Here is a 56,915-nt window from a genome sequence, read left to right as displayed (position 1 = left end):
TGCTTCTGAATGCATATTGGTCCTGCAACTCATCAAGCAAGGCTGCCATGCCATTGGACAGCCGCAAGCGATGTTCGGCCGTTGCCGACTCCAGATGCTGCTGGGTTGCAATACGCAGAGCAGGAATGGCAACCTCATCATAAAACCCGCTGACGGCACTGGCTCTGTCATCCTGGCCGGACTTCGAGAGCAGGCGCTCCTCCACGGACTGTACGGCCATGCTGATGGCATCATCAGCGTCATCGGCCAGCAGACGCTGGTACAGCCGTTGCTGCGGCCCGAGAACAGGCTCGCTGCCCAGCAATACCTCCATGAATTTGAGCGAGGGAATGTAGCGCCCCAGCACCAGCAGGCACACTGTCAAAGGTGTGGAAAGAATCAGGCCGATCGGCCCCCAAAGCGCTGTCCAGAAGGTTGCGGCAACAATGATTGACAAGGTCGACAAACCTGTACTTGAGCCATATAGCCACGGCTCGATCACATTGTTGCTGATCAACTCCAGCAGCAGAATCAGGCCCAGAGTCATCAAAAACATATCCCAGCTGGGATCGACCGCAAAGGCCAGTGCCAGCGGAAATACCGCAGACATCATCGGACCCACATAAGGCACAAATCGCATGATGGCGCCCAGCACCCCCCAGAGAATCGCCCCTGGCACACCGATGAGCAACAATCCCATGGCGAGTGGCACGCCATAGCTGACGTTGACGATGAACTGCATGCGCAGATATTTGCCAATGCGCTGCGAGGCCTCATCCAGCGCATCGGTGGCCACATTGAGGTTGCCCCCCACCAGCCTAAGCAACCGATCCCTCAGCTCGTCCCTGTCAAGCAGAATCAATATGACAAACAGCAACACGATGCCTGCGGTCGTCACCGGCTCGGCAATACGCCCCAGCCACTGCAGCATCCGTGTAGTGGGCTTGGATTCGGGAGGCTGAACCTCCACTTTCTGCACACGCGCCCTGGCGTTATCCACGCTGGCAATCTCTTTCTCAACGGTGTTGTAGGTCTTGAAAACGCCATCCCAGGCGCTGGGCATGTTTGCGCTCTTGCGCAGGCTGCGCAATTTGTCGCGAATCGTCGATTGATAGGTCGGCAGATCGGCACTGAGTTGCTGCACCTGACTGCCCAGATACATGCCCAAGCCGCCGAGTGCTGCCAGAGAAAAAGCCACGACCACAATGGCCGAAGCCATTCGCGGCAGCCCCCAGCGCTTGAGCTTGCTGACAGCAGGGTCGAGCAAGAAGCCGAACAGCATTGCCAGGGCCAGAGGAATCAGCATGTCCCGCCCGAAATAGAGGGCAAGAATCACGATGGAAGCAATCATCAGCCCGATGAGCAAACGCAGGGCCGGCAGCATTTCCGCCAGATGCACAAGCCCCGGAGCCACGTTGGCCCTGGCTCGTCTGTCCATGCCCTCCCACAAACCGGGAGCTGGCTGCCGGCCCTCTCCGGCCGAACCCGCCTCTCGCGAGAAAGTCTCGATTTCGACCGGTGCCCCCGCATACGGCTTGGTTGGCGCAACCGCGCCAAAGTTGACCTCGGGGGTTGCAGACGATTCATCGGACGGGGAATTCTCGTTTCGGTTCTCTGACATTGGCATCCTTGATGGACTGTTGTCTATGATTTTCTGAGACAAAGTGCGCTCATCCAGAATTCCAACTGGCTCTGCCCCCCTCTGCTGTCAGGCTTTGTCGTAATTTGCAAAAAAGCGCTATAGAGCCTCAACTCGACCCGGATCAGGTGCATGCAGCCACTGCGCAAACTCATCAGCCAGTTGCCGACTGGCCGCCACCGCGGCATTCCAGGCCTTGGCGCGTGCATCATGGTCTGTGCCATAGCTCAGAAAATCGTGCCGATCCGGCAACTTGGCGTTTGGCAGGCAAGCCACCCAGGCAGGATCAGGGGCCAGCACAATCATCGAGTCCAGATACGAACTCGGTCCATGACGCCATTTCAGCCCCTTGTCCAGCCATCCAGGAATCACCGCCTTCTGGAAATGAGGATATAGCACCACCCCATCGCCGTTACGAGAGGCCAGATAATCCAGATGCATGTGATAGTCGGTAATGCCGCCATCCCAGTAGGCCCCCTTGGGAGCATCTGAAATGTCTTGCACGGCATCCAGCACGAAAGGGATGGAGCAACTGGCTCGCAAGGCATCCATGAAATTACTCTCCGTCAGCCGGGTCTGCGCAGACCGAATGTCCGCAACACCAAAGGGAAGAGCATGCACGGCATCGCTTGCAGAAGAGGAAAAGATCACCCGCTCCAGCAAGCAGCCCAATGCCGACCGATGCAATGCATTGCCTGCAAACGCGGCCGCATAGCCCAATGGAGTGCGCCAGGGCGATGCACGTGACAGCAGACCACGCCCGCGGGCGGCGATCACATGCAGCCTATAGCGCGGATTCGCCAGAACCTCACTCACACGCCCCCCGTAAAAATCCTGCAGCGACTGCGCAAACCGCTCACTGACCAGCGACGACGGCGTGCGCCTCTGCCCTTCGGGGGGATCGAAGCGCTGTGCAATATAGTCACGCTCCAGTCGCTCAAAGGCTTCCACTGGTGCGTCCAGGCAAGCCGTCGCCATGCGCCAGGCACCGATGGAGGCACCAATCAGATCCACCGGCTGCGCGCTGGCCTGCAACCACTGTCCAAAGATGAAGCGATCCAGAGGTCCGAGAATCAAGCCCTTGGGACCGCCTGCAGCCGCCGGTATGACTCTGACCATATCCGGCTGCAAGCCCCGCCGCTCTATAGATTGCCGCGCCTTGAGACCGGCATAGATTCGCAATGCTCTTGTGGATGACGTCATGTGGGCATTGTGCTTGCAAGCCCCGTTGCTCGCGATCAGCTCGGCGACTTCACCAGTTGAGCGTGACCGAGGTACCGCCACCGGGTCGAGCGGAGATGCTCAGTTTCGCCCCCATGACAAGCGCTCTGCGGCGCATATTGACCCACCCCATGCCAGCAGATGCTACGCCCGGGATTTGCCTGCCATCAGCCGGTCTGACAGGCCCCGCATCCTCAATGCTCAGGCGAGCATGCACAAAGGAGGCATCTGAAACATTTGAAGCACTTCTCCACTGTTCGTCGGCAGTCAGCGTGATCCAGAGTTCAAGCGCGTCAGTGTGCTGCAGCACATTGCTCACGGCCTCCTTCACCACTGCCATGATTTCCTCGGCCATGGCGCCGCATGGCAGACTGCCGGCATCGCCAGACATCTCCGGGTCCCAAACATCCCAGTGCAGATTCATGCCTCGATGATCCAGCACAGGTTGCAGCCTGTGCCTGAAACGTGCAAGAAGGACACCCAAGGGTTCGTTTCGGCTATCCATGGAATCAACAATCAGCCTTAGATCGAGCAGGCATTGTTCTGCGTTGCTGCGAATCGCCGGGTCCGTGCCGAGCCCGGTCAGGCTGATCAGCTGCACCAGTTGGCTGCCGACATCGTCATGCAATGCCTCCGCTATGCGCCTGCGCTCCAGCTGTACCTCTCTCGATGGACGTGCGCTTTTACGCCTGCGCCACAGCACGCTGCGATATGCCAGAGGCAACAGCCAGACGACAGCCGCCATGCTGCCCGCCGCGCCTAGCGCAGCAGTCCACCAGGGAGCTGAATTGAACACCGCTCCAGGCTGCAAAAGCCAGGGCAGCCACAGCAGCAGCTGAACACTCCACAGAAGCAGCTGCCAGACGTAGGACATGGTGAATGCGTTCGCAGATACTAGCGCCTAGAACCAGCCACGCAGGTAGGCGAAACGCACGGCTTGTGCTCGGGTGCGCACCTGGAGCTTTCGATAGATGTTCTTGATGTGCGTGTTGACCGTCATGGTGCTGATCTCCAACTGCACGCCGATCTCTGCACTGGTATTGCCACTGGCAACCATGCGCAAGACCTCGCATTCGCGGCTGGAGAGCCTGTCGGACATACCGGCCCCCGGCACGGCCCCGGTGGCCGGCCGCTTGTCATACCGCTGCAACAGCCGCCTGGCGAGACTGGGAGTGATGGATGCACCGCCATTGACGACCTGCAGCACCGCTTGAGGATAGTTGCCAAACCAGGAGTTCTTGACCAGATAGCCGGTTGCTCCCAGCTCGAAAGCGTGCAACACCTGCTCCTCCGTCTCCACCACCGAAACCACAATGACCTCGGCCTGCGGGCGGTGGCTTTTCATCACCTCGATCAACTCAAGACCATCGTCAGCCCCCAGCTTCAGATCCAGCAACATGACATCAAACTCATGTTGACGAATGGCTTTTCTTGCATCCTTGAGGTTGTCCGCCTGAGCAACCACCATGGTGCGCCGATCATTCATGATTTCCTGTGCGATCACCATGCGCAGATGCGCATCATCGTCCACCAACAGAACTCTGACGGGCTTGTCGGGCTGCCCCACCATATGATCGGGCCACATGGAAGGACTACCGAGCTCCACAGCCATGGGTCGGAGCATCAAGGCATCACCAGAGTTGTTTGCACCGTTCGGGTCCATTTCTCTCTCCTGGCCAGAGTTGCCTGCCGGGGACTCAGGATGGTGCTCAAGACACCATATAGATAAAAACTCCCCAGCGCGTCATTAGATAGTTTTTAGCAATTAAAACTGCAACTCAGCGTAAGAAAAAATGCAATTTGAGTAATCACGGTTTTCTGACGACACCTACTCAAAACCGCCGACTCCTCATCCCAGGCGCCCAGGAGCCCTAAAACTGAACATCCAGAGAGCCTGCCGCGTGCCAGTCGATGGATGCCTGACGCAGCACCATGTCGATGTCCATGCTCAGCGCCAGTCCAGTTTCAGCAGGGAAAGTCACAGCCAGCTGGCGCTCACCCCAGTTAAGCGCGCGGGTCGATGCCCGCCAGATGGCCAGATGCAGCACCCCCGTCAAAGGCTCGAATACAGGCTGCTCCATCGGCGAATGCATGAACTGAAAGGCATCGCTGATCTGCTCCGGAAAATTCCACTGCCGCGCCAGATGGGCCGTAATCTGCCCCGAGCAATAGCCCATCAGCTGCATTTCCACCTGGGGGCGCTTGGGATGCATGGGCTCCAGCAACTCGGAAAGTCGGAAGAAAGTGTCAGGGTCGGCAGCCTGCAGCAACAGCTCTCCCAGGCCATGCAGCAGTCCCAACGCATAGGCCTGCGAGGCGTTGGCCTGAACCGACATTGCAAGCGCGCGCGCCATGCGTGCCGTGTCCAGGCTGTAGCGCCAGAAATTCGCCAGACTCCAGCCTGCCGAAACATGAGATGCGCTGACTGGAGCCGCCTTCTGCACCAATTGCCGCAACTGAACCGGCGCCAGCAGCACCAGTGCTTCGGGAATGCTGTGCACGCGCTGCCCCAGCAGATGCGCTGGCCCATTGGCCGCAGCCAGCAGACGAGCGGTCAGAACCGGATCGCTGGAAAACAATTGCACCAGGCTGCGCATGCCGGGCTCCGGCTTGCGCAGTTCACTCGACAGCAGCGCAACGACGCGCGGCTGGCTTGGCAGCAATACATGCTGCTCCAGCAACGTTGACAGGCTCAATGGTTTGACGCGGCTCATCTGGATCAAAGGCAGTGGCAAGGCTGTCGCCACCACGAAATGAACACGAGTGGGCCCATAGGAAGGTCAGAGCTTTTCATCTCTATTCAGTTGCACTGGCTGACCCATGACCAGCTGGCTGGCAAGCTTGCGTGTCAGGGGTTGTAACACGGAAAAGTGATCAGCCCCCTGAACCGAGACACAGTGCAGCTGATTCGATTTTCGTGCGGTGCACATATTGTCAAGACTGTTGATATTGCCCGGGCTCTTGCTGCCCTCGATGATCCACGTCGGGCTCTTTATGGCATGCAGCCAGTAGACGGGCGAACGCAAGCGCTTTTCATCCGCCGAGAGCAAGCCCCATTTCACGGGCCAGCCATAGCCGCCGATCTCGTCCACCGGACCAAAAGCGAACACCCCCTGAACGGGCAAGCCAGCCGTCGCCGTCAGCAAGGCCAGCGTGGCTCCGGTGCTGTGCCCACCGAGATAGATGCGTGCCGGATCGACATAATGCAGCTGTGCGGCCTGCAGGATGGCTGCTGCCACGTCCTGCACTTCCCCCCAGAAATACTCACGCTGGCCGGGATTGTCATTGCCGCCGCGCAATGCGGGAAACAGCATCGCCATGCCAGCCTTGCGAAAAGCGCTGGCGCTTTGATCATTGGCGGCTGGCCCTTCGCTCCAGAAATCGTCCAGGCTATTGGTATCTCCCCCCGTCAGCCAGACCATCAAAGGCTGCTTCCTCCCATCTCTGGGATCCGGGGTGACAAAGGCATTGAGTTTCAGATCCCCGCTCCGATAGCTCATGGGAACAAACAGCTGAGAAGGCGGTGTCGGCATCGGCTGGATAGGCTTATGGGCCGCCGGCAACAAGGCTGTCGCAATCTGTGTTGTCTTGCCGGCGCGAGCCTGCATCAGGTTTTGCAGAGCGATTTCGCCAGAGGCGATCTGTTGATCCACCTCCTGCTCGATCTGCACCTGCTCCGCGCGCTGGCTCGCGTGCTGCTTGCGAGCGGCAGCGTGACGCACTTTGGCCACCTCATGCTCTGCCATCGCTGCACGCGTGATGCAGCGCCGCTGCTGATCTATGTTGATGCCCTCTTCCTGGGCCTTGTCAACCTGGGCAAGATTGAGCTTGACGGTATGACAAAAGTCATCGTTCTCTGGCGCCAGGGCTGGTGGCCAGACCAGGGGTGCAGGCTGCTGGGCATGGGCCTTGTTTTTGATTCTGTCCAACGATATCCAGCCGCGCGATGCCATCTTGGCGCCGATAAAGACCACCAAGATTGCCACCCCTATGGCCGGCAGTATTACCCGCCCTCTCGCTTTGCGCATTGATGTGCTCCCACAAAAAAGGCCGCCTGTAATATGAATTAAGTGGCGGCCCGGTAGGAGATTATTTCTTCAGTCCCTGCAACTTCGCAAAGGCTGATGCCATGGCGTTTTGCTGTGTGGGCTGGCTGCCACGCTGGGGTTGCGCATAGCCACCACGGTTGCCGGCGCCGTAACTGTTGCCACGACCAGCGCCTTCAAAGCGGTTGTCGCGCGGGCCATCGCGGCGCGCAGGCGCTGCGTCCAGCTTCATGGTCAGGCTGATGCGCTTGCGGTCCACATCGACTTCCAGCACCTTGACCTTGACGATCTGGCCGGTCTTTACCACTTCACGCGCATCTTCGATGAACTTGTGACTCATCTGGCTCACGTGCACCAGCCCGTCCTGATGCACGCCCAAGTCCACAAACGCGCCGAACTGGGCCACGTTGCTGACCGTACCCTCCAGCGTCATGCCTTCCTTCAGGTCCTTGATGTCTTCCACACCATCATTGAAGCGGGCGACGACAAAGTCGGGGCGCGGGTCACGGCCGGGCTTCTCCAGCTCGCCAAGAATGTCCTTGATGGTCACAGCACCAAATTTGTCATTGGCAAACTGCTCAGGCTTCAGAGACTTGAGCACCTCGCCACGACCCATGATCTGGTCCACGGGTTTGCCGGTAGAGACAATGATCTGCTCCACCACGGGATAGGTTTCGGGGTGAACGCCTGTCATATCGAGCGGATTGTCGCCACCGCGAATGCGCAGAAAGCCTGCGGCCTGCTCGAAGGTCTTGGCCCCCAGACCGGCCACTTCCATCAGTTGCTTGCGGTTCTTGAACGAGCCATTGGCATCGCGCCAACGCACCACCGACTTGGCGACCGAACCCGACAGGCCCGAGACGCGCGTCAGCAGCGGAGCCGAAGCGGTGTTCAAGTCCACACCCACGGAGTTCACGCAATCCTCGACCACGGCATCCAGCTGGCGCGCCAGCTCGCTCTGGTTCACATCGTGCTGGTACTGGCCCACGCCAATGCTCTTGGGGTCGATCTTGACCAGTTCGGCCAGCGGATCCTGCAGGCGGCGGGCAATCGATGCCGCACCACGCAGGCTCACATCGATGTCCGGCATTTCCTGCGCCGCAAACTCGCTGGCCGAATAGACCGAGGCACCTGCCTCGCTCACCACCACCTTGTCGATCTTCTTGTCGGCCTTGGAGGCTATCTTGATCAGGTCCGCCGCCAGCTTGTCCGTCTCGCGGCTGGCCGTGCCGTTGCCGATGGCAATCAGATTGATATCGTGCTTTTCCACCAGACGGGCGAGCACGGCCAAAGAACCATCCCAGTCGCGGCGCGGCTCGTGCGGGTAGATGGTGGTGGTGTCCACCAGCTTGCCCGTGCTGTCCACCACGGCCACCTTGACGCCGGTGCGAATGCCGGGGTCCAGGCCGATCACGGCACGCTGGCCGGCGGGCGCCGCCAGCAGCAGGTCACGCAGATTGTCGCCAAACACCTTGATGGCCACCTTCTCGGCATCTTCGCGCAGGCGGCTGAACAGGTCGCGCTCGGTGGACAGGCTCAGCTTCACACGCCATGTCCAGGCGACGCATTTACGAATCAGATCGTCAGCGGCGCGCTTGGCATGGCTCCAGCCCAGGTGCAGCGCGATCTTGCCTTCAGCAAGGCTGGGTTGGCCCGGTTCAGGCTCGACCGGTTGCACCAGCTTCGCTTCGAGAACCTCCAGTGCACGGCCACGGAACACGGCCAGGGCACGGTGCGAGGGCACGCGGCCAATGGGCTCGTCGTATTCGAAGTAGTCGCGAAACTTGGCGACCTCGGGGTCGTTTTCGTTCTTGCTCTCGACCTTCTTGGACTTGAGCAGGCCCTCATCCCACAGCCATTCGCGCAGCTTCTGCACCAGTGCCGGGTCTTCGGCCCAGCGCTCGGACAGGATGTCGCGTACGCCGTCCAGCACGGCAAAGGTGGTGCTGAAGTCGGGGCCGGGCTTGCCATCGTCCAGGGTCGTCGCTGGCTTGCAGAAAGCCTCGGCTTCCTTGTGCGGATCCAGTGTGGGGTCGGCAAACAGCTTGTCGGCCAGCGGCTCGATGCCGAACTCCTTGGCAATCTGGCCCTTGGTACGGCGCTTTTGCTTGAAGGGCAGGTAAATGTCCTCCAGCTCCTGCTTGGTCGGCGCACTGGCAATCGCCAGGCGCAGCGCATCGGTCAGCTTGCCTTGCTCGTCAATGGCCTTGAGCACCGTCTCACGGCGGTCGTCCAGCTCGCGCAGATAGGTCAGGCGCTCGTCCAGCGTGCGCAGTTGCGTATCGTCCAGACCGCCCGTGGCCTCCTTGCGGTAGCGGGCCACAAACGGAACCGTGGCGCCGCCATCGAGCAACTCCACAGCCGCGCTCACCTGCTGCGGCTTGACATTCAGTTCTTGAGCAATCTGACCAATGATTTTTTGCATTCGATATTCGCCCCACGGCGTTCAACACAGGAAGCCAATGAGTTTGCCATAGGCATGCCGCCAGACTGCCCTCGATATCCAGCATAAGTGCAAGCAAACCTTAAAAACTATGCTTTCCATAGCTGCTTTCCCTTGATGAGCATGCACAGAAGGCCAATTTCATTAAAATTATTGCGACATGCCCGATACCTTCCAGGACGATTTTTTTGCCGATGAGCTGCCTCTACCCGGAGACGGCACCGGCAAGGCTCGGACTGAAGAAGCGCCGCAGGCCGATGACACAGTTGAACGCAAACCCAGGCGCGGTGCTATTTCTCTGGCCCCTGCAGCTGCGCAGTACCAGGATCTGGCCGCGCAACTGTCTCCCCTGCTGCGCATGGGCGTCTCGACCTGGTCCTATCCGGGCTGGGAAGGCCTGGTCTGGGACGGTACCTACGACAGCAGCGTGCTGGCCAAAAAAGGTCTATCGGCCTATCACCAGCACCCACTGCTACGCACCGTCTGCGTCGACCGCACCTTCTGGCGGCCGCTGACGGCCAGCCAATATGCAGCCTTTGCCGCGCAGGTCGATGACGACTTTCGCTTTGTCGTCAAATGCCCGGCCGGAATCACCGATGCCCAGGTGCGCAGCGAGGAAGGCAAGCCGCGCGAGAGCAACCCGGCGTTTCTCGACCCTCACCTGGCCATAGAGCATTTTGTGGAGCCCACTCTCGAAGGACTGGGCAGCAAGCTGGGCGTTCTGGTCTTTCAGCTCAGCCCCCTTCCGTGGAGTCTGCTCAGCCGCCCCGGCCTGCTGATGGACAAGCTGGGCCTGCTGCTGTCCGCTGTAAGGCAGGCGCTACAACCACATCCGCAAGTCGTCGTGGCCGTCGAGGTCAGAGACCCCGAGCTGCTGACCCCGGCGCTGCCCCAGACACTCAAGGCCCATGGCGCAACCTATTGTCTGGGCCTGCACGGCAAGATGCCTCCCATTGAAGAGCAATTGCCCATGCTGCGTGCGCTGTGGCCCGGGCCACTGGTGTGCCGCTGGAACCTGAATCGCATCTTTGGCGCCTATGGCTATGCCGATGCCCAGAAGAAGCACCAGCCGTTCAACGAGATCCTCAGCGAAGATCGGCATACCCGCAAGCGGCTGGCCCGCACGATTGCCGGCATCACCGGTGCCGGTCAACCCGCTTTTGTGACCATCAGCAACGATGCCGAGGGATGTGCCCCCCGCTCGATAGCGCTGCTGGCGCAGGCGCTTGCGAGTCTTTCAGACTCAGGCTCCGACAAGCATCCGCGGCCGTCATCCTGAATTAATACTCGAATCCCCCTCAGACGCTTACTTTCAAAGCGCTGATGGCTATCAAAAACAAAGCCCGACAGGCCACAAACCTGCCGGGCTTTCTGAATGAGAACTTCAATCAGTCCTTCAGTGCCGCCAGCGGGTGCGAATGCGCAGGCCAGGGGCTGTCAAAGAACGCTTGCCACTCGGCATCGCTCACCTCTTCGATGCTGGCGGGATTCCAGCGCGGGCTGTGATCCTTGTCCACCGCCAGTGCGCGGATGCCCTCCACGGTCTCGCTGCGACCCGGACGCAGATAAAAGCAGTGGCGCACCATATCGCGCTCCATGCGCAGATCTTCGGCCAGATCCATCTGGCGCGCACGGCGGATTTGCTCCAGCACCACATGCAGCATCAGCGGCGAGCGCTTGCGCAGCGTGGCAGCTTCGGACTGGGCCCATTCGCTGCCGGCCTGCAAGGCCTGCACAACCGCAGCCACCGTGGGCTGAGAGAAACAGGCATCGATTTCCGCGCGGTGAGCGGTTGTCTTTGGTTCGGCGCTCACAAAGCGGGAGCGCACCACGGCATTGAGTGCCTCTACATTGGCAAAGTCCGTGGTCGCAAGGGTCTCCCACAGCTCTGTCTGCTGTTCGGCAGGAATGCAGCCATCGGCCAGACCAAAAGCCAGGGCATCGCCCGCGCCGATGGTGTCGCCGGTCAAGGCCAGCCATTCGCCCACGGCACCGGGGCAGCGCGAGAGGAAATAGCCGCCCCCCACATCGGGGAACAGGCCAATGGCCGTCTCGGGCATTGCCATCTTGGTGCGCTCGGTCACGATACGCAGCGAGCCGCCCTGGCTGATGCCCATGCCGCCGCCCATGACGATGCCATCCATGAAAGCGATATAGGGCTTGCCAAAGCTGTGAATCAGGTGGTTGAGCGCATATTCCTCGGTGAAGAAATCTTCGAGCTGCGGATTGCCGCTGCTGCCGGCCGCGTGCAGGAAGCGAATGTCGCCACCGGCGCAGAACGCCCCGAACACCCCTTCCTTGTTGCTGCCACGAATGGCCACGCCCAGAATCGAGTCGTCTTTTTGCCAGGCCAGCAAAGTACCCAGCAGATCGCGCACCATGCCCAGAGACAGCGCGTTGAGCGCCTTGGGCCGGTTGAGCGTAATCATGCCCAGCTTGCCACGGACTTCGGCAATCACATCGGACATATCGGCGCTCGGGGTGGGGGTCATTGTCTTGCTCCTTGAATCAATTCCATGCTGGTCGCCAATCGGTCGCCAGGCCATGCGCACCGATTATGCGGTTGCACTCCACGCAAGCAGGGACAAGGACGTGACAAATACCGCCAGCATCGCAGCCACAAAGCCCGAGCGGTCTGCAATGCTGACTAATATGGGAGCCGTGCCAGGCTGCAGCTTCACCAGCTTCTGCGGCCCACCTTCTGCCTCATGAACGATCTGCCACCACCGCCCGAAACCCCTCGCGAAGAACCGCACCTGGAGTCCAAGCAGCTTTCCGCGCCGCTGCGCTATCTGCTCATTGCCTTTACGCTGGTTTGCGTGATATTGGGGCTGATAGGCGCCGTGGTTCCCGGCATGCCCACCACGGTATTCATATTGATGGCCGCCTGGGCGGCTGTGCGCAGCTCACCCAGACTGCATCGCTGGCTCTATGCTCACCGTGTGTTCGGCCCGCTGCTGCACAACTGGGACACTGGCGGCAAGGTCAGCCGCCGTGCCAAATGGACGGCAACCGTCAGCATGGGCGCCAGCAGCCTGCTGATTCTGTATTTCTCGTACAAGCCATGGCTCACGGCCATGACGCTGAGCATCATGGCCTGCGTATTGCTCTGGCTGTGGCTCAGGCCGGAGCCGCAGGTCTAGAGCAGCTCACAGCACCGTTCCACGAAGCGTGTGCAGGCAATGCTGCCGCCAATTCTTGGTTCTGGACAACACACGCTATCGGGTAGGAAAGACCAACAGCTAGGGCAAGTGTCTGCCCCCAACAATGCCTGCTCTGGCCACGGCATCGGCCACGTGCATCGACATGCAGGAGCCTCTCGCGCAGGGAGCCGGCGCGGAAGCAACCAGGCCGACCCGCGTGAGCCGGGCGACAGCGACACCTGCAATATCCCGATGACCTCCACTCAGGTTCCGGCCAGGGGCTGGGAAGGTGACAGCACATCCGGGAAAAATTGCGCGCCTGCGCCGATGAGCATAAAACGCCAAGGCCGCACGATGATCAACATCAAGGGCAACAGGAAACCGAGTCACCAACTGATCGACGTCAAGTGCTGCGCCTTCACGCGCTAGCGCAGCGCATCAGCGGCCGCCGCGGCATTGGCGGGCTGCGCTGGTGTGACTCCCCAAGCACAGCGATGCTCTCGCCATGCTTTTTTTCCGTATCTCATTGGCAGGCGCCAACGTAACAAAGAATGTCCTGATCCACAGACACTCGACTCCAACTGCAAGCCCCAGGGAGGGTTTGACCCACAGAGTATTGAGGCCAATGACGGACGTGACTGCGACAACTAAGCTGCGTGATCGCCGCTACGAGCGAGCAGATGGGTAGGCCGCTGCATGAACACGCTCCTGACGCGACTCTTCAAGGTGCTCCATGAACGTGGTGCCTGTGTAGCGGGAGCGGAACAGGCCGGCTTCCACCAGGCGGGGTATCAACTGCTCCAGCACGCAATGCAGGGACTCCACGGAGCCGCCGGGCGCGGCCAGAAAGCCGTCGATGGCGCCGGCGGCGCTCCATTCGACGATCTGCTCGACGGCATCGTCCACCGTGCCGACCACCTGCCAGTGTGCAGCCGAGAGTATCTCCGGCCGCAGCAGCAACTCGTCGATCCGCAGTGACTCGCGCTCGATCAGGCGCCTGAGCAGGCCCGCATGCGTGCGGCTGGAGGGCGTCGCCACAGGCGCCGGCAGATCAGCTCCGGTAATCGGTCGGTCCGCAGGCCAGTCCGTGAGATCCAGACCGGTCATGGCCTTGATCGAGGCCAGCTTGCGGTCCCGGTCCACGCGGCCATGGGTCTGCCTGAACATCTCCCGCGCCTGTTCGCGGCTGTCGGCCAGGTACAGGCTCAGGCCGGGCAGCAGGCGCACATCCTGGGCCAGGCGGCCATGGCGCTGCGCGCGCTGCGACAGATCCCGCCGCAGCTCCAGCGCCGCGTCGAGGTCGGGCGTGGGCGCGAAGACGATGTCGGCCACGGACGCCGCAAAATCGCGCCCGGTGCTGGATGCGCCCGCCTGAACCAGCGGAATTCGCGGGCCACCAAAGGCGGGCAGGTTCAGGGGGCCACGCACCTTCAGATGCGGCCCCTCGTGGTCTATGGGGCGCACCAGTGAAGCATCGGCATAGCGGCCGCTGCCCCGGTCGATCTTCAAGGCCTCGTTGGGAAAGCTGTCCCACAGCCGGCGCACCACCTCTGTGAACTCAGCAGCCCGCGCATAGCGTTCGTCGGCGTCGGGCATGACCTGCAGCCCGAAATTCTCGTGGCCCTGCAAGGCGGTGACGATGTTCCAGCCGGCGCGGCCGTTGCTGATCCAGTGCAGCGACTGGAGCTGGCGCGCCACTGCATAAGGCGGAAAAAAGGTGGTGGAGACCGTGGACACCAGGCCGATGCGCGAAGTCTCGCGCGCAAGCGCGGCCATCAGTACCGTGGGGTCCAGGCTGGCGAAGCCGGCGCCCGTCTCCAGAACCTCCATGGGCAGAAAGCTCACGTCGGGCCGGAAGACGAAGTCCAGGTGCGCGGCCTCGGCGCGCCGGGCCAGGTCAAGGGCGAAGTCGCTGGAGTACAGCCCTTCGATATTGCTGCCGGGTCGCCTCCAGGCATCGCCGCTCAGCCAGGTGGGGGCCAGCGAAAGGCCGATGTGCAGTGGTTTGCGCTTTGTCATGCTTGCATCCTTCCCCTCTTAGAACGTTCCGCGCACGCCCACGCCGATCATGCGTGGCGCCGTCATACTGGCCTCGATGCCGCCGATGCCGCGGTTTTGCTGCAGGTAAGTGGGTGCCCGCCTGTCGAAGACGTTCTTGATGTAGCCGTACAGTTGTACGCGTAGCTCATGCGCAGGTCGGCGATGGTGTTGGAGCCAACCACATAGGCACGGGTGTTGGCTGTATCGGAGTAGTAGCCGTCCAGGTGGCGCACCTGAGCCGAGACATTGAACCGGGGAGTGGCATCCCAGCTCACACCGACGCTGACGGTGTAGCCGGGCGAGCGGGCGAAGCGGTTGTGCTCGTAGCCGGGGTTGCTGCTCATCTCCTCGATCCTCGTGCGCAGCACGCCTGCGCCGGCCTTGATCCTCAGATTGTCCAGTGCGCGGTAGTCGGCGCCCAGCTCAAAGCCGTAGGCATGGGCCTTCTCGGCGTTGATGGTGTAGGACTGAGCCACGCCCGGCGAGATCACCACCGGGATGTTGTACTGCGCATCCCGCATGTCCATGTAGAACAGGTTGGTGTTGAGCATCAGCCTGTCATCGAACAGGCTGGTGCGGCTGAACAGCTCGTAATTCCAGATCGACTCCTTCTTGAAGTAGGCCCATTGCCGGCTGGTGAGGTTCAGCGAGACGCCGCCCGGGTTGTAGCCACGGCTGACCAAGGCACCCACCGTCCAGCGTGGCGTGGCTGCATAGGCCAACGAGACCTTGGGCAGCAGGGCCGAGAAGGTCTTGGTGTAGCCCAGGGGGGTAGGCGCCAGCACCGAGCTGCCGTTGCGCACCACCTCGTCCTGCTGGTAGCGCAGCCCGCTGCTCAAGGTCCAGCGATCGGTCAGGCGCAAGTTCAGCTCACCGAAAATACCCAGGTTCTTTTTCGTGTCGTCGAAGGCGGACAGGCCGCGCAGCAGCAGGCTTTCGTCGGTGCTGGTACGGGCGTAATAGATGCCGCCAAAGCCGCTCAGGCGATCTTTCTCGTTGCCCACGAGGGCGCGGAATTCGTTGGAGAAATTATTCTGGCGGATATCGGCATCACCCTCGCCGGAAATGCCTGTGTAGCGCTGCACGGACGAGCGCGAATACTGGGCCTGGTTGACCAGCCGCAGGCCGTTGCCCAGTTCGTAGCTCAGATCGAGAATACCGGTATCGGTTTTTTGCTTCCAGCTGGGCATGGTCGTCGTCCAGTGCTTGAGCGCGCCGAACGGAGCTGAAGCCGCCTCCTGGGTCGGGCGGTTGCTGTCGTTGTGCGAGTAGGTGAATTTGGCTTCCAGGCCGGGAATGCTGTTTGGCAGCCACAGGAGTTTCAGGCGCGCGTTGAGCGCACGGAAATCCTGGTTGGCCTGGCCCTGCTGGAACCGCGGATTGTTGTAGTCGATGAAGGTGTCGCGCCCCGAGTAGTCCACGGCCAGCCGCGCGGCCAGCTCCTCGCCCACGGGGCCGGAGACGGCGATGGAGGCGCGGTGCGAGTTGTAGTTGCCGGCCTCCAACTGGTAGGCCGCCTCGGGCTTGAAGCTAGGATCCTTGGTGTTGACGATGATCGCGCCTGCTATCGCATTCGCGCCCTGCGAGGTGGTCTGCGGGCCACGGAACACCTCGATGCTCTCCACATCCCAGACCGAGGTGGCGCCGAAGAACATCTCGTTGTAGTTGAGGTAATGGCCATCGAGGTTGATGGTGGCACGCGGTACCGTGCCGCCCCAGAAGACGTTCTGCCCGTTGTTGGGGCCCTGCGTGTCCTGTCCGCGGATGATGGGCGCACCCACCGTGTCGGTGTAGACCACGTTGGGCACGTCATGCAGCACCTCGTGAACCGAGGCATTGCCGCTCTCCTCCTTCTCGATGTCCTTGCCAGATTTGACCGACACGGAGGATGCCGTGTCCTTAAGTTCGCGTCTGACCTTTTCACCGCTGACCACGACCACATCAAGCGTGGCGGTTTCCCCCTCGCCTTCGGAGCCCGACACACCCTGTGCAAAGACGCCGGCCGGCGCCATCAAGGTAGAGAGTACGACAGCGCCCGCCCGGGAGGGGAGCCTGCGATGCAAACACAGTTTCACGGCATCTTCCTTAAATGAGAATGATTCTTGTTTTATGTTACAGCATGATGCATAGAAATTCCACCATTAGGAATTCATTCCTACTTGCGGAAAACAAGAACAACACTGCAAAGATGTATGCGTACCGGGGATGCCTTCCACCCGAAAGGAGCCGGTATCATCGAGACCAGCGGCGCCCGGGCGCCCACCTGCGATGCTCCAAGTACAGGCAAGGAAGCCGAGCCTTTGAAAACAACAACACCTCAGACAACCGCCGGGGAGAAGCGCTCCGGCACCATCCAGTCGGTCTCGATCGCCGCCCGCTTCCTCATGGTCCTGGCCAATGCCGAAAGCGAGCTGGCGCTTGGCGAGGTGGCAAGGCGCACCGGAACGGGGGGCTCCACGGCCCACCGCTACCTGCAAAGCCTGGTCAAGGAAGGTCTGGCAAGACAGGACCCGGCCAGCGGCCTCTACGACCTGGGCAGCGCGGCACTGAGCATCGGCATTGGCGCGCTCAAGCGCGTGGATGCGGTGGAAATTGCGGCGCAGCATATGAAGTCGCTGACACACCAGCACGCGCTCAGCGGCGGCGTGGCCATCTGGACCGACCGTGGGCCGACCCTGGTGCGCTGGTACCGAAGCGCCTACTTCTCTATCAATCCGCTGGCGCTTGGCGACATCCTTCCCATAGACAACACCGCCTGCGGTCTGGTGTTCCAGGCCTTCCTGCCCAAGGCCACCATCGACGCCGCGCGCCGCCAGCAACCCGCCCATTTCCGCGGCAAGCCACCGACCAAGGCCGTGCTCGATGAAGTGCGCGAGCGCTGCTGGTCCGAATTGACCAGCCACCTTCTGTCCAACGTCACGGGCCAGGCAGCCCCGGTGTTCGACGCACAGCATGAGATCGCCTGCGCGGTCACCACTGTCTCTGACCTGGGCCAGCTCAAGTCGCCCGACGACAGACATGCGCTGCTGCGCGAAGCCAGCCTGATCAACCAGGCTACAGGCGGACGAGCCTTTGGCTCAGACTCTCCCTAGAAGCGACGCGCAAGAAGATACCCAGGCGCTTCAGCCTTGCCTGGCATGCACCGCCTTGCGCCCCCTTGGCACCACTAGGGGAGTCCCGGTCACGGGGTCAGGAATGATCACCGATGACAGGCCGAACACCTCCTCAACCAATTGCTCGGTAAAGATCGCCGCGGGCTTGCCCTGTGCGGCGATGCGCCCGTCACGCATGGCGATCAGGTGTGAGGCGTAGCGGCAGGCGTGGTTGAGATCGTGCAGCACCGCAATCACGGTGCGGCCGGCCCGGTTGAGGTCCGCCAGCAACTCCAGCAACTCGATCTGGTGTGCAATGTCCAGAAACGTCGTGGGCTCGTCCAGCAACAGGATGGGCGTCTGCTGCGCCAGCACCATCGCAATCCACACACGTTGGCGCTGCCCGCCTGACAACTCGTCCAGAAGCCGATCCGAAAGGGCCATCACATCAGTGGCCTGCATGGCCTCGGCCACCGCCTGCTCGTCGGCATCCGTCCACTGCTTCAGGAAAGACTGATGGGGGTAGCGCCCACGCGCCACCAGGTCTGCCACCGTGATGCCCTCGGGCGCGATCGCGCTTTGCGGCAGCAATCCCAGGCGCCGCGCGACCTCCTTGGCAGGCCATTGCGCGATATGCCTGCCATCCAGGATGACCCTCCCTATGGCCGGTGCCAGAAGGCGCGACAGCGCGCGCAGCAGGGTGGACTTGCCGCAGGCGTTCGGCCCCACGATGACGGCAAAGGAACCATCTGGAACAGCAAGGGACAGGCCCTGCGAAATGGTGCGCTCGCCGTAGCGCAGCGTCACTGCATCAGCACTCAGTCGATGTGTCATGGCCGGTCATGCCCCACAAGCAATAGGTTCTTAGGCATTACAAATTTGGAATGCATTCTACAATGAGGAATACCCTAAAGAACCTGGATGCACTCGGCCCTGTCACGGTCAGATCGATATGAACAGACTAAAACTTACCGCCCTGGGCGCAACTGCGGCACTGTCCGTGCTGGCCGGTATCGCGCTCATGCAGCGCAACACCGCCCCCGAGGCGGGCGCCACGCAGCAGACCTCGCTACCGCAGCGCATCGTGTCCACCTCACCCAGCGTGACGGGCATCCTGTTGGCCATCGATGCCCCCGTGGCGGCAACCGCAGCCACCACGCCCAGCCGGTTGACCGACGACAAGGGCTTTTTCTCGCAATGGGCCCATGTTGCCGACAAACGTGACGTGCAGGTGCTCTACCGCAACCTGCAGTTCGACATTGAGGCCGTCCTGGGCGCCAACCCTGATCTGCTGGTGGCCTCTGCCACCGGCGCCGACAGCGTGGCCCAGCACCGTTCCGAGCTGCAGGCCCAGGGCGTTCCCATGGTCATGGTCGACTACTCCAGCCAGTCCTGGCAGGACATCGCCACGCAGTTGGGCAGCATCACCGGTCGCACGAAGGAGGCAGCGGCGGCGATTGCCCGCTTCGATGCCCACGTCGCCCAGGCCGCCGCATCCATCACGCCACCCGCCAAGCCGGTCAGCATCGTCGCCTACAACCTGGCCGGCAGCTACTCCATCGGCCGTCCTGCCAGCCCGCATGCGCGGCTGCTGGCCGCGCTGGGCTTCAAGGTGGAAGGTCTGCCGCCCACGCTGGCCGCGCAGGTGACGCGCTCCTCGGACTTCGAATTCATTTCCCGCGAAAACCTGTCGGCCGCCATCACCGGGGATGCCGTCTTTCTGCTGGGCGCCTCGCAAAGCGATGTCCAGGCCTTCCTGGCCGACCCGCTGCTGGCCAACCTTCCAGCCGTCGCCGGCCGGCGCGTCTATGCGCTGGGGCCGACATCGTTTCGCATCGACTACTACTCCGGGCAACAGATGGTCGATGCCGTGGCCAGCCATTTCCACTGAGCCATGCATGAATTGCCTGAACGCGCGATGGCGCGGCCCGCTCAAGGCTCACGCCGGCGCCGCAGTCGCAGCCTGGGCTTGACGACCGGCATGCTGGCCTTAGGCCTCATCGCCATGCTGAGCATCACCGTGGGCTCGCGCGACATTGCGCTGGCCGACATCCTCGGGGCACTGCGCGCACCGGACCTGGGCGATGACCGACATCTGGTGGTCAACCTGCTGCGCATGCCTCGTACCGTGGTGGTCATCCTGGCCGGCATGGCCCTGGGCGTTGCTGGCGCGCTCATGCAGGCCGTGACCCGCAATCCTCTGGCCGAGCCGGGCCTGTTGGGTGTCAATGCCGGCGCAGCTCTGGCGGTGCTGATCGGCATGACAGCCTTCGACCTGACAACCGTGGCCCAGTATGTCTGGTGCGCCTTTGCCGGCGCGGGGCTGGCCGGCGCGGCCGTCTTCGCGTTCGGCCAGTCTCGGGGGGCAGGCACGCACCCGGTGCGCCTGGTGCTGGCCGGAGCCGGCCTGTCCGTCATGCTCACTTCCAGCGCCGGCATCATCCTGCTCAATGCGCCTCCGGAAGTCTTTGACGGCTTCCGACACTGGGCAGCCGGTTCACTGGAGGGCAGCGGCTACGCCAACGCCGCCGTGCTGGCGACAGCCGTAGCGGCGGGGCTGGCGGCGGCCTGGGCCATTGTCGGCCAGCTCAACGCCATGGCGCTGGGCCATGACCTGGGCCTGGCGCTGGGCGTCAATGTCCGTGCCACCGCTCAACTAGCCTGCGTTGCGGTCATGCTGCTGGCCGGCGCAGCCACGGCTGCCGTAGGCCCCATCGCGTTTGTCGGCCTTGTGGCCCCACATATTGCGCGCCTCTCGTCCGGGCCCGACTACCGCTGGATCCTGCCGCTGTCCGCGCTCTACGCTGCAGTGCTGCTGCTGGGCGCCGACGTACTCGGCCGCGTCATCGCAACGCCCGCGGAAGTAGCTGCGGGCATCGTCGCCTGCCTGATCGGCGGGCCGTTCTTTGTCTGGGTGGCGTGCAGATACCGGTTAAGCAGGCTATGAAGGCGTCCGTGAAGACCTCGGTACTGCGCTGGGGCCCATATTCGTTCCGCTGGCGGCCAAGGCCGCTGGCCGCGGGCATGGCACTGGTCGTTCTGACCCTGATGCTGGGTGTGTTGCTGCTGGGCACGGGAACCCTGTCGCTGAGCCCGGCCGAGGTGCTGGACAGTCTGCTGAACACGGGCGCCAGCCCCGCCGCCGAGCGCGTGGTTCTGCGCGTGCGGCTGCCGCGCGTGCTCACGGCGGTCTTCGTGGGTGCGGCGCTGGGCATGGCCGGTGCCATCTTCCAGTCCGTCTCCCGCAATGCGCTGGGCTCGCCGGACGTGATCGGCTTCACCACGGGCGCGGCCAGCGGGGCGATTGCGCTGATCGTACTGGGCGATGCCGGACCACTATGGACATCGCTGGCCGCCGTGCTGTCGGGCATGGCCACGGCGGCGGTCGTGCTCGCGCTGTCCAGCGGCCGGCGCGTGGCAGGGGGCTACCGGCTGGTGCTGGTGGGCATAGGCGTGGGGGCCACGCTCTCAGGCCTGAACACCATCCTGCTGGTCATGGGCGATCTGGACCGGGCCGTCTCCGCACAGCGCTGGCTGGCCGGCTCGCTCAGTGCGCGAACCTGGGCGCATGTCGTGCCGGCCGCGTTCAGCTTCGTCGCCATCCTGCCGGTCGTGCTGCTGTGCGCCCGCCGCATCAACCTTCTGGAACTGGGCGATGACGCAGCCACCCAGCTCGGCATCAACGTGCCGCGTACCCGGCTGATCATGGTGATGTGCGCCGTTGTCCTGACGGCCATTGCCACGGCGGCGGCCGGGCCCATCGCGTTCATCGCGCTGGCAGCGCCCCAGGTGGCCAGGCGCCTGGGCCGGTCGCCCGACGTGCCTCTTTTCACGGCAGCAGCCATGGGGGCCGTGCTGCTGCTGGCGGCCGACCTGCTCAGCCAGTGGGCGCCGGTGCACCTGCATCTGCCTATTGGACTGGTGACGGGCTTGCTGGGTGGGGTGTATCTGCTGTGGCTGCTTTTTCGCTCCCGCAAGGGCTAGGAGTGCAACAGCAGAAGTTGAGACACTACTTCTATCTCTCTTCGAGCCATCGCCCTGAAGAGTCGTACGACATCATGCGATCTGGATAGAAAAAGGGCGCCTAACTTTACAGTTAGGCGCCCTTTTAGATTGGTCGGAATGGCGGGATTCGAACTCGCGACCCCTTGCACCCCATGCAAGTGCGCTACCAGGCTGCGCTACATTCCGTGTCGATGACGCTATTGTAACCGATTTTCGACCATCTTTTGGGAAGGCTGCAACTCAAGCAGTTGCTCGGTTATTAGCCACGACGGTCATCTGGCGCTGCAGGTTTCATAGCAAACCTCGCAGCGGCATTGAAAAAGGCCTGTGATTTTCATCACAGGCCTTTTCAATTTGGTCGGAATGGCGGGATTCGAACTCGCGACCCCTTGCACCCCATGCAAGTGCGCTACCAGGCTGCGCTACATTCCGTGTCGATGGGATGAATTATAGGGAAGAAAAACACCCTCCCCGGGGAAAACGCGCACTTTTTTCAAAAAAGTATCGAACTGGTGCTGAAAGCTGCAGGCCTGATATCAACGCACACCCGGCCGCATAAGCGCTCAGCACGCACAGCACACTCCGGCCAATCGCGAGCCCTGCGCAGGGCCTGACCAAGACTGCCCAAGGGAACGACAAGAGTGGGCGCTTCAGCGATTCCAGGCAGGCATCCATCGCCGAGTCACTCCTGTTCCATCCGCCGACGCTGTCATCCCCGAACCTCCTGATCAAACCTGGTCCACCAGGAATGACTGTTATTCCTTGATCACGAAACCCTCAGTACTCACTCTCGCTCAGCTGGCTTCACCCAGCTGCTTTGCACGGCAATATCGATAGCACCAACACGGTGCACACAAGAGATTTCCCTGAGTCCTTGAGGTAAAAAAACCACTGTCATATCGCTGAAAAGATGATTTCATCGGCATCCGCGGAACTGCAGAGCAAGCTGTATACAAACCCCCGCTATATTTCAAAACGTAAATCCAATATCTAACTCGAGAGGACACTCATGAAGACTGCTTTTATCGCCATGGCTGCAGCCCTGGCCTGCTCCGGCGCCGCTTTTGCCCAGAGCAATGTGCAACTGACCGGACTGGCCGATATGTATGCCGGCTCGGTCAAAATGGCCGGCCAGGATCGCAAGGGCGTTGTCGGCTCCGGCGGCATGACCACTTCCTGGTGGGGCCTGAAGGGCACGGAAGACCTGGGCGGCGGCCTGAAGGTCGATTTCAACCTCACCGCCTTCATGCGCATGGACACGGGTGAACCCGGCCGCTTCCCCGGCGATACCTTTTTCTCGCGCGATGCCAACATCGGCCTGAACGGCAATTTCGGCCGCATCGGCCTGGGCCGCGACAAGGCGCCCAACTTCCTGCCCACCATTCTGACCAACCCCTTCGGCGATTCGTTCACCATCTCGCCTCTGGTGCTGCATGCGAACACGCCCACCGCAGCCTGGGGCGGCAACCGCCTGACAACGCCCGCCGACACCGGCTGGAGCAATATGCTGGTCTACACGACACCTAGCTTCGGCGGTCTGACTGCCAATGTCTACTACCAGTTCGGCGAGCAAACGACTCCTGGCAACAAGAGCAAGAAGAACGTCGGCGTGAACGCCCTGTACTTCAACGGTCCTCTGAGCCTGACGGCCTTCTACGAGCGTGACCAGATCACCAACCCCGGCAGCGGCACAGTCATGCCTACCAAGAGCGACTGGATGGTCGGCGGCAGCTACAACTTCAATGTCGTGAAGCTCTACGCCACCTACGGCCAGGCCAAGGTCAAGGATCTGGATAGCAAGAGCAAGACCTACTCGCTGGGTCTGGACATTCCTGTCTCCGGTACCCCCGGTACTGTCAAGGCCGCCGTGGCCCGCACCAAGTACGAAGCGGCCACCGACGCCACCCGCACCACAGCGACCCTGGGCTACGACCACTTCCTGTCCAAGCGCACCGATGTCTACACCGCTCTGATGTATGACCGCGTGACCGATGCCAATCCCAAGACCGGCACCAGCCTGATCGCCGGTATCCGTCACCGCTTCTAAGCACCAGGTTTGAGCGAGCCTCTGGCTCGCCATCCACTCAAAAGCGAGGCTCAGGCCTCGCTTTTTCATTTTCAATCCGGTGGCCGGCCTATTCACTTGGGTGCGGATGTCTCCAGAAGCTTCAGCCGACGCTGCAGCTGCGCCTGCTTTTCCACATCGCCGCCCTGCTGCGCTGCCTTGAGTTGCAGCAGAAGCCAGGCCATCAAAGGCCTGCGCCAGCCTTGCTCCGAAGCGGTATCGACGCCTTGCTGCAGTAGGTCAGGCACCGCAGCGCCGCCACGCAGCAGCACACCCGCAGCCACCAGTCTCGATAGCGGATCCTTGATCTCAGCCGTAGCGGCTACACCTGTTCCGCCGCCGAGCAACTGCCGCGCCACGCCGCGCTGCGCCTCGGGCAAAAGCTCGATATCACTGGCTTGCGGACTGGCCTGCAGATAGCGGGCATAGGCCTGTTCTGGCTTGCCCGCATCCTGCGCCAGCGCCTCATAGGCCGGGCAGCTGTTCCAGTCCAGGCTGGCCACCTGCGCCGCGCAGCGCATCAGCTCCAGCTTGGCGGCCTGCGCGGGCTGGCCGGTGCTGGCCACTGCATCACGCGCCTTCTGCCACTGCAGCACCTCCACGCGCTGATGCCCCTGCAAATAGGCCTGAGTAGCTTTTTGCGCCGCAGCTTCGGCACTCAAGGCCCAATCCGGTGCCGGGGCTTGGTTGCCACAGGCCGAAATCGCTATGACGGATATAGCAGCCAGCGCTCTACCCCATTGGCCTGAAGTCTGCTTTTGCGTGGTTTTTTGCTTCATGGCAGCTTCAACTCCGGCTTGTGGGAAAACGGCCATTTGCGCTGCAGATCGTTGAGTACGGACTCCAGCCTCAGCAGATTGCTTTCGACCTCGGCGCGCAGCGCACCCAGGTCGGTCGAGGCCTCGCGGGCATTGCTGCCCACCACCTGCATATCGGCCAGTACGGCATCGACCTTGGCCATGCTTTTGCGCGTATCGGCCAACAAGCCGTTGAGCTGCTGCATGGTGGCCTTGACCTGGGGCATGACGCCATTCGCATCGAAGACCTGGCTGTCGGCGCGCGCCACCATGCGGTCCATGCGTCCGAGCAGGGAGTTGGCGCGCTCCAGCATCTGGCCGACCTTCTTCGCTTCCTCGTCGCTGCCCAGCACCGCTCCGAGAACCCCGCCCTGGCCTTGCATGCGCTCGGCCAGCTTGCGCACTTCGGCCAGTGATCCGCCCAAGGCCGAATCCGTGGCGGTCAGTGCAGCCACATTGGCCAGCACCTCCTTGGCGGAATTGATGATCTGGGGCAGCTCTGCCGTGGCGTCGCCGCTGAGCACGGGTCGCACGGAATCCGGCGGCAGCGGCGCATCGTCCAGCATGCCGGTATAGGCCTTGATGGTGGTACCGCCCACCAGGCCCTTGACCAGCGTGAACACGCTGGACTGGCGCAGCCAGTGGGCATCCTTCTCGGTCACATCGACCAGAATGCGAACCGAGCCGTCCTTGGCCAGCTCTATCTTGCGCACGCGGCCTATGGGAAAGCCCGAGAAGGTCATGTCCATGCCCACGACCACGCCTTCGGAGTCATCGGCCGTCAGCACCAGACGCTGCGTGGGCTCGAACACCCCGCGCGCATAGAGCAGATAAGCAGCAGCACTCAGAATCAAGACCAGGGTCAGCGCCAGCAGCGCGGCTGCCTTGGCGCGCAGGTGCGCGACGGGTTTGAGGCTGAGCAACTCCTCGTCAATCAGCTGCTCCTCGGCCATACGCGTTTCGCTCATGGCTCCATCCTTTTCAGTAATAGTTGCCCATGAGCGAGATCACCTCGATCAGGAGCAACACGGCAAACATGCGTGCAAAGCCACCCAGCTCCGCCCCGCCCTGCCGGTGCCGTGCAACCGGCGTGTACATGGCAGAGGCCAGCGGCATGACGGCCACCGTGAGGCTGAAAAACCAGGTCTTGAGCACGAACACCAGCGTCAGCGACGGTGTGAAAATCTGACCAAAGATGCGTGTGTACGCACCAAACCCGGCCAGGCTGAAGCCGTAGACGCTCAGATACACGGTGACCAAGGCCACGATGCAGCTGAGTGCGGCCAGTGTGATGGCGGCAAACACGCCCGCCGCCGCACGCGGCACCAGCGCCGCACGGACAGGGTCAATGCCTTGCGTCTTCCACTTCGCGGGCTGGCCCTGCATACGCATCTGCACCACCTGCACGCCGGCTGGAATGGTGCAGCGCATGGCCACAAACAGTGCGGCCGTCAGCGGTATCAGCTCGATCACCATCACCCGCACCACCAGATCCAGTGCATAGCGCGACAGGCCGTAACTTTGTGCGGTGACAATGACGATGCGCGCAATCACCGCACACAGCAGGGCCGCCAGCGCGGTAAAGCCTGTGAGTATGGGGGCGGTCTGCGCAAACATCTGCTGGGCCAGCATGGCCCGCCCGCGCTTCTGGTAGCTCGACGGCGAGCTGACCAGCACCAGCAGCACGGCTGTCAGATAAATGCTGCGCCACCACGCCAGGGCCTGCGCGCCCAGCGCGGCCCAGATCCGCCCCGGCAGCTTGATGGTGGTTTCACTCCAGCTCATGCAGGAATGATAGCGTCCACTTCAGGGTACGGGCGCAGCCGCCACGGTTGCCGCCTGTCAGACATGGCGCTTTGCCGCAGCACTGCCCTGCAAGCCTTCGGGCAAGGGCTCATCGGCCTGGGCATGCAAGGCCTCGATGATGTGACAAAAGCTGTCCGAGCCGTCGCACTGACTGCGCAGTTGCATCAGCTCATGCTCCAGAGCCTGCAGCTCGGCCAGTCGCTCGCGCACATGGCCCAGATGGGCGTCCAGGGTTTTGTTGGCAGCCACGCAATCGGCCTTGCGCGCACCATCGAGCGCCAGCAGTGTTCGCACTTCGTCCAGCGACATATCCATGGCCCGGCACAGCCGAATAAAGCGCAGCCTGTGAACATCGCCATCGGTGTAGAGACGGTACTGGTTGTCCTCGCGCATGCCAGGCGAGAGCAGTTGCTCCTTCTCGTAGTAACGGATATTGGCCGCGGCGATGCCGGAACGCTTCGCTGCCTCGCCAATGCGCCAGCGCGGAATATCGTGCGAATTGAGGGACATGCTTGACCTTGAAGTGACTTTATTGTTTTCAATACTGCCATGAAGCAAGAAAGCCTGTCCACCCACGCCCATGGCGGCGGCCACAATGGTCATTCACATGATCACGATCATGCACATCCGCATGAACATGTGCCAGCCACTTCGAAACCTATTGCCGCCACAGCCACATCGGCCTGCGGAACCGGCTGCTGTGCACCGTTTTCCATCAACGAGCCAGCCAAGAGCCAGGCTCACGATGAGGGTGACGGTCATGACCATGCTCACGACCATGGTGTGCTGCCCGGCTGGCCGCGCATCTACGCCGCTCTGGCGGCGGCTCTGGCGGCCGAGGCCTGCCACTGGTTTGGCGGCGACGACGCCAACTCGACGCTTCAATATCTGGGCATGGCACTGGCCGTGCTGGGTATCGCGTTGTCGGGTCTGGGGGTCTACAAGGCCGGCCTCAAGGATCTGCTGCGCTTCAAGCTCGGAATTCATGCACTGATGGCGGTGGCCGTCACCGGCGCCTTCATCATCGGCCAGTGGCCCGAAGCCGCCATGGTCATGGCCCTTTATGCGGCGGCCGAGCGCATCGAAGACCAGGCCATGGACAAGGCCCGCCTGGCCATCCGCAATCTGCTGCAACTGGCGCCAGAGACCGCCGATGTGCTGCAGCCCGACGGCAGCACTGTGCGCATGGCCGCCAACGAGGTGCCCCTGGGTGCCGTGCTGCGCGTGACGCCCGGCGCTCGCGTGCCGCTGGACGGTCTGGTCACCGAAGGTGAAAGCTCGGTCAACCAGGCTCCCATCACGGGCGAGAGCGCGCTGGCGCACAAAGGCCCAGGCGACGAACTGTATGCAGGCTCCATCAACCAGGACGGCGAGTTGCACTTGCGTGTAACCGCGCCGGCCAGCGACAGCCTGATTGCGCGCATCGTCCATGCCGTGGAGCAGGCGCAGTCCTCCAAGGCTCCCACCCAGCGCTTTGTCGACCGCTTTGCCGAGATCTACACCCCCATCGTGCTGGTGCTGGCGATTGCCCTGGGCCTGCTCGCGCCCTGGCTGCTGGACTGGAGCTGGCATCAGGCCGCTTACCAGGCCCTGGCCCTGCTGGTCATCGCCTGCCCCTGCGCCCTGGTGCTGTCCACCCCCGTCACCGTGGTCAGCGCGCTCACGGCTGCTGCCAAGCGCGGTATTCTCATCAAGGGAGGCAGCGCACTGGAATCGGCCCGCCAGCTCAAAGCCATCGCACTCGACAAGACCGGCACGCTGACCACGGGCTCACCCAAGCTGGTGGACTGGCAGGGCTGGAATGCTGCGAGCAGCGATGAAGCCGCAGCCCGCGCCTATGCTCTGGCATCGCGCTCCGACCACCCGGTCTCGCGCGCGATTGCCCAAGGGCTGGAGGAGCAGACAGGCAAGGAGCTTGCCGAAGCTCAGGCCTCGGCTCAGCAATTGCAGGCCCTGCCCGGCCGCGGCGTGCAAGCCCAGATCGACGGTGAACGCTGGACGCTGGCCAATCTGCGCTGGGTGGGCGAGCAAGGCTGGGACAGTGCCGAACTCAAGGCCGCGCTGATGCTGCAGGAGCAACAGGGCCGTACGGTCACCCTGCTGGCCAATGAACAGGGCGTGCAGGCGCTGTTTGCCGTGGCCGACCCGCTGCGCCCGCAGGCCAAGGCGGCCGTGGCCCAGTTGCAATCGCTTGGCGTCAAACCCATTGTGCTCAGCGGCGACAACAGCGCCACCGTGCGCACGGTGGCCGCAGAAGCGGGCATCAGCGATGCGCGCGGCAATATGCTGCCCGAGGACAAGCTCAAGACCCTGAGCGAGCTGCAGCGCGACATCGGCCCAACGGCCATGACCGGCGACGGCATCAACGACGCGCCGGCGCTGGCCCAGGCCGATATAGGCTTTGCCATGGGCGGCATGCATGCCACCGACATGGCCATGGAGACTGCCGATGTGGTGCTCATGAACGACGACCTGCGCCGTATCCCCGAGGTGGTCGATCTCTCGCAGCGCGCTCACAGCGTGCTGTGGCAGAACATCAGCCTGGCCCTGGGCATCAAGCTGGCCTTCTTCGTTCTGGCCGTCAGCGGCAATGCCAGCATGTGGCTGGCCGTGCTGGCCGATATGGGCGTGAGCCTGCTGGTGGTCGCCAATGGCCTGCGCCTGCGCCATTGGGGGAACAGGCCTGAAAACACATAAAATTCGACCTTAGCCCTTGACGGGAAAGCGCAAGCAGCTATCTAATTTACGATTTACTGCACCGGGCGGGGAACTAAACCCCGCCCTTCGCTATCATTCAGCCCATGCGTCGCTTTTTCTCCTTGTTCCTGGTTTTGCTGCTGGCCCTGCGCGGCCTGGCAGGCGATGCCATGGCCATGGAGCAGAACACCGACCAGTCCCATCACATGGGACATGCGTTTGTGCAGACGCAGAGCCTGGACGAAGTGGCCGCCATGGCAGCCGCTGTGCACCACGCGCATGCAAGCCTCGCAGCCGACGCACAGCCGCATCACGACATGGCCGCGTCCCACAAGGCAGGCCCTGCAGGGACCGTCAACTGCAGCGCCAATGCCGCCGACAGCGACTGCCACCAGCATGAAGGCCATTGCACGGCCTGCGGCATCTGCCACTCGACGCTGGCCAACCCCGAGTGGCTGACGCTTCACTCCAGCCTCCCCCTGGCCGCCCAACCGACCCATGGTGCAGCGCGCTTTGCCAGCGCAGCGCCTGCCGACCTCGTCAAACCACCGATTTCTGCGCTCTGACGCCCTAGGTGCGTCCGCATTTTGATGGCAGCCATCGTGCTTGCTGTCTAGGTTTGAGCCGTCAAACGCTCAAGGCTGCGGACCTTCTCCCGGTTTTAGACGACAGGAATCCTCTATGCGCCACGCGCATCCTCTTTCTTTGACAGCCATGGCTTTGCTCATGACCGGCGTCAGCCCGCCAGTCCTGGCCCAGACGCCTGCGTCGACTCTCCCGGTGGCCCAATCCCCAGCCAACGGCAACCGCGTTTTCGATCCCGATGCTCCCACGCTGGCGCTGCAGCACCAGCCACTTGCCGCCAGCGCGGCCATCGTCGCCCAGCCCGGTGACTGGAAGGCCGCCAATGCCGCGGTGAGCGAGTTCCCGCGCGGCCATGGCGATGTGCTCAGGTGGGAGAAATCCCAGGGCAATGCCTCCGGCCCAGCCCCGGACAGCGGTGCTTCCGCACATCAGCACCATCACGGAGGCCAGCCATGAAGCGCCTTGCATTCAAAGCCACGCCTTTGCTCGCCGCAATGTCACTCACACTTATGCTGGCCGGCTGCGCCAGCATCTCGCCCGACGGACTTCGCGGCGACGTGGCCAGACATACCGAAGGCAGGCTGCCCGCGGGTGCACAGCTGCCGTCGCCGGACGCCCAGGCCCTGCAGGATGCGCAGACCCAGATTGCCGACTGGCTCAAAGCCCCTGTCGATGCCGACACCGCCGTGCGCATCGCCCTGCTCAACAACCCTGGTCTGCAGGCCCAGCTGGCTGCGCTCGGCATTGCCGACGCGCAGCGCGTGCAAGTGCTGACCCTGCCCAACCCCAGCTTTACCTTCGGCCGCTTTCGCAACGGCCACGAGCGCGAGATCGAGCGCCAACTCAGCTTTGGGCTGGTGCAGCTCATCACCCTGCCCTGGCGCAGCCGCTGGCAGGGCTGGCAGATGGAACAGGCCACGCTGACGGCCGCCCAGCAGGTGCTGCTGCTGGCCTCCGACACACGCCGCGCATGGCTGCGCGCCGTGGCAGCCGAGCAAGCCCTGGCCGCCAACGAGCGCATGCACGAGGCAGCGGCCCTGGGCGGCGAGCTGGCCCGCCGCATGGCCCAGGTCGGCAACTTCAGCAAGATGGACCAGGCCAGAGAGCTGGCCCAGCAGCAGCAGGCCGCCGCCCAGCTGGCACGCGCGCGTCTGAACGCCCAGCTGGAACGCGAGCAGCTGGCCCGCCGCATGGGCCTGTGGGGCGAGCAGTTGGCCTACAAGCTGCCCGAGCAACTGCCCGCCTTGCCCAAAGCCACCGAGCTGCGCGGCGGCGATGACGCCGAAGCCACCGCCTTGCGCCAGCGGCTGGATCTGGGCGCTCTGCGCCGCGACCTTGATGTGACCGCCGGCCGCCAGGGCTGGGCCACGATTGGCACCATCTTTGGTGATATCGGCGCCAGCTACAGCAACAACACCAGTACTGAACGCGCCACCGGCCACAGCGACAAGACGCAAGGCTGGGAGTTCGACGTGCCGCTGCCGCTGTTTGACTGGGGCTTTGCCGCGCGCGGCATGGCACGCAACCAGGTTCTGCGCAGCGCATCGCTGCTGCGCGACAACGCCATACGCGCACGCAGCGAAGCCCGCAGCAACTGGCTGGCCTATCGCACGGCTTACGACCTGGCCCAGCAGCAGCAGGCCGAGGTTCTGCCCTTGGCCAAGCTGATGCAGGAAGAAACCGTCTACCGCTACAACGGCATGTTCATGAGTGTGTGGCAACTGCTGGCCCAGGCCCGCAGCACCACGCAAGCGGTGGTGACCGCCACCGAGGCACAGCGCGACTTCTGGCTGGCCGAGACCGATCTGCGCCTGGCCCTGACAGGCACATCGCCAGGAACCACCCCCACCGTCAACACCAGCGCAGCGCCCGCTGCACAAGCCGCAGCAGGTCACTGATATGCAACGCCGATCCTTTTTCACTGGCGCTGCCACTGCAGTGGCAGCCGCCACAACCTCAATGGCCGTCAGCCGGGTTGCCATGGCGGCCCTGCCCGAACCCGTCATGCAAGGCAGCGCCGACACGGCTGCGCCTTTGATGCCGCCCAACGGTCGCCCCTACCAACCCGTGGTCACGCTCAACGGCTGGACCACGCCCTGGCGCATGAATGCGGGCGTCAAGGAGTTCCACCTCGTGGCCGAGCCCGTGGTGCGCGAGGTGGCGCCCGGATTTTTCGTCAATATGTGGGGCTACAACGGCCAGTCGCCGGGCCCCACGATCGAAGTGGTGGAAGGCGACAAGGTGCGCATCTTCGTCACCAACCGCCTGCCCGAGAGCACCACCATCCACTGGCATGGCCAGCGTCTGCCCAATGGCATGGACGGTGTGGGCGGTCTGAACCAGCCCCACATCCCGCCGGGCAAGACCTTCGTCTATGAGTTCGAGGCGCGCCGCCCCGGCACCTTCATGTACCACCCGCATTCGGACGAGATGGTGCAGATGGCCATGGGCATGATGGGCTTGTGGATCACCCACCCCAAGACAGCCCACCCGCTGATCGACAAGGTGCAGCGCGACTATGCCTTCCTGCTCAGCGCCTATGCAGTCGAGCCCGGCACCATGACACCGCGCATCAACGAGATGACGGATTTCAATATCTGGACCTTCAACAGCCGCGCCTTCCCCGCCATCAGCCCACTGGTGGCTCGTCAGGGCGACAAGGTGCGCATCCGCGTGGGCAATCTGACCATGACCAACCACCCCATCCATATCCACGGCCATGAGTTCGAGGTCACGGGCACCGATGGCGGCCCCGTTCCAAAGTCCGCCCGCTGGCCCGAGGTGACGACGGATGTGGCCGTGGGCCAGATGCGCCAGGTGGAATTCATTGCCGACGAACCCGGCGACTGGGCTTTCCACTGCCACAAGAGCCACCACACCATGGGCGCCATGGGCCACGACGTGCCCACCATGATCGGCGTGGACCACCGCGGCCTGGTGGGCAAGATCCAGAAGATCGTGCCCGACTACATGCTGATGGGCGAGCGCGGCATGGGCGATATGGGCGCCATGGAAATGCCTCTGCCCGACAACACCTTCCCCATGATGACCGGTCAGGGCCCTTACGGCCCCATCGAAATGGGCGGGATGTTCACCAGCTTCAAGGTGCGCAAAAACCTGGGGGCCAACGACTATGGCGATCCTGGCTGGTACCAGCAGCCCAAGGGCACCCGGGCCTATGAATGGCAGGGCGCACCTTTCGATGCCAAGGCCCCCCGCCAAAGCACACCCGGCACCGCTCCCGGTGCCGCCACCGTACGCAAACCCGAAGCCGGCCCCGCCACGGGGGCTCACACCCAGCACTGATGCCAGGAGAATCCCATGAAGACTATTCATTTCATAGCCGCCTGCGCTTTGGCAGCAAGCGTCAGTGCAAGTTTTGCGCATGGAAACAACGCCCATGCCAGCGGTCCCGTAGTCAAGGAGCAAAAGCCCTGGGGCATTGCTGCCGAGACCAGGGAGGCCCAGCGCACCATCACCATCGAGATGACGGACGACATGCGCTTCAGCCCCAGTCATTTCAGCGTGAAAAAGGGCGAAACCCTGCGCCTGCGCGTGGTCAACAAAGGCCTTCTCATGCACGAGATGGTGCTGGGCACCCGGGCATCGCTCGATGAGCACGCGCAGATGATGCTCAAGTACCCCGGCATGGAACATGCCGAACCCTATATGGCCCATGTGGCCACAGGCCAGACCGAAGACATGGTGTGGAGCTTCAACCGCGCAGGCGAATTCGACTTCGCCTGCCTGATCGCCGGCCATTACCAGGCCGGCATGACGGGGCGTTTCACCGTCACCGAATAACGCAAGAAAGGAATTCCCGATGACAAGCACCAACCGCCGCCACGTCCTGCATCTGCTGGCCGCCGCTGCCGGCATGGCTGCGCTGCCAGCAATGGCAGCCACTCCTGCCAAGATTGCCATGGAGGTCTGGAAAGACCCGAACTGCGGCTGCTGCAAGGACTGGATTGCCCTGATGGAGCAGGCTGGCTTCGCCGTCAAGGTGCATGACGTGGGCAACAGCGCCGTACGCGCCAAATTGGGCCTGCCTACCCGCCTGGGTTCCTGCCATACAGCCCTGGTGGGCGGTTATCTGGTCGAAGGCCATGTGCCTGCCGCCGATGTGCACAAGCTGCTGAAGCAAAAACCCAAGGCGCTGGGCATCGCCGTACCGGGCATGCCCATCGGCAGTCCCGGCATGGACGGCCCCGAGTACGGCGGCCGCAAAGACCCCTACGACGTGCTGCTGGTCACCAAGAACCTCATGAACAGCGATGTCAGCACCTCCGTTTTCACCAGCTATCGCGGCTGACCCCCTCAATTCAGGAGAACATGATGAGAAACCTCTTTCACACCACTTTGGCAGCGCTGAGCCTCGGCATTGCACTGGCAGCCCCCGCTATCGCACAGGATCACTCGGCGCACGCAGGCCATGGGGCGATGGCCGATGCTTCGGCAGCCGCACCGGCTGGCCAGACCGATGTGCTGACCGCCGGTGAAATCACCCGTGTGGATGCCCGCACAGGCAAGCTGACGATTCGCCATGAAGAAATCAAGAACCTGGACATGCCTCCCATGACCATGGTGTTTGCGCTGTCAGGCTCTGCACAGTCGGCCTCTTTCAAGGCCGGCGACAAGGTACTGTTCCATGCCGAGGACAAGGATGGATCGCTGATCATCACCCGTATCCAGCCAGCGTCCTGATGCAATCTCGCCGTTAAAGCGATGACGATGCCATGCAAACATGACATCGTCATCCCGTCACCGCCCCGTGGGCGGTACGGCCGCATGGCCTGCCACACGCTCCAGCAGATCCCCGGGCACATCACGACCGCTGCACACCAGCAGATCAAAGGCATTGCGACCCTGGGCGTCTCTTCGCTGGAGGTCGACCCCGGCCGACCAGAACCAGCGTACGGCCTCCCACGCACCATGGTCCACGGCAATCAGATACGGGGTTCGGCCTTTGTCATCCCCTGTCTTGTCGAGATCGGCCCCCGCTTGCCGCAGCGCTTGCAGCATCTCTGTGCGCCCGTTGAAGGCCGCCCAGGCGGTGGCGGTCATACCGGTTGCCAGGCTCACCTGATCCAGCGGACTGCCTTGCTCCACCAGCCATTGGGCCGCAGCATCGTTGCCGCAATTGAGGGCTGTGATCAGCGCATTGAGGCCTGTGCTCTTTTGCACATAGGCGATATCGTCACCGTCCTTCAGGCGCAGCTCCAGCGCAGCGATATCGCCTTTTTCAGCGGCCTTGAGCAGTTTCATTGTCATCTCAGTACATCCATTTCCTGATCTGCGCCCGCCCAAAGCGCTTTGCCAGCAGCAATTCGGCCTGCTCATCGCCATCATCCCGCCCCTGGGCCACGGCGTGACTGCGGCATAGCGACATCAAGGCCAGCGCACCCAGATAGTCACCCACATCGTCGAACATGCGGGTCAGCAAGGGGTTGCTGTCATGGTCCAGATACCAGACAGAGCCATCGCGACGGTCAAAGCACCATAGATTGCCATTGCCCAGGTAGTCCCCGAACACCACCAGCTCGCTCAACTGCGCCTTCAAGGCCAGCGCCTGTTGCGGCGCACTCATCTCCACAATATCGGCGATGCCCGGAAACACGACTTGCACCGAACCGATGGCATCCATGTCTATATCCGGCGCCATGAGATCAAAGCGCGGACTCAGCAAGCGCTCGGCCCAGTCCAGCACACCGAGCTGCAAAAGATAGTCACGCAAGGACTCGGGCAGATTGCAACCCAGGCGCCATTCGCACAGGCGCAGCTCGGCCCGGCTGAATGGCCTGGCTTGGGCGGGCTCTTCATCCATCCAGGCATGAGCCTGCAGGCCTTGATACCAGTGGGCCAGCCGCTGATCGAGCGAAGCATCGGCGGGCAGCCAATACGGCTCGGGCAGGTCGGCCTCATCCCACACATCATGGTTTTCTACAAAGCGCTGGCTGCGCCCGAACTCGGCCTGCAGAAAACAAGACCATGCCACCGCGTCCGAGGGTGAAGGCCAGTGCATCTGAGCGAGCATCGCCACCGGCATCCACGGCACATAGCCCATGCGCGACACCTCATTCGCATAGCGCACCACAAAGCGCAAGGCAGGCTGAGCCAGCAGACCAGCTGGCGGGGACTGATGTGGCGCATCGAGTTGGGCAGCGGCATCGGCAGGCAGATCCACCCAGTCGCTCAGCGTCAGTTCGGGCAATGCCTGCACCAGCGCAGGCAGGTCTTTGAAGATTTTCATGCAGGCATTCCGTGCATTGTGTGTTTTAGGTGCATGGGGTGCGTAGGGCTTAGACTGCGCCTCCTATGTTGACGCTAGAGCAGTTTCACTCCGGGCTGGCCAATGGTTCACTGGCCCGCGCACACCATATCAGGCTCTGCGATGGGCTGACCGAGTTCCCCGCCGCGCTGTATCAGCTGGCCGATACGCTGGAGATCCTCGATCTGTCGGGTAACCGGCTCAGTACCCTGCCCGATGATCTGACGCGCTTTGCGCAGCTGCGCATTCTGTTTGCCTCAAACAATCCGTTCAGCGAACTGCCCCGCGTGCTGGGCCGCATGCCGCAACTCGAAATGGTAGGTTTCAAGGCCTGCCGCATCACACATGTGCCCGAGGACAGCCTGCCGGCGCGCCTGCGCTGGCTGATTCTCACGGACAACCATGTGCACCAGTTGCCCGAATCCATCGGCCAATGCACGCGTCTGCAAAAGCTCATGCTGTCGTGCAACCAGCTGAGGCAGTTGCCCCAGAGCCTGGAGCATTGCCAGACGCTGGAATTGCTGCGCATTGCAAGCAACCGTTTCGAAGATGCTCCTGAAGTCATCTTCCGGCTGCCTCGCCTGGCATGGCTGGCGTTGGCAGGTAACCCAATGACTCAAAAACAGGAGCTGGATACGATTTCAGGGCATGGGATTGAGCCCATTTTCTATCAAAATCTGCAAATCACCGGCAAGCTGGGCGAAGGCGCCAGCGGCCATATCTACCGCGCCAGCCTCAACGGGCAGGATCTGGCACTCAAGGTTTTCAAGGCCGCCCAGACCAGCGACGGCACGCCGCAATCCGAACTGGCGGCAGGCATTGCGGCAGGACAGCACCCTCATCTGCTGACGCCGCTGGCGCAGGTTCTGGGCGCTCCTGACGGACAAATGGCCACGGCCCTGCTGGATTCAGCCATGCACCCGCTGGCCGGGCCGCCCAGCTTCGACAGCTGCACACGAGATGTCTATGACCCCGAACTTCGCCTGCAAGCCGACCAGGCCCAGCAGCTGCTGCAAGGCATACGTTCTGCCATCACCCATCTGCACGGCCGTGGTCTGCTCCATGGAGATCTGTATGCCCACAATATCCTGTGCAATCTGCAGACCGGGCAGGCCGTGCTCAGCGACTTTGGCGCCGCCGCGCTTTTGCAAGGCCTGCCCGAAACGCAGCAAGCGCAGCTGCAGCAGATCGAGCTGCGTGCGCTGCGCCACCTGGAAAACGAGGTTCAGGCTCTTGTCGGCTGAGTCTTATTGCAAGAATGCGGGCTTGGCATAACCCGCAAACTTGCTGTCCACCACGCCCTTGAACTCGGCGGACTTGTAAGCTGCAGCCAGATCCTTGGCCCATTGCGCATCCTTGTCCTTGGTCTTGACGGCCACGATGTTCAGATAATGCTCGGGCGTTTTTTCCAGCAGCACCGAGTCCGACAGCTTCAGGCCCGATGAAATCGCAAAGTTGCCGTTGATGATGGCGTACTGTGCATCATCAAGCGCGCGCGGCAGATGAGCCGCATCCAGGGGCACGAGCTTGATCTTCTTGGGATTGGAGGCCAGATCCAGCTCGGACACGCGCAGCGGGCTCACGCCTTCCTTGAGCCTGACCAGCCCCGCCTGCTGCAGCAGCAGAATGCCCCGAGCCAGATTGCTGGCGTCGTTGGGCAGGGCAATGCGATCCCCCTCCTTCAGGTCGGCCAGGCTTTTGCGCTGCTTGCTGTAGACGCCCATGGGCGCGATCGGCCCCTGTATCAGGGCCGTCAGATCCAGCTTGCGGTCACCTTTGAATTGATTGAAATACACCTCGTGCTGGAAGAAATTGGCATCCAGCGAACCGTCGGCCAAAGCCAGGTTGGGCTGCACATAGTCGTTGAACTCCACCAGACGCACCTTGTAGCCCTTTTTCTGCAGAATGGGGACGATGCCGTATTGCAGCTGATCAATGTTGGAGCCTGCCGTGCCGCCAATCACCAATTGCTTTTTGCCCGCGTCCTGGGCCGCAGCCGGCAGGGTGCCCATAGCCAGAGCGGCTCCCGCCAGCAGGGTGGTGGCCAGAAGACTGCGGCGGCGGTGCGCTACGGAAAAAAGAGTGGTCATGCTTTGCTCCTCGTTGATGTACTGTGTTTTGATATCAAAGGTCTGACTCTGCATCCATGCAGAGGCCTTTGCAGTATCCAGACAGGGAGAGCAAATTCCAACCAATAAAAACCCATGCTCTTATTTGCTTTTCATCTAAAACCAGCAAATCCACGGGCATGAAAAAAGGGCCGCATCGCGGCCCTTGGCGTCTTCAGTCCAACCCCATCACTTCAGGAAAGCAGGCTTGGAGTAGCCGGGGAACTGGCTGTCCACCACGGCCTTGAACTCTGGCGAGCGGTAGGCAGCGGAAAGATCCTTGGCCCACTGGCTGTTTTCGTTGCCGGTCTTCACGGCCACCACGTTCAGGTACAGATCGGGAGTCTTTTCCAACACCACGGCCTCGCTCAGCTTCAGGCCCGAGGAAACGGCAAAGTTGCCATTGACCACCACATAGTCGGCGTCTTCCAGCACACGCGGCAACTGGGCTGCCTCCAGCGCCACAAACTTGAGCTTGTGGGGATTAGCGGCCAGATCCAGCTCGGAGATACGGGCCGGGTTCACCCCTTCCTTGACCTTGACGAGGCCTGCCTGCTGCAACACCAGCAATGCACGCGCCAGGTTGCTGGGGTCATTGGGCAGAGCCACCTTGGCGCCACTCTTGATATCGGCCAGAGACTTGTGCTTTTTGCTGTACACACCCATGGGTGCCACCGGGCCCTGGGCAATCGCAGTCAGCGCCAGCTTGCGATCCGTGGTGAACTGATCGAAATAGGCACGGTGCTGGAAGAAATTGGCATCCAGCGAGCCATCGGACAGCGCCAGATTGGGCTGCACATAGTCGTTGAACTCGATCAGCTTGATCTGGTAGCCCTTTTTCTGCAGCTGGGGCACTATGCCTTTTTGCAGCAGGTCGTAATTGGAGCCGGCGGTGGCGCCAATCAGCAGGTTCTTTTTGGCCGGGTCCTGTGCCAGAGCAGGTACACCGGCAGTCGCCAGCAATGCTACTGCGGCAGTGGCCAGAACGGCACGGCGGCTGGCAGCAAAAGAAAAATGGGCGGGCATGGATCTCTCCTGGAATTGGATACACGTGGGCAGCACGGCTCTCATTTGTTTACCGAGCTGCAACAATGTGAGCAAGTATGACCCCTACACGGGCAAACCCTAAAGAATAAAAAACCATCTGTTTATCCATAAAAATATATAAGAAATACAAGGAGTACTGGCATGAGCGCTTTTTCAACTATTGAGGATCTGCTCGCGCACGAAGGCCATATCGGCCGTGTGCAGGGCATTTCCGTGGGCCATTTCAGCGACTCGCACCGCCCCACGGGCTGCACCGTCGTGCTGTGCCCCCAGGGTGCCGTGGGCGGTGTAGATGTGCGCGGCGCAGCCCCTGGCACGCGCGAGACCGATTTGCTGCACCCCAGCAATCTGGTGCAGGAGGTCCACGGCATCATGCTGGCCGGCGGCAGTGCCTGGGGGCTGGACGCAGCCACAGGGGCCGTGCGCTGGCTGGAAGAGCAAGGTGCCGGCCTGAATATCGGCGTGGGCCGGATTCCGCTGGTGCCGGCAGCCGTGTTGTTTGACGTAATGATGGGCGATATGCGCATACGCCCCGATGCTGCGGCCGGCTATGCCGCCTGCCGGAATGCGGGGCAGGACTCCGGCACCGGGCGACCCGCCGAGGGCAGCGTAGGCGCTGGCGCTGGCGCCGTGGTGGGCAAGGTCTTCGGCCACGAGCGCGCCATGAAGGGCGGCATAGGCACGGCCAGCTTTACTGTCGATGGCGTCACCGTAGGAGCCATCATTGCCTGCAATGCGCTGGGCGATGTATTCAACCCCTTCAACGGTGAGTTGCTGGCCGGGGCACGCACGGCAGACGGCCTGCAATTGCACGGCACCCGCGATGCCTTGCTGGCGGGCGAAGAGCCCAGGCCGATTCTGGCCGGCAGCAACACCACGATAGGCGTCGTAGCGACCGACGCCGCTATCACCAAAGCCCAGGCCCACCGCCTGGCCGTGGTAGCCCATGATGGCCTGGCACGTGCCATCAACCCCGTGCACACCATGAGCGATGGCGACAGCCTGTTTGCCCTGGGCACGGGCCGCAGCGGAAAATCGCCGGGAATGATGACGCTGAGCACCTTGGCGGCCGAAGCCGTGGCCATAGCCACCGCACGCGCCGTCTTGCTGGCTCAATCGGTACAGATCGAAGGCCAGACGACACTACCCAGCCACCGGGATTTACGCGCAAGAAGCTAGGCCATCGCCTCAAGTCGCCGCAACTGCCCCTGTGTCAACAATTTATCGCGCATGCGGCGCGTCATGGACTGGGTGCTTCCGTCTTCGGCGGTAAACAGAAACAGGCTTTGCTGCGGGCTGACCCAGGTGAGCTTGGTGCGCAGCTGCTGGCGCTCGTTGCACAGCTCCACCCAGGTGCCCAAAGGCCATTCGGCAACATCAGCAGGCTTGCTCTGCCCCATGGATGCATGCGTCGGCATGGGAGCAGAAACAACTGCTTCAGTCTCGTCCAATGGAGCACTGACTATCTTTTGCGGCGCTGTGGTCTTGAAGACAGGTCCTGAGGAATGGGTTGCAGCCTGAACCTGCGCCTCTCGCATCACGGCCACTGATGGCGGATCCTCGACTCTGTCGGTCAGTACCGGCAAGGTGATATCCAGTCCTGCGCGCACGGTTTCTGAGGCGCCATCCAGCCCCGCCAGCACGCTGGGCAGTTCACCAAGTACATCCACCCTGGCAAATTCGTCGGAGCCGGACTGGCCCGCAGCCTCGGCCGCATCCAATACCCGCTGCTGAAGGCTTCCCAGCCGGGCCGCCAGTGCGGCGATTTCGACATCCGTGCGGCCCACGCTGCGCAAGCCTCGCGCCAGGCGGCGCTGCAACTTGGGCGCCATGGCCACCAGCCGCGTCACATCCTGAGCGGCCTGCGGCGACACGCTCCACAGCAGGCTGGGCACCAGCGCCAGATAGCCACCCGGGTCGCGCTCCTGCCCTGGTTCGGCCCGCAGCTGTGCCTGGGCAATCACACCGGCCCACGGGCCGGTCACAAAATCCAGAATATCTTCAGGCACACCCTTGGCACTGGGCAAGCTGCGAATCATCTGCGCCAGTTGCAGGGCATCGGGCTTGATCTGCTCGATGGCGCTCACAACTTGGCGATCGACCAGCCCCAGCGCCGAGCTCATCAGCCCTTGCCGCGTGGAATGCTCGACTTCGGTATGCTGGCTCAGCGCCGCAATGCGGCTCATACGACCTTCCGGCGGCCACTGCTCGCGCACAAATTGCAGCACTCGGGCAAATACATTGGCATTTGCCTGCCCTGCACTAGCCAACTGGTTCGCCGCAGCCTCTGCCACGGTGATGAAGTGGGCAAATCCCAGAGCAGATTCGCTGGCAAACCAGAGACTGCGAGCCGTCAGCTCGTCCAGCAACTGCCGTGCCGGGTGCAAGCGATCTTCAAAGAAAACACCGTCTTGCGCCACCAACTGGCTCAACATGGGTTCAAGCCGCAACAAGACCCGCTGCACCGGCGGCAGCAGGCGGCCGTCGCTGGTCATATGGCTCATCATTCGCTGCAGCGTGCGTATCTGAATCAGAGCACTGGGCGCCTGACTGGGCTGTGGTGCGCGCAATCCCCTCAGAGCACTGGGTACCCAGGGTTGTTGCGAAGTCTGCAGCGCATTGGCCGAATACGAAGTCCAGCCTGGCTCCAGCCCCGAATCTTGCACAGGCGCGATAGAGGCCGGCTCGGTCGCCGGCCAACCCGCCAGCATGGAGTCCGTCAGCGACTGGGGCACGGTGCAGCGCGAATCATCAATCCAGCGCAGATCTGAGGCCAACTCCTGCAACAGCCGCAAGGTCAACAGGCATTGAGGCCGGGTGTCACCGTCCGCGCCATAGCGAGCAGGCTGCACGCCATGCTGGCGCAGCAAATTGGCAGCACGGGAATATTCAGAAGCCAGAATCGAGCCCAGCTGCTGCGACATGAATTCATGCCAGCAATCGGCCACTTCCGTGGCGGGCTGAACAGCCGTCAACGACTGGCTCAAAGCGCGTACATAGTTCTCCAGCCGCAGCGGATTGCACTCTGGCCGAGCGGATTCAAGCCCCTGAGCGCCGCTCATCAACGCATCCAGATCGGCCAGCGCCAGCTCGACCTGGGGCTCGACCATCTGCACCAGCTTGTGCTCGGCCTTGAGCTGGCGGCTGGCCGACTCGGCCATGGCCGCCAATGGCAAAAGCCGGCCAGTGACAGTATCCAGCGTCTGTGCAGAAAAGGAAAAAGGTTGGCGCGCTGACAGTACCAGCGCCTCCAGCAAATTCTGCGGGAAGCTGCTGATCACCGAGGCCCGGTGCTGCTGCAGGTTATGCAGCGCAGCGCCGAGCACATCGCGCCTTACAGAGTGGGAACCCGTCGAAAGCGATTGCTCCAACGCATATTCGGTGCGCTGCAACAATCGCAGCGCGAATGCATCAGCGCCACGCACCACCTGGACAAGGCAGGTGCGCAGCACGGAAACGGATGCATGTGCGAGGCTCATAGCCCCTAAGAATACCCGCTCCAGCCGCTGCTGGAGACATTTTGATGCTTACTTCAACGCCTTGTAACGCATGCGCTTGGGCGCAGCACCTTCCTCACCCAGTCGTTTCTTCTTATCGGCTTCGTACTCCTGGTAGTTGCCATCAAAGAATACCCACTGGGAATCGCCTTCGGCGGCCAGGATATGCGTGGCAATACGGTCCAGGAACCAGCGGTCATGCGAGATGACCATCACGGTACCGGCATATTCCAGCAGCGCGTCTTCCAGCGCACGCAGGGTTTCCACGTCCAAGTCATTGGAGGGCTCGTCCAGCAGCAGCACGTTGCCGCCTTGAATCAGCGTCTTGGCCAGGTGCAGGCGACCGCGCTCGCCACCGGAGAGGTTGCCGACCTTCTTTTGCTGGTCTTGGCCGTTGAAGTTGAAGCGGCCCGCGTAAGCGCGCGACGCCATGGTGAACTTGCCCACGGTGATCATGTCCAAACCGCCGGAGATGTCTTCCCACACGGTCTTTTCGTTGGCCAGTTCATCACGGTGCTGGTCCACAAAGGCCATCTTCACGGTCTGGCCGATATCCACCGTACCTGAATCAGGCTGCTCCTTACCCGCTATCAGCTTGAACAGAGTCGACTTACCGGCACCATTCGGTCCGATGATGCCGACGATGGCACCAGCGGGAATGTTCATCGAAAGGTTGTCGATCAGCATGCGGTCGCCAAAGGACTTGGAGACATTGGTGAACTCGATGACCTTGGAGCCCAGACGCTCGGCCACAGGAATGAAAATTTCCTGTGTTTCATTGCGCTGCTGGTATTCGTAATCGCTCAGCTCTTCAAAGCGCGCAATACGGGCCTTGGACTTGGCCTGACGCCCCTTGGCGTTCTGGCGCACCCACTCCAGTTCCTTCTTCAGGGCCTTGGCACGGGCTTCTTCGCCCTTTTGCTCGGCTTCCAGGCGGTTGCCCTTCTGGATCAGCCAGTCGGAGTAGTTGCCCTTGTAGGGAATGCCGTGTCCACGGTCCAGTTCCAGAATCCATTCGGCCGCGTTGTCGAGGAAGTAGCGGTCGTGGGTAATGGCCACCACGGTGCCGCTGAAGCGGTGCAGGAACTGCTCCAGCCAGTCCACGGACTCGGCGTCCAAGTGGTTGGTCGGCTCGTCCAGCAGCAGCATGTCTGGCTTGGACAGCAGCAGCTTGCACAGGGCAACGCGGCGCTTTTCGCCACCGGAGAGCTGACCCACGATAGCGTCCCATGCCGGCAGGCGCAGTGCATCCGCAGCGATTTCCAGCTGATGCTCGGAGTCCGTTCCCGCAGCAGCGATGATGGCTTCCAGCTCACCTTGCTCGGCAGCCAGGGCATCAAAGTCCGCATCTTCTTCTGCGTAAGCTGCGTACACCTCTTCCAGACGGGCCTTGGCATTGTTCACCTCGGCCATGGCTTCTTCCACAGCCTGGCGCACGGTGTGTTCGGGATTGAGCTGAGGCTCCTGGGGCAGGTAGCCGATGGACAGGCCCTGCATGGGGATGGCTTCGCCTTCATACTCCTTGTCCACACCGGCCATGATCTTCAACAGCGAAGACTTGCCCGAGCCGTTCAGACCCAGCACGCCGATCTTGGCGCCGGGGAAGAAACTCAGGGAAATGCCTTTCAAGATCTGGCGCTTGGGCGGCACCGTCTTGGTCAGCTGATTCATCGAAAAAACGTATTGAGCCATGTCCGAATTGCTTTGAGTTACTTGGATTTATGCAAAAAAGTGTGCCGCTTTACACGGCAATCAAACCATGATTATCGGTGCATGCGACAATACCCCTCGCAACAGGCGTCCAGTTGCCTGCTGCAGCAGCACTTCAGCTGGGGACAAAGGAAGCGTTTCCAAGCTCCCAACACGCAAACTATATCTGCCTACAACTGGCCAGGCACCCCACGGGTGCCATGACAGGCTGATACCCCGCGCCCAGGATTGGCGCAATTGATCACAATGACATTTGAAGAACTGAATCTGGCACCCGCCATTCTGAAGGCCGTACAAGAACAGGGTTATGAAAACCCGACTCCCATTCAGGCACAGGCCATTCCTCTGGTTCTCGCCGGGCACGATCTGCTGGCCGGCGCCCAGACCGGTACCGGCAAGACTGCCGCCTTCACGCTGCCCATGTTGCAGCGCCTGGCAAGCGGCACAGCGCCCAAAAACAAGTTTGGCGGCAAGGGCATCCGCACTCTGGTGCTGACCCCTACCCGCGAACTGGCGGCCCAGGTGGAAGAAAACCTGCGTAGCTACGCCAAATATCTGGACATTACCTCCACCGTGATTTTTGGCGGTGTCGGCATGAAGCCGCAGATCGCACGCATCGAAAAAGGCGTTGACGTTCTGGTTGCCACGCCAGGCCGTCTGCTGGACCTGGCTGGTCAGGGTTTCATGGACCTGTCCACCGTCGAGATGCTGATCCTGGACGAGGCCGACCGCATGCTGGACATGGGCTTCATCCATGACGTCAAGAAGGTTCTGGCTCTTGTGCCCAAGGACAAGCAAAGCCTGCTGTTCTCTGCCACCTTCAGCGATGAAATTCGCGAGCTGGCCAATGGTCTGCTGCGCAACCCCCAATCCATCCAGGTCACGCCGCGCAACACCACCGTGCAGCGTATCAAGCAGGTCATCCACCCCGTGGGGCGCGGCAAGAAAAAGCAGGTGCTGCTGCACATCATCCAGGAAAACAACTGGAGTCAGGTGCTGGTGTTCACTCGCACCAAGTTTGGCGCCAACAACGTGGCCGAGTACCTGACCAAGAACGGCGTTTCCGCCATGGCCTTGCACGGCAACAAGAGCCAGAGCGCCCGTACTCAGGCCTTGGAAGGCTTCAAGACAGGCGAACTGCGCGCGCTGGTGGCAACCGATATCGCGGCACGCGGCATCGACATTGATGAACTGCCCAATGTGGTGAACTACGAGATCCCCAATATCTCGGAAGACTATGTACACCGTATCGGCCGTACCGGCCGTGCCGGCCGCGAAGGCAACGCAGTCAGCCTGGTCTGCATGGACGAAGAAGGCTTCATGATGGATATCGAGCGCTTTACCAAGCAGGAGATTCCGGTGCAGCCCATCGAAGGTTTTGGTCCTGAAGAAGGCGAAATCGCCGAGCCCATCGCCATGGGCCGACAGACCCTGTGGGGTGGCGCTGGCAAGCCTCCCAGCCGCGATGTAATGCAGGCAGCTGCCAAGGCAGCCCGCCAGGAAATGATGGAGCGTATCCGCTCCAACAAGACTCCCAATGGCAGCCGCGGTGGTCGCCGTCCTGCTGCAGATGCCCAGCAAGGCGAAGCAGAAGGTGAAGCACAGCAACGCCCCGCACGCCAGCACAAGCCTCGCAGCAACAGCCGCGTCAACAGCCAGCGCGGCCAGGGTCAGCAAGCAGTGGAACGTGGCGAACGCAACTCCGATCGCAGCACCGAGCGCAGCAACTCGTTTGGCCAAAGCGACCGCGCTCCACGCCCCCAAGGCAATAGCGATCAACAGCGAGCCCCCAAACGCGGCGGCGCCCGCCAGTTCGGTGATCGTGAGCGCGGCAACCGCTACGACGACCAGCCCCCCCGTGCCGATGCGCACCTGGGTACGCAGCAAGGCCACGCCCGCCACAACGGCGCGCGCGGCAGCAACGCTGGTGGCCAGCCAGATCCTATGCGCACCAGCGTGGACAGCATGGCCGACCGTGGTCGCCGTGGCGGCTTTGGCGGCGGTCGTGGTGGCTTTGGCGGAGGCAATCGCGGTGGCAACCGTGGGGGCTTTGGCGGCGGTTACGGCCGTTAATCCACGGCGTCTATGGCTGAAGGTGTGAAATCACCTTCAGCCCAACCTCCTGAAGGGCTGCAATCTCCAATATTGCAGCCCTTCTGCTTTTTCCAGCTGCAGCATCGCTGCGCGCTGACAGCCGACAGCAAGCCAGCCGACCTAATATGGGTTCCAGATGTGCGAAGCTCGAGCTTTCGCTCTTGGCATGTTCTTTTTATCTGCGTTGAACTTATGACATTTCTTACCAAGCCTGTTTTCTCTCATGCCAAGCGCACGCAGTCCGTCTGGACCCAAAGCATGCTCAAGCTGACGACAGTGGGCTCGGCAGTGCTGTTGACGGCCTGTGCCAATGTGCAGCTGCCGCCCTGGACTGGCATGTCAGGCCCGGCACCGGCCCCAACCCCTTCCGCAGCAAGTTCTCCTGCCGCCCCTTCGGTGATCAGCCAAGCGGTTGCCCCTACGCCACAGCTGACAGCCCTGCCCTATAACCCGGCCATCGAGTCTCGCTTTACCGACCCCACCACTCTTTATGACACACCGGGTCTGGGTAGCGGGCGACAACAGTTCAGCACGCAGACAGAAATTTCTGCATGGCTGCAATCAATGAGCAGCAAGGCCGGTAACGGCTCGCAACTGTCCACCGTCACTATCGGCACCTCTCAAAGAGGGCTACCGATTCAAGCACTTATTGCGACTCAGGGCCAAAGCACCCAGGCAACAGCCATCAACAGCAGCGGCAAACCCACCGTGCTTTTGGTCGGCGGCCAGCGTGGCGACGAACCCGCCAGCACTGAGGCCCTGCTGGTCGTCGCACGCGAACTGAGCCAGGGCGGCCTGCTGGCGCCCTTGCTGCAGCAGACCAACATCATCATCGTACCCCGGGCCAATCCTGATGCGGCAGGCACGGCCAGCCACGTCACAGCAGATGGCACAGACCTCGTTCACGATCATTTGCTGCTGAGCACTCCGGAAGCACAGGCCCTCGCCCGCCTGACCCGTAACTACCGGCCTGCAGCTGTGATTGATCTACGTGAATTTCCAGCAGCTGGCACGTTGCTGCAGAAATTTCAGGCCGTGCAGCGCTACGACGTACTGCTGCAACCCGCTGCCACGGCCAATGCACACGAATTTGTCAACAAGGCAGCGCGAGAGTGGTTCAGTCAACCCATACGCAACGCTCTCAAGCAGGCAGAGCTCAGCAATGAATGGTTTTTTCAGCCCAGCGCTCAGCCTGAGGACAAATCAATGTCCATGGCCGGTTTGACTGCCGACACTCTTGCCAACACCAGCAGTCTCAAAAACTCTGTCGCTCTGCTGATAGCCAGCCGCGGCTCCGATCTGGGGCGCCTGCACATTCAGCGCCGCGTGCACAGCCTGGTCACTGCGGCAACTGCAGCACTGCGAGCCACGGCCGAGAAATCAAAAAACCTGAAGCAGGTCGAATCCTTTGTGTCCCGCGACATTTCCGCTCTCGCTTGCCGCAACACCCTGACCATCCAGGCCAAACAAACACCTGAGCAGCGCACCATCCGCATGCTGCAGGCCGAATCCGGCCAGGAAATCGAAGCCCGTGTGGACTGGAATTCATCGCTGAACATAAAGCCCGAACAAAGCCGTCCCCGCCCATGCGGTTACTGGCTGTCGGCTGACTCAGGGCGAGCCGTCGACCGTTTGCGCCTGCAGGGGGTGCAAGTCATGCAGATTGCAGAATCTGGTCAGATGCTGGCAGAAAACTACACCCCATCCCGTACCGTCAGCAACACCCCTGTGCTGACACGTGGCGCCATTGAAGCGCCAATGGGCAGCTACTACATCACCCTCAACCAGGCAAAAGCGCATTTGGCGACTGCAGCCCTCGAGCCTGACACACCTTTCAGCTATGTAAGCAAAAGCCTGATTACTGCCCCCACGGACATTGCACGCGTCGTCGCCGCACCATCGGTCGTTTTTGAAGAAGAAATGGAATGAAAATATAGAGGCAAGATCGCAGAGTCTTAAGAGTGGCTAACACTACTTGGTCAGAGCCCCCGCAAAGCAGTTATGCTCGCTGCCCTCATGGCACGACGACCCGTAAGCAAAGAACTGTGGCGACAGCTACAACCCCTTATCCCAGCCTTCGTGCCTTCTGCCAAATGCGGTGCGCGCAAGCTCGCAGTCAGCGACGAAGCTGCCCTCAACGGCATCCTGTTCGTTCTGCAAACAGGTATCCCATGGGAAGAGCTTCCCTAATCCCTTGGTTACGGCAGCGGCATGACTTTCTGGCGGCGCTTGCGCGACTGGAATACCGCTGGCGTCTGGGAGCAGTTGCACCAGGCCATGCTGACTCGCTTACGTGAACATGACCAGATCGATTGGAGCCGGGCCAGCATTGATGGCTCCTCAGTACCAAGCCCCCGGGGGGCCAGGAAACGGGCCCTAACCCCACGGACAGAAGCAAGCTCGGTTCCAAGCGACACATCGTTGTAGATGCCAGAGGCATCCCGTTGGTGATCTTGGTCAGTGAGGCGGGGCGAACCGGCACGATTCCAAAATGTTCAAGAAGTGCGTGGACGCGATTCCTGCGATTGCAGGCTTGTCAGGGCGTCCCCGTAAAAGACCATCGAAACTGCACGCTGACAAAGGCTACGAATTCAAGCGATGCCGAGACCACCTAAGGCAGCGGGGCATCATCGGCCGGATTGCTAGGCGAGGCGTTGAGAGTAGCGAGCGACTGGGCAAGCATCGCTGGGTGGTGGAGCGGACGCACAGCTGGTTTGCAAGTTTTGGCAAGCTGCGAATCCGTTTTGAAAGACGACTGGATATCCACGAGGCGCTGCTGAAACTGGTAGCAGCGATCATCTGTGCGCGCTTCGTGGATCGGTGGTGTTAGCCACTCTAAATGCACTCTGCAGCACACTGCTGATGCAGAAGCAAAAAGCCCATTCATGCAATTGCATGAATGGGCTTTTTCTTCGCTTGGCCTGCCCGACAGGGATCGAACCTGTGACCCACAGCTTAGAAGGCTGTTGCTCTATCCAACTGAGCTACGGGCAGATGATTGATTTCACTAGGTTTTTTCGGTCTAGCCTCAACCTAGATTTGCGGAGCGCTCCGCATCGATCATTTCTCGTTTGATATGACCGGTCGTTATTATGCACCGGATAACAACCCTCTCTGACTTTGCCTATGCTCGCCTCAGCCCTCATCTGCCTTGTTGTCGAGGTCTCAGACGGCGACACCCTGACAGCCCGATGCGGTGAGCCAGGGCAAGACGAACAAGTCAAGGTGAGACTTCAGGGCATCGACGCCTCTGAGTTGTTCTCAGCCGGTGCCTCAGAGTTCAGGACTGGCGCAACTGTTTCGGGCCCTGTAGCTTTGCGCTGAGCCTTCTCAGCCTTCTTTTTCTTCTTCTCGAGCTCCCGCTGCCTTTTTTCGAATTGATAGTTGGGTTTTGGCATCAGGCGTTTCCTTAGTGGTTTGAGTTACCCACCATACCCTATGAACCGTCCCGGGAGGCCTTAATTCGCCCGGAACTGTTTTTTGTTTTGCTTCCTGCTCAGCTTGACGACATGCATGCCGATGCCAAGGATGAGCGTCACAAGCATGGACGTTGCGAGCTTGCCATCAGCCAGCGCAACCACACACTAGTTCTCACTCCTCAAAACCGCACCTCATAGAAGGCCCGCCAGCGGCCTGCAAGCCGTAACAATCGGCCCACTCACTGAAACAAAAACGCCCTCGAACTGAGGGCGTTTTCTTGAGTTTGAAGCTAGATCAGTAGCCGCCGCCATAGCCATCGTTGCCATAGCCAACATTTGGACGAGAGCTGGCGCGGAATTCGCGGTTGCCACCGAATCCACGACCTTCTTCACGAGGTTTCGCAAGATTGACAACGATCGAACGTCCATCAACGGACATGCCATGCAAAGCAGAAATAGCTTCCTGACATTCGTCGGCAGACGTCATTTCTACGAACGCAAAGCCTTTGGAGCGTCCGGTTTCACGATCCATCATGACTTTGGCAGAGGTAACAATTCCGAACTCAGCAAAGTTGCTTCGCAGGTTGGAGTCAGTCACGGAGTAAGGCAGGTTGCCAACGTAAATTTTGGTGCTCATAGGAGCCTTTTCTAATGGTGACGCGTCAAGGATTGATGCATCGTTTGAATGTGGCAGTGGGAATGGGAATCCACGGCAACCGGAGGATGAAGTTACGAGCTCGTTAGCGGCTCAGCACGTCGATGGCTGCATGGAGGTATGCAACCAGCCTTGCGTTACAGCAAAGATCTTTGCTGCTTCGGTCGAGGCGAATGTTTTGTCAAAGCGAAAAACACGGCAGTAACTGCTGTTGTGCCTAGTGCGCTGAAGTGCGAAGGAAGCTTGAAAGCGACCGCAATTGGTCTTGTGTGATGTGGGCGTAACGAAGTACTTGCCCATAGCGATAGGAGTCAGTGGAATCTAGTTCAATCAGAGCAGGCCGAGCGACCCGCATGAGCTTTCGATGACTCGATTGGCTGCTGCTCTACAGCCAACGGTGCGAGATGTCTCGCGAAAAATTTCTTGCCGGACGACATTTTTGTCTCCCGGAAGACGCTGCAAGACGACTAGTTGAAGTATGCAGCTGCCGCCTATCATAATACTTTTATATAAAAAGCACAAATTTTATTATTTTTTCTTTGCTTGATGCTCTGCACATCTGCTGGCTACTGCTCCAGCCTCAGCTGGCTCCAGAGTATCGAGCCTCTGCCGTGGGCCAGTTGTAGGCGGCCGTCAGGGACCTAAAGCTCGGCTGGGGCTGCATTAAATATGTCGAATGGCGCTGACACCAACAACTGCCCTGCCTCCCGCACCGTCCCCGCCAACCACTGATCAATATCCTGCATCTCGATCGGGATCACGCTGCGCTTGTCCTGCTGGTCCGATGGCAGCTTGGGGTCTGGCTTGTGCATGCGACTCATCAGCGAATGTGAGTCGGCATTGATGGTCAGCATGGTGTAGCTCTCCACCAGCTCACCGGACGCCGGATCCTTTCAGCGATTCCACAGCCCGGCCAGCGCCCACGGTGCGCCATCGGCCCGGCGAGATCTCCACCACACGTTTTACCTGCCCCTAGCTCGGCTCATTGAACGCCCAACCCAGGAAACGCCCCCCGCAGCAAGGCGTGCCGGTTCGATTCCTGTCTCCGGCACCAGAATTGCTAGTAAACAAGCCATTCCCCACGTAAAGTGGGTAGAAAATCTGAAACGGTTTCTACCCATTTTTTTGCCTGCATCTAAAGTGTAGCGATGCTTGCAGCAACCCTCCTCCGCCTTGTCGTCGGCATCTCAGATGCAACACCCTGGCTGACCACCTGAAAGTAGCCCGGACTCACCAGGGTCTGGGCACGCAAGCTACTCCAAAGTAACGCAGCAACTTTTACCTCATGGCCTATGCATCGCATAGAACTATTCCGTTGACAGAGCAAGCGACGTGTAAACAGGCCACTCCCAATTTTTCTTCTCCGAATGTTCAACCTGAACATGAATGTGTGGAGGCTCACTGATCACACTGCCAAATATGGTGGCGAAAGCCACATCTGCGGCATCCCGTCCCGTGGCGATTCGCATCAGCCCCATGGGAATCGACGTTCCTGATGGGTCAAAAATAAACCAGCGATATCCAAGATAAACTTCCACATAGGCGTGGAAATCGCTTGGACCTAGAGCCGGATCAGCACCATAGTCCGTACCTGTCACAAATCGCGCAGGTAGGTTGATTGCTCTGCAAAGCGCTATCATTAAATGAGCAAAATCACGACACACGCCTACCCGCTCGATCAACGTGTCGACTGCTGAAGTTGTACCAATAGACGTATTCGACCTAAACGTCACGTTTTGCCGCACCCAATCACAGATCGCTTGGGCTCGGGCGTAGCCTTGCGGCAGATGACCAAACCGGTCGACCGCAAACTTCGACAATCGATCTGACTGACAGTAGCGGCTGGGATAGACGTATTGCAGCACCTCTAACGGCAACCGCCGAACAGGCACCTCTGAAACGTATCCTGGCTCAGCTTTGTGGTGAGAAATCTCTACGATGGCCTCGTAATGCACAGTCAGTGTGCCAGGCCTAGCGCTGACCCTTAGACAACGTTGCGTGACGTCTTGACACTGTTGAATCTCCCAATCAGCACTTGCCTCACCTACTGTCAAATGCTCAGATGACACTTGTTGATGAGAAGTATTAGCAGCATGTATGTAGAAGAAAAAATCTGCACCGTGCTCTAAAACTTGATAGTTCAACTTCAGTTGGAAATTAAGTCTGATCATCGCAATCCCGGGCAACCAGAACATCAAGGAAAATTCCTGTCGCTGATCAAATATCCGTCTGCGCCGCGCATTCTGGATTGCCATTGAATATGCGCTTCAAGCAGTATCTCCGGTAATGCTTACCGCATACTCGGAGGTGTAACAAACTTCTTGCGGCAGAAGAGCAATCTCATAGATTCTTCACCTCCGCCAAGACCAGTATCTTTCGCCCATTGAATCTCAATGCGCGATAGTGAAATCAATAAATCCACGCTCAACTGAGGTCGAAACAAGCTTTACCTTCACTTTTTGACCAACATTGAGAGTAGGGAGATCTCCCTTCACGCGACCTTCTGCGGGAGGTGTAAAAATACGCACCCAAGTGCCGCGCTCCCCGGCGCCAATGATGAGCCCAGCAAATACTTCACCTATGCGATGGTGCAATAGCAGAGCCGCCTCCGACTTGCGCACCTGTCTTTCTACTTTTTGTGCTGCATCCTCTTGAGTGGTGCAATGCGTGGCAAGAGCCTCCAACTCCTCATAGGTGTAGGGTGACTTTTCCCCAGCAAGTGCGGCTTTTAGTAGACGCAAGGTAATCAGGTCTGGGTAACGTCTGTTTGGGGCTGTCGAATGCATGTAGTCTTGCACGGCCAATCCGAAATGGCCAATAGATGGCCCGCGCGGACGCTCCACCACGTACTCGCCTCGCCCCATCAGCTTTATGATCACCAACGACAAGTCCGGAAACCTCAAGGGATCTGCTTGATGCTGCTTTGCAAGAAATGCCTGCAAAGCCTCTCCATCGGGCTCAGCCGGCAAGCTTGATCCATAACTTTCAGCGACTTCAACAATTCTCTGCCACCGCTCTGGTGAACGGACGACCCTTCGCAATGAAGCAGTGCCTTGCGCGGCCAGGAAGCGCGCTGTGCAACCGTTAGTTGCAATCATCAACTCCTCAATCAATTGACGAGCCCGATTGTGTGGCTGTTGACGAATGTCGATGATGATGTCGCCGTCAAACACCGCATGAGGCTGAAAAGTTTCAAACTCCAGCGATCCTTGCGAACGTCTTTGCACTCGCAGCTTCTGAGCAAGCTCATCTTGCATGCTCAGTTGGGTGTCCATCCCCACGACTTTTTGCGCTGGCCCTGGCAACTCCCCGACCCCCTCGAACCATTCCGACACTGCGTCGTATGCGAGTTTTGCCTTGTTCCGCACTAAAGCCCGATATATGTTCGATTCAATCAGAAGACCATCGCCGCTGAAGGTCATCTCTGTGATCAGAGCCAAGCGATCTTGATCTTGATTCAAAGAGGTGAGATCTGTACATAGCTGCTCCGGCAGCATGGGAAACACTCGAGCCGAGCTATAGACTGAAGTTGTATTTAACCTTGCATGCTCATCAATCGGAGAGCCTTTCTTGACCACACTGTCAACATCAGACACGGCAACGAAAACCCGAACACTCCCCTGCCCCAGGGGTTCAATTGATGATATTTGGTCGAGGTCACGCGAGTCATCGTTATCGATTGAACACCACAGCAATTGAGTCATTTCATGTATGCCATGACCTGACTCTTTCGCAGGACCAGATACGAGAGACAACTGCTCGAGAGCGCTGTGCGAGAACTCTGCTTCCAAGCCACGGCTATACATGGCCCAAGCAGCTAGGGCTGAGATATTTTCTCTGTGATTTGATAGAACGTCTCGCATAGACCGATGACCTTCCATTATTTATTCAAGTATTTTGAACCTAATTATCTCTTTGTCAAAATTATTTTTATATATATGACATTTTTGAAGTTTTTTTTTCAGGAATACAACTTCGCTAAAATACAAATCTAATAGTTCTTCAAACTTTAAATCATATTAATCAATCAAATAAATACTTAATAAACTAAATGATTATATTTCAAAATGTATTTTTGACACAAAATAATAAATAGAAGTAATATTTCGTAGTATTTTGATTTAAATAAGAATAATAGAGTAACCTCATAAGAAAAAATTCAAAATAGAAGGCGAAATATTTAAAAATGAATTTACTTCAACCGAGAGAAATCATGCGCATCCCTTCATTCTTATCCACCATAGATACCGACTATGGAAAACCATTTGAAGGTGGATTTTATGGTGGAGTGATAAATATTAATTCACATATCTATGCGATAGTATGGGCACCAAAATCCACTCAGATCAAAGCGGAAATTGACGTTGAGAAAGCGAATGCATTTGATCCTGCAGACAGCTACAGCAATACTGTCGCTTTAGCAGATGCGGGAAGCCCGCTTGCTAGAGCCGCACTTGCCGCAAACATCAATGGCTATAACGATTGGCTGATACCAGCACGCGACGTATTGGAGCTAGGCTATCGCATGCTAAAGCCATCGAAAAATCAGAACTATGCGAACTGGTTCGATGGTGTGAATCGCAACAGTCTTCCCGAGGGGAAGCACTATTCTGAATCTTACCCAGCTCAAACCATCGCATCAGATTTCCTTGACGGAGGATCTGAGTCATTCGATCTTGCCTGGTACTGGTCTAGTAGTCTGCACTCCGGAGGGGTAGCGTTCTGTCAGCATTTCGAAGATGGCTATCAAAGTCACTATCACTCTGTGTCAGCGGTAGGCCTTGCCAGGTTTGTGCGCTTGACCCAAGTTCCAGTCCAAGCCCTGACAACTACGACCATAGACACACAGTCCATCAATTTGCACCATTGACTCATAGGAATTGGCCGGACAGCGCGACAGGTTGCCGTATTAGTTGCGTGTGCATTGACTGAGGCGCTGTCAGCGTAGCTGCCTGCTTACAGACTGGCATGGCTACTATGGCGCTCCAGCTCTTTATTCTCAGGCTGCGCCTTTGCAAGGTAAGTCCAATGAAGCATCCCAATTGAAATCGACCCCAACACCACGGGCGTGATGATTTCGGTCGATGGGACGGATATGCCTTTGGTCGAAGGCTACTAGTCCACTCTGGGCATCAACACGCCGACCTCAAAAAATAAACAATAATGCTTGCATAATATAAGCATTTTTGTTTATACTTGCGCCATCGCAACAAAAGAAAGGTGGTCGTGAAAATCAGCGAATTCAAGCGGTGGCTTGAAGCGCAGGGGGTCAGAGTCGAGAACGGTACGAATCACTGGAGGCTGTACCACAACGGCAAAGTAAGCACCCTGCCAAGACACCCAAGTAAAGAGCTGAAGGAAGGCACAAGACGCGCAATCCTGAAGCAACTAGGAATCAACTAAGGAGGCAGGCCCGAAGGGGCCTAGCCTGAATTCCTGAGCTTCACGACCACTAGATGGGAAACAACATGCAAAAGTACCCTGCTCGCTTCGATCCCGCCGACGAAGGGGGCTACACCGTCAGCTTCCGGGATATTCCGGAAGCCCTTACCCAGGGAGATGATCTCGCGGAAGCCGAGTCAATGGCCCGGGACGCGCTGGTCACGGCCATGGACTTCTACTTTGAAGATGGCCGCGCCGTACCGGCCCCCAGCAAGCCCGAAAAAGGCGAGCGCCTGGTGGAGCTGCCCGCCAGTGTCGCGGTCAAGGTGGCCCTACTCAATGCCCGGCTGGCCACCGGTGCGCGCCCTGCAGACGTGGCCCGCGCGATGGGTGTGAAGCCCCAAGAAATGACCCGCGTTTTTGACTTGGGCCACGCCACCAAGATCGACACCGTAGCTGCCGCACTGGCTGCCATGGGGTATGAGTTAGAACTGAATGTCCGGCGAGTAAAGTAGCAAATGGGTCGGCCCTCCATGGATTCGCCTGTGCATATCTCCTCGACTCGCTGGCTGTTGTTACTTGGAGTTGATGGACTTTTACTGGTCACGCTTTGGTATGAACATCTACATCCACGCTCTGCCCAATTTGCACTAGGCTCCCTCTTGGCAACCTTCGTCACTATCAATGCTTGGGTTGCTGGGCTTAGATGGGCCTGGCTTACTTGGCGAGTTCACAAGGTATTTGGTTCATCGATTCGCCACCTTCCATCACCATTGCCACCAACTACATACCGGCTGGCTAGTGGTTTCGGTGATTTATTGATCCTACTGACGTTACTGTGGACCCGTCAGTTCTGGCTTGCCGCAGCATACGGCCTGTGTGCTCTAGGTGTGCAGATTGCGCACTGCCTGTTAAGTCGTTGGCGCAAAAAACCGAGCGGGCTTAGCACTCTGTAGCACGGTGCACCATACGGCACAGGGGTTTCGTCATTTCAGATGCTCCCTGCAACTAGCCAGGGCGGCGACCAGCTTTACCTCGTATGCCTCGCGGCGGTCGATCTCTGCCAGGGAAGCGCGCAGCAGCACGAAAGGCGGCACTCCGGGTGCCAGAGCCTCAGTGGGCATCACTGGGCGCACTGGCTCAGCCACTTGGCACGGCACGGGCACAGCGATGTTGA

General features: G+C 60.5%; 50 protein-coding genes, 3 tRNA genes and 3 pseudogenes (1 of these 56 running past the window's edge). 25 read left to right on the top strand and 31 right to left on the bottom strand.

What is annotated here, in order from left to right; all coding sequences use genetic code 11:
• The 6 genes from CSE6_RS10050 to CSE6_RS10025 form a co-directional block, all read right to left on the bottom strand.
• Positions 1 to 1,417: the 5' portion of an AI-2E family transporter gene (locus CSE6_RS10050; protein ID WP_045839734.1), read on the bottom strand. It extends 1,010 nt beyond the left edge of the window; the window shows 1,417 of its 2,427 coding nt (coding positions 1-1,417); its start codon is at positions 1,415 to 1,417; the stop codon falls past the left edge of the window.
• A gap of 300 nt (positions 1,418 to 1,717) precedes the next feature.
• Positions 1,718 to 2,737 carry a patatin-like phospholipase family protein gene (locus tag CSE6_RS10045; RefSeq protein WP_083994709.1) on the bottom strand — a complete coding sequence of 340 codons (1,020 nt, stop codon included), beginning with the start codon at positions 2,735 to 2,737 and terminating at the stop codon, positions 1,718 to 1,720.
• Positions 2,738 to 2,870: 133 nt separating this feature from the next.
• Positions 2,871 to 3,467, bottom strand: a complete 597-nt coding sequence (locus tag CSE6_RS10040) for a sensor histidine kinase (protein ID WP_238585677.1) — start codon at positions 3,465 to 3,467, stop codon at positions 2,871 to 2,873.
• Between the two features lie 273 nt (positions 3,468 to 3,740).
• A complete protein-coding gene (locus CSE6_RS10035) occupies positions 3,741 to 4,502 on the bottom strand; it encodes a response regulator transcription factor (RefSeq protein ID WP_083994708.1) in 762 nt (253 codons plus the stop codon).
• Between the two features lie 208 nt (positions 4,503 to 4,710).
• Positions 4,711 to 5,553 (bottom strand): HDOD domain-containing protein, encoded by an 843-nt coding sequence (locus CSE6_RS10030; RefSeq protein ID WP_059440447.1) that lies wholly within the window; start codon positions 5,551 to 5,553, stop codon positions 4,711 to 4,713.
• A gap of 66 nt (positions 5,554 to 5,619) precedes the next feature.
• Entirely contained in the window at positions 5,620 to 6,405 is a 786-nt protein-coding gene (locus CSE6_RS10025; protein ID WP_238585676.1) for a S9 family peptidase, read from the bottom strand.
• Between CSE6_RS10025 and CSE6_RS26465 the strand changes: the two genes are divergently transcribed.
• Entirely contained in the window at positions 6,388 to 6,870 is a 483-nt protein-coding gene (locus CSE6_RS26465) for a hypothetical protein (protein ID WP_238585675.1), read from the top strand. The genes CSE6_RS10025 and CSE6_RS26465 overlap by 18 nt on opposite strands.
• Positions 6,871 to 6,928: 58 nt before the next feature.
• Here the strand turns inward: CSE6_RS26465 and CSE6_RS10020 are convergent, their stop codons facing one another.
• Positions 6,929 to 9,310 (bottom strand): Tex family protein, encoded by a 2,382-nt coding sequence (locus CSE6_RS10020; RefSeq protein ID WP_045839738.1) that lies wholly within the window; start codon positions 9,308 to 9,310, stop codon positions 6,929 to 6,931.
• A 178-nt stretch (positions 9,311 to 9,488) separates the two neighbouring features.
• Here CSE6_RS10020 and CSE6_RS10015 point away from each other — a divergent pair, with 178 nt between their 5' ends.
• Complete coding sequence (locus CSE6_RS10015; protein ID WP_059440445.1) at positions 9,489 to 10,607, top strand: DUF72 domain-containing protein; 1,119 nt, start codon at positions 9,489 to 9,491, stop codon at positions 10,605 to 10,607.
• 109 nt (positions 10,608 to 10,716) lie between these two features.
• On the opposite strand, the gene CSE6_RS10010 is transcribed toward CSE6_RS10015, so the two are convergent.
• Positions 10,717 to 11,820, bottom strand: a complete 1,104-nt coding sequence (locus tag CSE6_RS10010; protein ID WP_045839740.1) for an enoyl-CoA hydratase/isomerase family protein — start codon at positions 11,818 to 11,820, stop codon at positions 10,717 to 10,719.
• 216 nt (positions 11,821 to 12,036) lie between these two features.
• On the opposite strand from CSE6_RS10010, the gene CSE6_RS10005 reads away from it, so the two are divergent.
• Entirely contained in the window at positions 12,037 to 12,471 is a 435-nt protein-coding gene (locus tag CSE6_RS10005; RefSeq protein ID WP_059440444.1) for a YbaN family protein, read from the top strand.
• Between the two features lie 666 nt (positions 12,472 to 13,137).
• On the opposite strand, the gene CSE6_RS10000 is transcribed toward CSE6_RS10005, so the two are convergent.
• Positions 13,138 to 14,490 (bottom strand): NtaA/DmoA family FMN-dependent monooxygenase, encoded by a 1,353-nt coding sequence (locus tag CSE6_RS10000; RefSeq protein ID WP_059440443.1) that lies wholly within the window; start codon positions 14,488 to 14,490, stop codon positions 13,138 to 13,140.
• Positions 14,491 to 14,552: 62 nt separating this feature from the next.
• On the bottom strand, positions 14,553 to 16,586 hold the full coding sequence (locus tag CSE6_RS09995) for a TonB-dependent receptor (RefSeq protein ID WP_238585674.1): 2,034 nt from the start codon (positions 16,584 to 16,586) through the stop codon (positions 14,553 to 14,555).
• Positions 16,587 to 16,703: 117 nt separating this feature from the next.
• On the opposite strand from CSE6_RS09995, the gene CSE6_RS09990 reads away from it, so the two are divergent.
• The gene (locus CSE6_RS09990) at positions 16,704 to 17,603 is read left to right on the top strand and encodes an IclR family transcriptional regulator (protein ID WP_059440442.1); all 900 of its coding nucleotides are present in this window, start codon (positions 16,704 to 16,706) and stop codon (positions 17,601 to 17,603) included.
• Between the two features lie 30 nt (positions 17,604 to 17,633).
• Here the strand turns inward: CSE6_RS09990 and CSE6_RS09985 are convergent, their stop codons facing one another.
• Positions 17,634 to 18,437: an ABC transporter ATP-binding protein gene (locus CSE6_RS09985; RefSeq protein WP_059440441.1), complete on the bottom strand. Its 804-nt coding sequence runs from the start codon at positions 18,435 to 18,437 to the stop codon at positions 17,634 to 17,636.
• Positions 18,438 to 18,555: 118 nt separating this feature from the next.
• Here CSE6_RS09985 and fepB point away from each other — a divergent pair, with 118 nt between their 5' ends.
• From fepB to CSE6_RS09970, 3 genes are read left to right on the top strand one after another with little or no spacing between them, the layout of a single operon-like run.
• Complete coding sequence (fepB, locus tag CSE6_RS09980; protein WP_059440440.1) at positions 18,556 to 19,494, top strand: Fe2+-enterobactin ABC transporter substrate-binding protein; 939 nt, start codon at positions 18,556 to 18,558, stop codon at positions 19,492 to 19,494.
• Between the two features lie 3 nt (positions 19,495 to 19,497).
• Complete coding sequence (locus CSE6_RS09975; RefSeq protein ID WP_059440439.1) at positions 19,498 to 20,550, top strand: iron ABC transporter permease; 1,053 nt, start codon at positions 19,498 to 19,500, stop codon at positions 20,548 to 20,550.
• Complete coding sequence (locus CSE6_RS09970; RefSeq protein ID WP_059440438.1) at positions 20,547 to 21,587, top strand: iron chelate uptake ABC transporter family permease subunit; 1,041 nt, start codon at positions 20,547 to 20,549, stop codon at positions 21,585 to 21,587. Before CSE6_RS09975 ends, CSE6_RS09970 begins: the two co-directional genes overlap by 4 nt.
• Positions 21,588 to 21,717: 130 nt before the next feature.
• On the opposite strand, the gene CSE6_RS09965 is transcribed toward CSE6_RS09970, so the two are convergent.
• Both CSE6_RS09965 and CSE6_RS09960 read right to left on the bottom strand, forming a co-directional pair.
• Positions 21,718 to 21,794: transfer RNA gene (locus tag CSE6_RS09965), tRNA-Pro, on the bottom strand.
• Positions 21,795 to 21,963: 169 nt separating this feature from the next.
• Positions 21,964 to 22,040: transfer RNA gene (locus CSE6_RS09960), tRNA-Pro, on the bottom strand.
• Between the two features lie 577 nt (positions 22,041 to 22,617).
• On the opposite strand from CSE6_RS09960, the gene CSE6_RS09955 reads away from it, so the two are divergent.
• Positions 22,618 to 23,655 carry a porin gene (locus tag CSE6_RS09955; RefSeq protein ID WP_003063368.1) on the top strand — a complete coding sequence of 346 codons (1,038 nt, stop codon included), beginning with the start codon at positions 22,618 to 22,620 and terminating at the stop codon, positions 23,653 to 23,655.
• Between the two features lie 92 nt (positions 23,656 to 23,747).
• Here CSE6_RS09955 and CSE6_RS09950 read toward each other — a convergent pair whose 3' ends face one another.
• The 4 genes from CSE6_RS09950 to CSE6_RS09935 are packed head-to-tail and all read right to left on the bottom strand — an operon-like array spanning position 23,748 to position 26,786.
• The gene (locus CSE6_RS09950) at positions 23,748 to 24,452 is read right to left on the bottom strand and encodes a hypothetical protein (protein WP_059440437.1); all 705 of its coding nucleotides are present in this window, start codon (positions 24,450 to 24,452) and stop codon (positions 23,748 to 23,750) included.
• Positions 24,449 to 25,438: an MlaD family protein gene (locus CSE6_RS09945; protein ID WP_059440436.1), complete on the bottom strand. Its 990-nt coding sequence runs from the start codon at positions 25,436 to 25,438 to the stop codon at positions 24,449 to 24,451. Before CSE6_RS09945 ends, CSE6_RS09950 begins: the two co-directional genes overlap by 4 nt.
• 13 nt (positions 25,439 to 25,451) lie before the next feature.
• The gene (locus CSE6_RS09940; RefSeq protein WP_059440435.1) at positions 25,452 to 26,255 is read right to left on the bottom strand and encodes an ABC transporter permease; all 804 of its coding nucleotides are present in this window, start codon (positions 26,253 to 26,255) and stop codon (positions 25,452 to 25,454) included.
• Positions 26,256 to 26,312: 57 nt separating this feature from the next.
• Positions 26,313 to 26,786, bottom strand: a complete 474-nt coding sequence (locus CSE6_RS09935; RefSeq protein ID WP_034381187.1) for a Cd(II)/Pb(II)-responsive transcriptional regulator — start codon at positions 26,784 to 26,786, stop codon at positions 26,313 to 26,315.
• Positions 26,787 to 26,825: 39 nt separating this feature from the next.
• Here CSE6_RS09935 and CSE6_RS09930 point away from each other — a divergent pair, with 39 nt between their 5' ends.
• The 8 genes from CSE6_RS09930 (at position 26,826) to CSE6_RS09895 (ending at position 34,262) form a co-directional block, all read left to right on the top strand.
• A complete protein-coding gene (locus CSE6_RS09930; protein WP_193751114.1) occupies positions 26,826 to 28,973 on the top strand; it encodes a cation-translocating P-type ATPase in 2,148 nt (715 codons plus the stop codon).
• 104 nt (positions 28,974 to 29,077) lie between these two features.
• Positions 29,078 to 29,539 (top strand): hypothetical protein, encoded by a 462-nt coding sequence (locus CSE6_RS09925; protein ID WP_059440434.1) that lies wholly within the window; start codon positions 29,078 to 29,080, stop codon positions 29,537 to 29,539.
• Between the two features lie 115 nt (positions 29,540 to 29,654).
• Complete coding sequence (locus CSE6_RS09920) at positions 29,655 to 30,014, top strand: hypothetical protein (RefSeq protein ID WP_034359233.1); 360 nt, start codon at positions 29,655 to 29,657, stop codon at positions 30,012 to 30,014.
• Positions 30,011 to 31,456: a TolC family protein gene (locus CSE6_RS09915; protein WP_059440433.1), complete on the top strand. Its 1,446-nt coding sequence runs from the start codon at positions 30,011 to 30,013 to the stop codon at positions 31,454 to 31,456. The genes CSE6_RS09920 and CSE6_RS09915 overlap by 4 nt, the downstream gene beginning before the upstream one ends.
• Before the next feature lies 1 nt (position 31,457).
• Positions 31,458 to 32,864: a multicopper oxidase family protein gene (locus CSE6_RS09910; RefSeq protein ID WP_034395536.1), complete on the top strand. Its 1,407-nt coding sequence runs from the start codon at positions 31,458 to 31,460 to the stop codon at positions 32,862 to 32,864.
• A gap of 15 nt (positions 32,865 to 32,879) precedes the next feature.
• Positions 32,880 to 33,362 (top strand): plastocyanin/azurin family copper-binding protein, encoded by a 483-nt coding sequence (locus CSE6_RS09905; RefSeq protein WP_034395533.1) that lies wholly within the window; start codon positions 32,880 to 32,882, stop codon positions 33,360 to 33,362.
• A gap of 19 nt (positions 33,363 to 33,381) precedes the next feature.
• Positions 33,382 to 33,870, top strand: coding sequence for a DUF411 domain-containing protein (locus tag CSE6_RS09900; protein WP_059440432.1), 489 nt, complete (start codon positions 33,382 to 33,384; stop codon positions 33,868 to 33,870).
• A gap of 23 nt (positions 33,871 to 33,893) precedes the next feature.
• On the top strand, positions 33,894 to 34,262 hold the full coding sequence (locus CSE6_RS09895) for a copper-binding protein (protein ID WP_059440526.1): 369 nt from the start codon (positions 33,894 to 33,896) through the stop codon (positions 34,260 to 34,262).
• Positions 34,263 to 34,319: 57 nt separating this feature from the next.
• Here the strand turns inward: CSE6_RS09895 and CSE6_RS09890 are convergent, their stop codons facing one another.
• Both CSE6_RS09890 and CSE6_RS09885 read right to left on the bottom strand, forming a co-directional pair.
• Positions 34,320 to 34,829 (bottom strand): ankyrin repeat domain-containing protein, encoded by a 510-nt coding sequence (locus CSE6_RS09890; protein ID WP_059440431.1) that lies wholly within the window; start codon positions 34,827 to 34,829, stop codon positions 34,320 to 34,322.
• Position 34,830: 1 nt separating this feature from the next.
• Positions 34,831 to 35,808 carry an SMI1/KNR4 family protein gene (locus tag CSE6_RS09885; RefSeq protein WP_059440430.1) on the bottom strand — a complete coding sequence of 326 codons (978 nt, stop codon included), beginning with the start codon at positions 35,806 to 35,808 and terminating at the stop codon, positions 34,831 to 34,833.
• A 65-nt stretch (positions 35,809 to 35,873) separates the two neighbouring features.
• Between CSE6_RS09885 and CSE6_RS09880 the strand changes: the two genes are divergently transcribed.
• A complete protein-coding gene (locus tag CSE6_RS09880; RefSeq protein ID WP_059440429.1) occupies positions 35,874 to 37,070 on the top strand; it encodes a leucine-rich repeat-containing protein kinase family protein in 1,197 nt (398 codons plus the stop codon).
• A 3-nt stretch (positions 37,071 to 37,073) separates the two neighbouring features.
• On the opposite strand, the gene CSE6_RS09875 is transcribed toward CSE6_RS09880, so the two are convergent.
• The gene (locus tag CSE6_RS09875; protein ID WP_059440525.1) at positions 37,074 to 37,916 is read right to left on the bottom strand and encodes a MetQ/NlpA family ABC transporter substrate-binding protein; all 843 of its coding nucleotides are present in this window, start codon (positions 37,914 to 37,916) and stop codon (positions 37,074 to 37,076) included.
• A gap of 207 nt (positions 37,917 to 38,123) precedes the next feature.
• Entirely contained in the window at positions 38,124 to 38,960 is an 837-nt protein-coding gene (locus CSE6_RS09870; RefSeq protein ID WP_034359209.1) for a MetQ/NlpA family ABC transporter substrate-binding protein, read from the bottom strand.
• A gap of 162 nt (positions 38,961 to 39,122) precedes the next feature.
• On the opposite strand from CSE6_RS09870, the gene CSE6_RS09865 reads away from it, so the two are divergent.
• Positions 39,123 to 40,160, top strand: coding sequence for a P1 family peptidase (locus tag CSE6_RS09865; protein WP_059440428.1), 1,038 nt, complete (start codon positions 39,123 to 39,125; stop codon positions 40,158 to 40,160).
• Here CSE6_RS09865 and CSE6_RS09860 read toward each other — a convergent pair.
• Together CSE6_RS09860 and ettA are read right to left on the bottom strand one after the other, a co-directional pair.
• Entirely contained in the window at positions 40,157 to 42,460 is a 2,304-nt protein-coding gene (locus CSE6_RS09860) for a DUF1631 family protein (protein ID WP_059440427.1), read from the bottom strand. The two genes, CSE6_RS09865 and CSE6_RS09860, sit on opposite strands and share 4 nt — an antisense overlap.
• A gap of 48 nt (positions 42,461 to 42,508) precedes the next feature.
• Entirely contained in the window at positions 42,509 to 44,170 is a 1,662-nt protein-coding gene (gene ettA, locus CSE6_RS09855; RefSeq protein WP_003063408.1) for an energy-dependent translational throttle protein EttA, read from the bottom strand.
• 264 nt (positions 44,171 to 44,434) lie between these two features.
• On the opposite strand from ettA, the gene CSE6_RS09850 reads away from it, so the two are divergent.
• From CSE6_RS09850 to CSE6_RS09840, 3 genes and pseudogenes are all read left to right on the top strand, one after another.
• Positions 44,435 to 46,261 (top strand): DEAD/DEAH box helicase, encoded by a 1,827-nt coding sequence (locus CSE6_RS09850; RefSeq protein WP_034406197.1) that lies wholly within the window; start codon positions 44,435 to 44,437, stop codon positions 46,259 to 46,261.
• 213 nt (positions 46,262 to 46,474) lie between these two features.
• Entirely contained in the window at positions 46,475 to 48,211 is a 1,737-nt protein-coding gene (locus CSE6_RS09845) for a M14 family zinc carboxypeptidase (protein WP_059440426.1), read from the top strand.
• An 87-nt stretch (positions 48,212 to 48,298) separates the two neighbouring features.
• Positions 48,299 to 49,112: pseudogene (locus CSE6_RS09840) on the top strand (IS5 family transposase).
• An 87-nt stretch (positions 49,113 to 49,199) separates the two neighbouring features.
• On the opposite strand, the gene CSE6_RS09835 reads toward CSE6_RS09840, so the two are convergent.
• Positions 49,200 to 49,276, bottom strand: a tRNA-Arg gene (locus CSE6_RS09835).
• A 132-nt stretch (positions 49,277 to 49,408) separates the two neighbouring features.
• On the opposite strand from CSE6_RS09835, the pseudogene CSE6_RS26460 reads away from it, so the two are divergent.
• A pseudogene (locus CSE6_RS26460) lies at positions 49,409 to 49,537 on the top strand (thermonuclease family protein); the annotation flags it as partial.
• On the opposite strand, the gene CSE6_RS26060 reads toward CSE6_RS26460, so the two are convergent.
• The 6 genes and pseudogenes from CSE6_RS26060 to CSE6_RS09805 all read right to left on the bottom strand — a co-directional run bounded on the left by CSE6_RS26060 (position 49,516) and on the right by CSE6_RS09805 (position 54,060).
• Positions 49,516 to 49,680, bottom strand: coding sequence for a hypothetical protein (locus tag CSE6_RS26060; protein ID WP_165572407.1), 165 nt, complete (start codon positions 49,678 to 49,680; stop codon positions 49,516 to 49,518). The pseudogene CSE6_RS26460 and the gene CSE6_RS26060 overlap by 22 nt on opposite strands.
• A gap of 316 nt (positions 49,681 to 49,996) precedes the next feature.
• Positions 49,997 to 50,338 (bottom strand): RNA-binding protein, encoded by a 342-nt coding sequence (locus tag CSE6_RS09825; protein ID WP_059440425.1) that lies wholly within the window; start codon positions 50,336 to 50,338, stop codon positions 49,997 to 49,999.
• A gap of 111 nt (positions 50,339 to 50,449) precedes the next feature.
• Entirely contained in the window at positions 50,450 to 50,656 is a 207-nt protein-coding gene (locus CSE6_RS26795; RefSeq protein WP_083994707.1) for a hypothetical protein, read from the bottom strand.
• A 341-nt stretch (positions 50,657 to 50,997) separates the two neighbouring features.
• Positions 50,998 to 51,318: pseudogene (locus CSE6_RS09815) on the bottom strand (SOS response-associated peptidase family protein); the annotation flags it as partial.
• A gap of 345 nt (positions 51,319 to 51,663) precedes the next feature.
• The gene (locus tag CSE6_RS09810) at positions 51,664 to 52,551 is read right to left on the bottom strand and encodes a transglutaminase family protein (protein ID WP_331710345.1); all 888 of its coding nucleotides are present in this window, start codon (positions 52,549 to 52,551) and stop codon (positions 51,664 to 51,666) included.
• A 195-nt stretch (positions 52,552 to 52,746) separates the two neighbouring features.
• A complete protein-coding gene (locus CSE6_RS09805; RefSeq protein WP_231905871.1) occupies positions 52,747 to 54,060 on the bottom strand; it encodes an RNB domain-containing ribonuclease in 1,314 nt (437 codons plus the stop codon).
• Between the two features lie 482 nt (positions 54,061 to 54,542).
• On the opposite strand from CSE6_RS09805, the gene CSE6_RS09800 reads away from it, so the two are divergent.
• The 3 genes from CSE6_RS09800 to CSE6_RS09790 all read left to right on the top strand — a co-directional run bounded on the left by CSE6_RS09800 (position 54,543) and on the right by CSE6_RS09790 (position 56,253).
• A complete protein-coding gene (locus CSE6_RS09800; protein WP_152668556.1) occupies positions 54,543 to 55,226 on the top strand; it encodes a DUF1566 domain-containing protein in 684 nt (227 codons plus the stop codon).
• Between the two features lie 350 nt (positions 55,227 to 55,576).
• Positions 55,577 to 55,759: a type II toxin-antitoxin system HicA family toxin gene (locus tag CSE6_RS09795; RefSeq protein WP_370545704.1), complete on the top strand. Its 183-nt coding sequence runs from the start codon at positions 55,577 to 55,579 to the stop codon at positions 55,757 to 55,759.
• A 65-nt stretch (positions 55,760 to 55,824) separates the two neighbouring features.
• Positions 55,825 to 56,253 carry a type II toxin-antitoxin system HicB family antitoxin gene (locus CSE6_RS09790; RefSeq protein ID WP_059440524.1) on the top strand — a complete coding sequence of 143 codons (429 nt, stop codon included), beginning with the start codon at positions 55,825 to 55,827 and terminating at the stop codon, positions 56,251 to 56,253.
• Between the two features lie 471 nt (positions 56,254 to 56,724).
• On the opposite strand, the gene CSE6_RS26455 is transcribed toward CSE6_RS09790, so the two are convergent.
• Positions 56,725 to 56,915: hypothetical protein (locus CSE6_RS26455; RefSeq protein WP_059440423.1), on the bottom strand; the 191-nt coding region annotated here is incomplete at its 5' end.

It is taken from the genome of Comamonas sp. E6, from assembly GCF_001010305.1.
Taxonomy (GTDB): domain Bacteria; phylum Pseudomonadota; class Gammaproteobacteria; order Burkholderiales; family Burkholderiaceae_C; genus Comamonas; species Comamonas thiooxydans.
Note: the sequence above shows the minus strand (reverse complement) of the source record. Positions and strands in the feature narration are given on the sequence as shown.

Coding starts and splice junctions, on each gene's coding strand:
- CSE6_RS10045 (WP_083994709.1), bottom strand. CDS start 2,737: ATGGTCAGAGTCATACCGGCGGCTGCAGGCGGTCCCAAGGGCTTGATT.
- CSE6_RS10035 (WP_083994708.1), bottom strand. CDS start 4,502: ATGGACCCGAACGGTGCAAACAACTCTGGTGATGCCTTGATGCTCCGA.
- CSE6_RS10030 (WP_059440447.1), bottom strand. CDS start 5,553: ATGAGCCGCGTCAAACCATTGAGCCTGTCAACGTTGCTGGAGCAGCAT.
- CSE6_RS26465 (WP_238585675.1), top strand. CDS start 6,388: ATGGGCCGCCGGCAACAAGGCTGTCGCAATCTGTGTTGTCTTGCCGGC.
- CSE6_RS10020 (WP_045839738.1), bottom strand. CDS start 9,310: ATGCAAAAAATCATTGGTCAGATTGCTCAAGAACTGAATGTCAAGCCG.
- CSE6_RS10015 (WP_059440445.1), top strand. CDS start 9,489: ATGCCCGATACCTTCCAGGACGATTTTTTTGCCGATGAGCTGCCTCTA.
- CSE6_RS10010 (WP_045839740.1), bottom strand. CDS start 11,820: ATGACCCCCACCCCGAGCGCCGATATGTCCGATGTGATTGCCGAAGTC.
- CSE6_RS10005 (WP_059440444.1), top strand. CDS start 12,037: ATGAACGATCTGCCACCACCGCCCGAAACCCCTCGCGAAGAACCGCAC.
- CSE6_RS10000 (WP_059440443.1), bottom strand. CDS start 14,490: ATGACAAAGCGCAAACCACTGCACATCGGCCTTTCGCTGGCCCCCACC.
- CSE6_RS09990 (WP_059440442.1), top strand. CDS start 16,704: ATGCGTACCGGGGATGCCTTCCACCCGAAAGGAGCCGGTATCATCGAG.
- CSE6_RS09985 (WP_059440441.1), bottom strand. CDS start 18,437: ATGACACATCGACTGAGTGCTGATGCAGTGACGCTGCGCTACGGCGAG.
- fepB (WP_059440440.1), top strand. CDS start 18,556: ATGAACAGACTAAAACTTACCGCCCTGGGCGCAACTGCGGCACTGTCC.
- CSE6_RS09975 (WP_059440439.1), top strand. CDS start 19,498: ATGCATGAATTGCCTGAACGCGCGATGGCGCGGCCCGCTCAAGGCTCA.
- CSE6_RS09970 (WP_059440438.1), top strand. CDS start 20,547: ATGAAGGCGTCCGTGAAGACCTCGGTACTGCGCTGGGGCCCATATTCG.
- CSE6_RS09955 (WP_003063368.1), top strand. CDS start 22,618: ATGAAGACTGCTTTTATCGCCATGGCTGCAGCCCTGGCCTGCTCCGGC.
- CSE6_RS09950 (WP_059440437.1), bottom strand. CDS start 24,452: ATGAAGCAAAAAACCACGCAAAAGCAGACTTCAGGCCAATGGGGTAGA.
- CSE6_RS09945 (WP_059440436.1), bottom strand. CDS start 25,438: ATGAGCGAAACGCGTATGGCCGAGGAGCAGCTGATTGACGAGGAGTTG.
- CSE6_RS09940 (WP_059440435.1), bottom strand. CDS start 26,255: ATGAGCTGGAGTGAAACCACCATCAAGCTGCCGGGGCGGATCTGGGCC.
- CSE6_RS09935 (WP_034381187.1), bottom strand. CDS start 26,786: ATGTCCCTCAATTCGCACGATATTCCGCGCTGGCGCATTGGCGAGGCA.
- CSE6_RS09930 (WP_193751114.1), top strand. CDS start 26,826: ATGAAGCAAGAAAGCCTGTCCACCCACGCCCATGGCGGCGGCCACAAT.
- CSE6_RS09925 (WP_059440434.1), top strand. CDS start 29,078: ATGCGTCGCTTTTTCTCCTTGTTCCTGGTTTTGCTGCTGGCCCTGCGC.
- CSE6_RS09920 (WP_034359233.1), top strand. CDS start 29,655: ATGCGCCACGCGCATCCTCTTTCTTTGACAGCCATGGCTTTGCTCATG.
- CSE6_RS09915 (WP_059440433.1), top strand. CDS start 30,011: ATGAAGCGCCTTGCATTCAAAGCCACGCCTTTGCTCGCCGCAATGTCA.
- CSE6_RS09910 (WP_034395536.1), top strand. CDS start 31,458: ATGCAACGCCGATCCTTTTTCACTGGCGCTGCCACTGCAGTGGCAGCC.
- CSE6_RS09905 (WP_034395533.1), top strand. CDS start 32,880: ATGAAGACTATTCATTTCATAGCCGCCTGCGCTTTGGCAGCAAGCGTC.
- CSE6_RS09900 (WP_059440432.1), top strand. CDS start 33,382: ATGACAAGCACCAACCGCCGCCACGTCCTGCATCTGCTGGCCGCCGCT.
- CSE6_RS09895 (WP_059440526.1), top strand. CDS start 33,894: ATGAGAAACCTCTTTCACACCACTTTGGCAGCGCTGAGCCTCGGCATT.
- CSE6_RS09890 (WP_059440431.1), bottom strand. CDS start 34,829: ATGACAATGAAACTGCTCAAGGCCGCTGAAAAAGGCGATATCGCTGCG.
- CSE6_RS09885 (WP_059440430.1), bottom strand. CDS start 35,808: ATGAAAATCTTCAAAGACCTGCCTGCGCTGGTGCAGGCATTGCCCGAA.
- CSE6_RS09880 (WP_059440429.1), top strand. CDS start 35,874: ATGTTGACGCTAGAGCAGTTTCACTCCGGGCTGGCCAATGGTTCACTG.
- CSE6_RS09875 (WP_059440525.1), bottom strand. CDS start 37,916: ATGACCACTCTTTTTTCCGTAGCGCACCGCCGCCGCAGTCTTCTGGCC.
- CSE6_RS09870 (WP_034359209.1), bottom strand. CDS start 38,960: ATGCCCGCCCATTTTTCTTTTGCTGCCAGCCGCCGTGCCGTTCTGGCC.
- CSE6_RS09865 (WP_059440428.1), top strand. CDS start 39,123: ATGAGCGCTTTTTCAACTATTGAGGATCTGCTCGCGCACGAAGGCCAT.
- CSE6_RS09860 (WP_059440427.1), bottom strand. CDS start 42,460: ATGAGCCTCGCACATGCATCCGTTTCCGTGCTGCGCACCTGCCTTGTC.
- ettA (WP_003063408.1), bottom strand. CDS start 44,170: ATGGCTCAATACGTTTTTTCGATGAATCAGCTGACCAAGACGGTGCCG.
- CSE6_RS09850 (WP_034406197.1), top strand. CDS start 44,435: ATGACATTTGAAGAACTGAATCTGGCACCCGCCATTCTGAAGGCCGTA.
- CSE6_RS09845 (WP_059440426.1), top strand. CDS start 46,475: ATGACATTTCTTACCAAGCCTGTTTTCTCTCATGCCAAGCGCACGCAG.
- CSE6_RS26060 (WP_165572407.1), bottom strand. CDS start 49,680: ATGCCAAAACCCAACTATCAATTCGAAAAAAGGCAGCGGGAGCTCGAG.
- CSE6_RS09825 (WP_059440425.1), bottom strand. CDS start 50,338: ATGAGCACCAAAATTTACGTTGGCAACCTGCCTTACTCCGTGACTGAC.
- CSE6_RS26795 (WP_083994707.1), bottom strand. CDS start 50,656: ATGGGCAAGTACTTCGTTACGCCCACATCACACAAGACCAATTGCGGT.
- CSE6_RS09810 (WP_331710345.1), bottom strand. CDS start 52,551: ATGTTCTGGTTGCCCGGGATTGCGATGATCAGACTTAATTTCCAACTG.
- CSE6_RS09805 (WP_231905871.1), bottom strand. CDS start 54,060: ATGACTCAATTGCTGTGGTGTTCAATCGATAACGATGACTCGCGTGAC.
- CSE6_RS09800 (WP_152668556.1), top strand. CDS start 54,543: ATGAATTTACTTCAACCGAGAGAAATCATGCGCATCCCTTCATTCTTA.
- CSE6_RS09790 (WP_059440524.1), top strand. CDS start 55,825: ATGCAAAAGTACCCTGCTCGCTTCGATCCCGCCGACGAAGGGGGCTAC.